The sequence below is a fragment of the Methylobacterium planeticum genome (assembly GCF_008806345.1).
GTDB lineage: Bacteria > Pseudomonadota > Alphaproteobacteria > Rhizobiales > Beijerinckiaceae > Methylobacterium > Methylobacterium planeticum.
This window is the reverse complement of record NZ_VZZJ01000009.1, coordinates 55758-110988: the sequence shown is the minus strand read 5'-3', so window position 1 is coordinate 110988 and position 55231 is coordinate 55758. Positions and strand designations below refer to the sequence as shown.

The window sequence follows — 55231 nt, the reverse complement described above, 5'->3', positions numbered from 1 at the left end:
TCCTCTCCCTGCATATCGAGACCCTGCGGGCCAGGCAGACGCTGGAAGCGGCCGCCCATGCCCGCAAGATGCTCGACGACCTGCTGCGCGACGCGAGCCGGTCCGCCGACATCGAGGGGCTCCTACGGTCCCGCATGTCGGCGTTCGAGGCGCTGATCCCATGCGACGGGATCGGGATGTCGCTGCAAGGGCGGTGGAGCGCCGAAGGGATGACCCCGCCCAAGGCAGCCGTCCCGGCCCTGTTGCGCTTCGCCGAGGGCGTCGCGGAAGGCAGGACCTGGGCATCCAACCGCCTGTCCGCCGCGCACGCGTCCGCCCGGGATTACGCCGCCGAGGTCTCGGGCGTGCTGGTCATCCCGATGTCGCAGCGTCCGCGGGACTACCTCATTCTGTTCCGCAGGGAGGTGGTCGAGACGCTCGACTGGGCGGGGGACCCGAACAAGACCTACGAGAGCGGGCCCAACGGCGAGCGCCTCAGCCCGCGCAAGAGCTTCGCCGTCTGGAAGGAGACGGTCTACCAACAATCCCTACCCTGGAGCGAGCAGGACCGGCAGTTCGGCGAGGCGATCCGCGCGGCGGTCGTCGAGGTCGTGCTCCACAACAGCGAGTTGCTCACCGACGAGCGATCGAAGGCGGACGTCCGCCAGCGGATGCTCAACGAGGAACTCAACCACCGGGTCAAGAACATCCTCGCGCTTATCGGGGCACTCGTCGCCCACCCGACGGCGGAGGGCCAGACGCTCCATGGCTACGTCGCGACGCTGAAGGGGCGCATCCAGGCCCTCTCGCTGGCGCACGATCAGATCGTGCGCGGCGACGGCGGCGGTAGCCTCTCCGCGCTGCTCGACGCCGAGCTTACGCCCTACCGCACCTCCGCCGATGCCATCGAACTGGGGGGGCCCAACGTCGTCCTCGACGCCCGTGCCTACTCCGTGCTGGCGCTGGTCCTGCACGAGCTGGCGACGAACGCCGCGAAGTACGGTGCGCTGTCTCGGGCGGGCGGTAAGCTTTCGGTCGTCTGGACGGTCGACGCCGGCGGGACTTGCGACATCGCTTGGCAGGAGAGCGACGGCCCGATGGTTCGCCCGCCGAGCCGAAGCGGGTTCGGCTCCGTCCTGATCGACCGGAGCATCCCCTTCGACCTCGGGGGAACGAGCGCCGTCGAGTACCGGCCCGAGGGAGTCCGGGGATCTTTCAGGATCCCGGCGAAGCATCTCACCGTGGCCGGGACCGGCGAGACTGCGCGCCCGGCGGCGCCCGTCGCTCGGTCATCCGGGGATTTCGACGACCTCACCGATTCCTGTGTCCTCATCCTCGAAGACCAGCTCGTCATCGCGGTCGGCCTCGAACAGATCCTGGCCGATGCGCGGATCGACGATGTCATCACGGCCGGCTCCGAAGCCGAGACGATGAGGCTGCTTGCCATCCGGAAGCCGGATGTCGCTGTCCTGGACATCAATCTGGGCACGGGAACCTCCATCGCCGTCGCGGACGAACTGACACGGCAAAAGGTGCCGTTCCTGTTTGCAACCGGCTACGGCGACAGCATCGTCATCCCCCTCCACCTGAAGCACATCCCCGTCGTCAGGAAGCCCTACGACGCTGCCTCGATCCTTCAGCACCTGCAGAACCTGATCCATCGATCGTCGTGACCCGCACGGTGGCCCCACGCGGCTCGCGAGGACAACGCGTTCGCGCATCCTGCCATCGAACGGAACATCCCCCCTTCCTGGCAATCGATGCGAGTGACAGGCTCTGCCGCCTTCCGGGCGGTGGCCGATCCCGGGATGGGTTTGACGGGTCAGCTGGCATGGCGTGACGGGACGTCAGGGCATCCGGCCGTGCAACGACGGGTCCTCGGCGATGCTCGGTCCCCGGCACCCGATGGCGTTTCCCATGCCGCATGCGTGGCCGGTCACGCCGTCTTCGAAGCCGCACGTGCCCGTTGCCATGCATCCACTGACGCGGGCCGGGCGGATCCATGACCCTCCGGCAGGCGAACCGAAATGCGGCTCAAAACGCAATTCTGATATGCGGAGCAGGGATTTCATCGTCGAATGTCGCCAGCATGGCAGCGCTGCCACAATTTCCGATGAGTGCCTGCGGTAGAAGGCGGCAACCGAAAGTTGTGCTCAACACCCATGCCGCTCGCTCAGCCGACCCCCACCCTCCTGTCCGCTCTGGAAGCGTCAGGCTCCCTCGGCACGTGGGAGACGGACCTGGCCTCGGGCACCGTCTATCCGTCGAGGCGGTTCGCTGAGTTCCTCGGATTGAACGCACACCGCGCGGCGGGCGGCGTACCGCTGGGCGCCGTGCTCAACAGCGTTCATGAGGCCGATCGCGAGCGCGTGGGAGCACTGGTCCATGAAGCTCACCGAACCGCTGGCCGCTTCGAGGCGGAGTTTCGGACGCTCGGCCGTGGAGGCGCAACGCATTGGGTGGCAGCCAGAGGTCAGATCGGACCGGATGCACGGGGCCGGGGTCTTCGCTGCCGCGGCATCGTCGTCGACCTGACCGGGACGCGCCAGCCGGCGTCCGGGCACGCCGACGCACAGACCCGTGTCCTGAACCAGCTCGCCGAAACGGTGATGGCCGCACGGCGCATGGCGGATACGCTGGATGTCTCGGTCCTGCACACCCTTCTGGACCTGCTGCTCTTCGAGGTCGGCCGGGAGCTCACGAAAGCCGTGAGGGCAACGGAGGGCGGCCTGCACTGACGCTGCCGCGCGTTGATGAGATCGATGGCGCGAGCCCGTGTGTGATCGGCCCGCGCCATCGAGCCAATCCGGTGTCGGAGCAGGAAAGGACGGGCGATTTTTGAACCTTTGGTTGTGTAATTTCGTTCCAACGCAACTCTTGGGTGCGTGACGATGCGAGTGGTGTGAGGGGATGATGCGGGGAACCCGAACCGAGCCTCAGGAGGGCAGGATCACGTTCAAGGGCCGCGGCCTCGCCTATCGCCATGGTCGAGGGCTGGTGCTGAAGGTCTGCCCCCTCTGCTCGCAATGGAATGCTCCGAAAGCCGCCGACAAGGGCCTCTGTGGCTGGTGCGCCTACGTCCCGTCCCTCAAGGACGTCGAGCCGGCGACCTGAGTCTCGAACAGCCGTCGCACTGAGTGCCGGTGACGGTGGCGTGCCATACACCATGTCGCAGCCGATCAGCGTGCACGGCAGACCATCGCGGGCCTCGATCACGGCTGCCAGTGCCCGAGAGCGCGTGTGCTCCCGCCTCACCGACGCGGAGAGCGGTCCAGATGATCGTCGGCTCGAACGCGGATGGCGGCGTGACGGGCGTCAGCCCGGAGTGGCGGGCCTTCACCGGGCGGGCCTTCACCGGGCGGGCAGCCCCCGAGGCTGGCGGGCACGGCTGGTTGCGCTGCATGCACCCGCATGACGACGAGCCCGCCGTCGCCGTCCGACGCCAAGCTCAGGACCACCAGGGCGAGTCCAGCCGTCGCCTGCGCCGGGCCGATGCGAGATGCTGCCGACGCTGAGGCAAGCGTTGATGGCGGCCGGCAGGCGGCTCGCCCGAGACATCGCATCGCCAGATCCGGGCAGCCGCTTCCACGAAGGAGAGCGAAGCCTCGGAGCCACGGGCCAAGGTCGCCAGGCCGCTCAGTTCATCCCCTTGCGCCGCCTCGTCCCTTCCAGCTGGGCGAGTTTGCGTCCGACCTCCAGCAGCAGCATCTCCGAGAGCAGGTTCAGGTGCGGCTCCTCGATCTCCTGCAGGGCCTTGTGAGCCGCGACGCAATGGTTTGCTGCCCGCTCCAGAGGATGGCCCGACACCGTTGTCCCGCTGCGGACATAAGCATGATCGCTCATCCGGGTCGGGGTGATGTCGATGGTGATGCCACGGCCACGCCAGGGGCCACCGCGTGCATCGAGTTCGAAGTGCCCCCGTGTCAGGACCCAGCGGGTCACACCATCCGCCGAGCACACGCGATACTCGGCCACGTACGAGCCGCCAGCAAGGGCACATTCGCCGATCAGTCGCGTGACCCGCTCGCGGTCTTCCTCGTGGATCCTGTCCGTGAACGCGGTGAACGGCGCACCGACCTCTGCCAGTTCGGGATCGACGCTGAACAGCAAGGCGACCAACGGATCCGAGCGCACGTGGTTGGTGGAGATATCCCAGTCCCACTCGCCGATGACGTCGGAGGCGTCCAACGCTGCCTGGAGGGCGTCCGGACCTGTTCGCGAAAGAATGCCTTTGAGCTTGGCCATTGCCGCTCCTCGTTGCCTACCTCATCACGACATTGTGCTGAAGCGCACCAAAGTACAACTTAAAGGATGAGAATGTTGATCGTACAACCGTAGGAAATTCTCCTATGGAAAGCCGGTCGATGGCGGTACGGTCGTCCTACCGGATGCGAGGACGCGATGAGCTTCAAGGGACCGCCTTCAAGACATCTTGAGAGTGCGGCGGATGATGGGTCCACCCAGTCCGAGATCGAGGGCACGGCCTCATCGGGGACGTTATCGGCACATTCCGCGCAACTGCTGCGTGTGATTGCCGAGACGCTGGGCATGCCGATTTCCGTGTTCGATCTACGCGAAGCACCCAACGCCCGGGCTGTCGCGGGCAGCGAGGCAGCGAACGAATGCACCGAGCTTGTCCGCGCCTACCGCCGTATCCGCGACCCCGCCAAGCGGCGTCGGCTCCTGGAACTCGTCCGTAGCGCCGGCGCGGAGGAGTAGTCGAAGGGCCGAGCCGCTGAGTGCCCCGTTAGGCGGACATGGCCCAGGCAGCACGGTGCTTCGAAACGCCTGAACCGACGGGGCGAACGCGATTCCCAGGTTCCCGGATGTCCGATCCCGGAGCGGCGCCGCCCGCGTGGGGCTGCCGGAGATGGCCGTCCGCCCAACCCCTCTGACTGTCGCACACGCAGGCCCGACAGGTTTAAATACCTGAAAAACCGTCATTCTCTCGACGAATGGTGCAACGCCGTCCCGGAACGTTCCACGGGGGCCAGCCCTGTGGAATCGGGGGCGTCCCCAATCGTGAACGGCCTTCGTGAGCCATGGCCCTCGTGCGATATCCGGCTAGCGAGCGGCAGGCGCAACCACCGCATCGGGCTGGCCGCTCCGGTCGAGGGCCTCGGCAACGAAGCCGGACGCCTTCATCTCCTCGACGAAGGCGCGGATGTAGGCACGGCCTGCCGGGCGGTCCTTCGGGGTTGCGACGGCCTGCTCGATGACCATGAACCGGCCGGGCAGGATGCGGACGTCCTTGTGCTCGCGCGCATAGGCTTCCAGGGGTTGGCGCACGGAGGCGAGGACCTCCGGGCCCTCCCTCAGGAACAGCGCCAGGGCATCGGCCGAGGTGGGCGCATAGACGCGCTCCGCCCTCTCGAGGCGGCGTCCCAGGTAGAGGTCGTAGGCGGTGTTGCGGCCGACCGCGATCCGGATGCCGGGATGGTCGACCTGATCGTTCCGGGTCAGCGGCGAGCCCTCGCGGACCATGTAGGCTCCCTCGATGATGACGTAGGGCGGGCTGAAGGCGATGGTCTGTGCCCGGTGCGGGTCGATCGCCAGGAAGGCCACATCCCACGTCCTTGGTCCGCCGAGGGCCTCGACCACCGCGCCGGCCGTGTCGAAGGTCTCGAAGCCCACCGGGACGCCCAGGCGGTGGCCGAGCTCGCGCGCCAGGTCCGCCGAGACACCGGCCGGTGTGCCGTCCGCTCCCCTCTGGGCGAGCACCGGGTTCCCGAAATTGATCGCGGCCCGCAACGATCCGGTCGGGGCGATCTCACGGGCGAGCCGGGAGGGAAGATCCTGGGCCACGGCAATGTCCTTCGGAATGGGCATGAGGAGGGAGAACACGGCCAGGAGACGCAGGCCGGCCTCGACCCGATAGAGCCGTCGGTCAGGCATGAGGGAAAGCCGATCTCCACACGAACGACGGTACGGGCGGCCGCCGGCCGCAGATGGAACAGCCGACCCGCATGTTCGCCTCGAAACGTCGTCGGTCGGTGGACAGCCCAGAGGAGCCTCCCTAGCCTGCCCAGAGGGAGAGACCGGAATGAACGCCGCAACCACCGTGCCGGAAGGCGCGCCCCAGGAAGCCGCGATCATGCGCAAGGTGGGGCTCCGGCTCATACCGTTCCTGATCATCTGCTACTTCATCGCCTACATCGACCGGGTCAATGCCGGCTTCGCGGCCCTGACCATGAACAGGGACGTCGGCCTGAGCCAGGCCATGTTCGGTATCGGCGGCGGCCTGTTCTTCATCGCCTACGTCCTGTTCGAGGTGCCCAGCAACATCGCGATGGAGCGGTTCGGCGCGCGCATCTGGATCGCCCGCATCATGATCACCTGGGGGCTCGTCGGAGCCGCGATGGCCTTCGTGGTCGGACCCTACAGCTTCTATCTCGGCCGGTTCCTGCTCGGTGCGGCGGAGGCCGGATTCTTTCCCGGCGTGATCCTCTACCTGACCTACTGGTTCCCGAAGAACTACCGGGCCCGGATCGTCGCGACCTTCATGGTCGCCATCCCGTTGTCGAGCTTCCTCGGATCGCCCCTGTCCGCGGCGCTGCTGCAGATGGACGGGATCGCCGGCCTTCACGGCTGGCAATGGCTCTTCCTGATGGAGGCGATCCCCGCGGTGATCCTCGGGTTCTGCGCGCTCTTCCTGCTGCCGAGCCGACCGAGCGAAGCCTCCTGGCTCACGCCGCAGGAGCGCACCTGGCTCACCAACCGGCTGGCGGCCGAGAGGGCGGGCACGAGCGCCGTGGACGACCACCTGCCCCTCTGGAAGGTCCTGTCGAACAAGTACGTCTGGGCGCTGGCGCTGATCTACTCGGGCAGTTCCGCGACGAGCAACGCCCTGTCGCTCTGGATGCCGCAGATCCTCAAATCCTTCGGCCTGTCGAACACCGAGACGGGTTTCCTGAACATGATCCCCTTCGGCATCGCCTCGGTCTTCATGATCGTGTGGGGCCTGCGAGCCGACAAGTCCGGAGAGCGGGTGTGGAGCACGGCTCTGCCTCTCGCGATGACCTGCCTCTGCCTGCTCGCGACGAACCTCACCAGTTCGCTCACGGTCACGCTCGTCCTGTTGAGCCTGGTGCTGATCGGCAACTACGCCATCAAGGGCCCGTTCTGGGCTCTGGCCACGGACTGGCTCTCCGCGGGAACTGCCGGTGCGGGCATCGCGGGCATCAACACGCTGTCCCATCTCGGCACGGGCGGCGCGACCTGGCTTCTCGGCGCCATCAAGGACCAGACCGGGAGCTTTCCGCTGGCCCTGCTGCCGCTGGTCTTCCTCACCGGGGCAGGCAGCGCGATGGTCCTCGTGCTCGGGCGCGCCGCCCGCGCCCGAGCGGCCGCAGCGATGCCCAGCGTGGTGGAACAGCCATGATCTCGCGACGCAGGTTCCAGACGGGATTGGCGAGCTGCGCCGCCCTCGGCGCTCTGCCGCGGTCCACGCACGCACTGACGCAGGCGATCACGGCAATCGACAGCCATGCCCATGTGTTCAGGCGCGGCCTGCCCCTCGCCGACGCCCGTCGCTACGCGCCCGATTACGACGCGACCCCGGAGGACTACCTCCGGATGCTCGACGCCAACGGCGTGTCGAACGGCGTGCTGGTCCAGCCGAGCTTCCTCGGCACCGACAACAGCTACCTGATCGACGCCTTGATCCGGTATCCCGACCGCTTACGCGGCATCGCCGTGGTGCAGCCGGATGTTTCACCGGCCGAGTTGCAGAGGCTCTCGGCTGCCGGGATTGTCGGCATCCGGCTCAATCTGATCGGCGCCCCAGACCCCCAGTTCCAGACTGCCCCCTGGCCCAGCCTGCTGAGACGCTTGGCCGACCTCGACTGGCAGGTGGAGATCCAGGCGGAGGCCCGCCGCTGGCCCGATCTCCTTGGACCCCTGCTGGACAGCGGCGTGAAGGTCGTTGCCGACCATTTCGGCAAGCCAGACCCGGCGACAGGCGTCGGCGACCCGGGCTTCCGGCATCTGTTGGCGATGGGCAAGACCGGTCGGATCTGGGTGAAGATCTCGGGCTCCTACCGCAACGGCGCCGGCCTGCCTGCGGCGGCCATCCCGCTCCTGCGCGATCGCATCGGTCTCCATCACCTCGTCTGGGGCAGCGACTGGCCGCACACGCAGTTCGAGACGGTCACGGACTACGCCAGGGCACGGGCCGAGCTGGAGGTCTGGCTGCCCGATCCCACCGACCGCCGGATCGTTCTGCTCGAAGCGCCGTGCCGGCTATTTCACCTCGGCAGATAGGATCGCGTTTCAGCGCCGAGCCGCATCGGGGAATGCCAGCCAGGTCCGTCAAGCTCAGTCGGCGAACCGCGGCGGCAGGGGCGAAACGCCTGGCCGCCTGACTCACGACCAGGGGCGACGGACCGACATTCTCCGAAGGCCGCCTCCAGCCGTGAGCCGGCGACTCGGTTTCAACCGCTGAGCGCGACCGGCACATGTCTTGGCAGGGAAGTCCGAGTGAGGAAGCGACAGGCCCACAACGCAACATATGATCTGAAATCAGTTAAAATGATAAATTCTGACTTCGTAAATATGTATTGCAATCATCCTGAAAGCGGCGCACGGTTTGGAACCCTGAAACTGCGATCAGGGCATTTAATCTAGATCTATCCCTGTCGAGAACTTCTGAGGTGAGGCTATGCGTCATCACAAGCAGTCCGATGCTGAGGAGGCTCCACCGGACCGGGTGGTGGCATAAGTTCTAGCGCGATCGCGCACACGGAAGCGGGACGGAAGTCCCGCCTTTCTTTTGGTTTGTTGGGGCTGCGTCGCGCGATCTTCGTCCTGACCGGCTCGACCGGCCCAGCCAGACCGGTTCGGGCACACAGGTCTCGCGAGTATGACGTTGGAAACGCCAGACCCCGTGCAGGCCGGTTGGCACAGGCCTAGATCAGGGCGCCCGGCGTGGCTCAGATGAGGACGTTCGACGCCTCTTGGAGAGAGTTCGGTTCGCGCTCCTCAACCGGCCTGCCGACAGCGGTGTGAAGCAGGACGACACGGGCGTCGAATTCGCCGGCATGACGGATGTGCGCAAGGCGGCCCAGCACCGTCTCCCTGACATTGCGCGGGAAGAAATCCCAGAGGACGGCGACCGGCAATCCGTCACGGTGCTGGTGAGGGACGAGGACGGTCACCCCGCCTACACGGCGACGTCGAACGACGCGGGGCTCTGGCTCCTCCGGTAAACCCGATGACCGTCTAGTGAATCCCCTCGGTCCTATGCGTTGGTGAAGCGACGCACCCGCTCTGGGCAAAAAGCTCCCTGAGATTGTTGACGTTCTCGCGCGCCCTTGCCTCGGCACTCTCGGAGGTTCTGAATGCCTCGACAGAGAAGACATTGCCGTTCAACCCAATGGAGACTGCAAGCCAAGGCAGTCCCTCTGCAGGAGGCGGGTAGACCAAGAATTCAAATTCCGTCGGTCTTCTTCCTTCGTTTTGTTCAGCCATGAACTGTCCACACCTAAACCAGTATAAATATTGATTTTAATCCATCACATCTAAGCGAAATTCATACAACGTCATATGATGTGATTTACGAGATTTACGGTATCGATCTATGCAGCGACGGAATGTCGGCCTGTCGACTTGAGTTCGCGCGTGCCTCAAACAAGCCCTTACGCGGAGGATTTCGGGCACAAGGATCACAGGCCGTCGCGGCTCGCGGGGCCTTTCGTGACGGGTGGCCACCCCCCGAGGTCGCCGTGGCGGCCATGACGATCGTGTCCCGACCTGTGACGGTGTGGCCGCCACCCCAGGCCCACGCTTTCCCCATCCGCTGGCGTGATGGGTATCACTGTTCCATCAGGGCGCACTGTCCATAACCCCTCAACGCCCGACGGCGATCGGTGTGATGAGGAGACGGTCACATGGCTCTGACAGCTGCGCAGATCACCACGGCATTCGAGAACGTCCTCCAGCGCGACCCGAGTGGCGAGGACGTGAATGCCCTCACGGCCGCGTCGCAATCCGGCTTCTTCACGGACGGGCAGGTCTACGGATCGATCGTGAACTCGGCTGAGGCCAACGCCAATGTCGATCCCGTGATCCGGCTCTACCAGGTTGCCTTCGGCCGCGTGCCCGACAAGGACGGTCTGCACGCCAACGTGAACGGTTTCGAGGCGTCCGGCCAGAGCCTCAAGGCGATCAGCGAGGCCTTCGCGCACGCGCCGGAGTTCACGGCCCAGTACGGCAGCGGCGAGGTCGTCACCGAGAGCTACCTCCAGTCGCTTTACGCGCATGCGCTGGACCGCAGCGCGTCGGCCGTCGAACTCCATGCCTGGCTCGAAGCGGTCAACACCCCCGGCTCCGGCGTCTCGACGCGGGCCGACATGCTCAACAGCTTCGCGCAATCCGCCGAGTTCATCGCCCGCTCCGATGCCGCGGTGAACGACTTCCTCTTCAAGGCCGCGCAAGGACAGGACGCGTACGCGGCCCACCCGCTCCTCGGCGGGTCGGAGCACATCTTCACGCTCGCGGCGGGCCCGGACAACCTCGTCGGCACCAGTGGCAACGACACCTACAACGCCATTATCAGCGCCGGCCTGGATGCGACCCTGACGGCGGGAGACGTCGTCCAGGACCAGGGCGGTTCCGATGTCCTGAACGCGATCGTTCACAGCAATGCCGGGACGCCGATAGCCATTGCTGGCGTGGAGATCATCAACCTCGACACATCGGTCAGTTCGGGAAGCGCCGCCCTGGCCGTGGAACTGAAGGACGCCGCCGCCACGACCCTCACGGTCGCGGGGAGCCACGGCGTCAACTTCGGCGAGAGCAGCCTGCCCAACGTGACCACGCTCGATGCGTCCGGCGTCACCGGAACCGGAACGGCCGGCGCCGTCGTCTTCGACGCTTCGGCTCATCACGACGCGGCGCAGGGCCTGACGCTCAAGGGTGGGGCGGGCAACGACGTGTTCGCCGGTGGCTACGGAGCCGATACAGTCACCGGCGGCGCGGGCAACGACGTGTTCGTGTACGGCGACCTCAACCAGTCGACGGCTGCCCACATGGACACGATCACGGACTTCCATCCGAACACGATCGGCACACCGGGCGCGCCGGCCAACCAGGGAGCGGGCCAGCTGACCTCAAGCTATAACGGCGACGTCCTCGATTTCACGGCGCTGTTCGCCGGGAAGGCAAACGGCGTCGAGTTGCGTAACGTACCGAGCGAAGGGGCCGCTTTGTCGCTCCTGAAAGCCGATGTCGAACTAGGGGGATCGGGCGCCTTCGCTCTTTTCGACACGTCGAAGAGCAATCTCTACGTGGATGTCGATCACAACGGCGCGGCCGATGCCATCATCCATCTGGCAGGTGTCACCAGCATCACCGAGGCCGCGATCCGGTTTCATGGTGGCGATCTCGGCCTGCTGTGACTTGGGACGGTCGAGGTTCGCCGCAGGGCCGGGCATGCTGGCACAGATGCGTCTGATCGCGTCATCCTCGGACGCCTGTCGTCTCCCATTGCCGGCGCTTCGAGGTCGTCACCGGCCCAATCCCGACGATCGGGATCATCCGCTTCATGTCGTAGGCCAGAACCTGCGGGCTCATCGCGGTCCGGACCTTCGCCAAGATCCGGGTCGGGACGCGGGGGGGCTCTCATCCGGGCCTTCAGCGTGCCGGACGGGGGCTCCACGGGCTGGGGACGGATCGTCCTCGCGTCCGGCAGCCGCAGGCGCCCCTCCCGGTCCGGGCTCCAGGCGCGCGCCGCGCCGTTCCGTGCCGCGGATGGCTCGGCCGGCGGACCCCCGCGGTCCCGGTCGGCACACCACGGCCTGACCGTCGCGCCGCGGATCGCTCGCCGCGACGTAGCCGTCCTCGTCCGGGTCGCCCATGCGCCAGATGAAATTGTTCGGCAAGCGAGGAGCCTGCACTGAGGGCGCTCCGCTTTCCCCGGCTGACCCGAGCTGGCCGCTCGCGGCTTCCGACAACGCGGCGCCTTTTCCTGCCAATCGCTCACGCCGATAGGCGGTCGCGGCGTTGCGTGCTCCGCCCTCGGGCGGAGTTGCGCCACGCCGCGTCGCGCTCCCTGGTGAAGGCCGAGGTGACGCCCGCAGCGGCTTGGTGGTCCACGTCGAGATGCGGCAGGACGAGTTCGCCGAAGCGATAGGCTTCCTCGAGGAGCGGCATTCCCGACACGATCAGGACATCGTTGCCGGCATCGCGATAATCCTGGATGCGGGACAGCACCTGCGCGGCACTGCCGACGAGCGCCGTGCCCGGCCCGTGCCGGACGAGGCCGATCGCCGACCAGAGGTTCGGGGCGATCTCGAGCTCGCGCAGGTTTTTCGGCTTGCGCCCGCCATGCAGGGCCGACATCCGCTGCTGCCCGATCGAGTCGATACCGGCCACGTAGGCCTGGGCGCCGGCGATTGCGGCCTCGTCCATGTGATCGTAGAGGTCCTGCGCGGCCGCCCAGGCGGCTTCCTCCGTCTCGCGCACGATGACGTAGAGCCGGATGCCGAACCGGATCTTGTCGGCCCGCCCGTATGTCTGCGCGAGCGTCCTGACCTCGCGGATCTTGGCCTCCGACTGCTCTGGCGTCTCGCCCCAGGACAGGTAGGTGTCGATGTGCTTGGCGGCGACCGCGTGGGCGGCCGGGGAGGACCCGCCGAACCAGAGCGGGACATGCGGCTGCGTCGGGGGAACCGGGATGCCGGCATCCACGACGTGGATGTACCGGCCCTTGAAGGTCACCGTCTCGCCGCGCAGGAGGCCGGTCAGGACAGTGAGGAACTCGTCCGTGAAGGCGTAGCGTTCGTCGTGTCCAAGGTGGATCCCGTACTGCGCCATCAGCTTGGCGTCGCCGTTGACGATGTTGACCCGCAGCCGCCCCTTCGAGAACTGATCGAAGGTGGTGATCATCTTGGCGAGCAGCGTCGGCGAGATCATCGGCGGATGCGCGGCGATCAGGTGCTGGAACTGCTCCGTGTAGGGGATCAGCGACGCCCCCTGGATCCAGGCGTCGTGCGAGCCGGTCGCGAGCAGAGCCCCGGTGAAGCCGAGATGGTCGACCGCGCGGGCGAGCTGCTGGAAATAGGCGTAGTTGAGCGGGCGCGCCCCATCGGCCCGCCAGGGATAGCGGCCGTCGGGGCCTGTCAGGTACCAGAGAACTTCCATGGGACTCGCTCTCCTCTGCGGGGTTGGCGCTCAGGCCGCTGCGAAGTGGCTCGAATCGACGGTGTCGCTGACGTCGATGCGGTGCGGGATCAACCCGAACGTCGCGAACAGGTCGGCATGCGCCTGCTGCTCGGTCAGGAAGTCAGGGCCGGGTGCGGAGATGCCCCAGGGCCGCGCGGTGAGAGCGGGCAACCACTGCGCCGCCGCGTGGCCGTTGACGCCCTCCAGAAGCGCGGCCGCCTCCCGCGGGTCGGCGCGCGTCGCCGCGTCGGAAGCGACGAGCGCGTCGATCAGAGCCCTCACGGCGTCCCGATGCGTCCTCAGGATCTCGGTCGGCCCCCAGAACGCGGTGCGATTGGAGAATGCCGCGCCGGGCTTCGCCAGAATCCGGACCGGACGGCTCGCCGCAATCTGCGCGTAGAGCGGATCGGTCGCGACGATCGCGTCGAGGTGGCCGGCCAGGAAGGCGTCCGCGGCGGTGGCCGGGATGATCTCCGCAGCCCGGACGTCGCTCCAGGCGAGCCCTGCCGCTTCCAACTCGGCCGCGAGGAACTGCGTGTGCCAGGAGACCGGCATCAGGCCGATGCCGCGCCCGCCGAGGTCGGACAGGCTTCGGATCTCGGATTCTTCGGCGACCAAGAGCCCGCCCCGTTCCGGCCGAGGCTCACCGATCGCGAAGACGGCCGTCGAGAGCCCGGCGGCCTTGGCCAGGATCGGCGGCGTGGCGCCGGTTCCGGCGAGGTGCAGTACGCCGGCCTGGATCAACGGGATGGTCTGGGCCCCCGCACCGTAGATGAAGAAGGCGAGCCCTTTCTCGCGGAGAGCCGCGGCGGCCTCGCGCCGGCGGGCGAGGATCGAGAGGGAGGGATTCTGTGGATGGGCGCCGACGATCAGCGTCATGGGGACCTCCGGAGGGACGGTAGCGGTTCCAGCGGGGAGCGGATGCGCGACCCCCATCGGGTCCCGGATCCGCGCATGGGGCGCGGGGCCGCGCCCCGCAGGCGGGCCGCGCGGCCCGGCGGGTCCCGGCGACGGAGCCGGCGCGGCGCCGACCCCGCTCGCGCTCACGCCGCGCGCCCCGTCCCGGCACCTGCGCCCAGATAGGCGTCCAGGACGGCCGGCGAGGCCGCGAGCGCGGCCGCCGGCCCTTCCAGGACGATCCGGCCGCTCTCGAGGACGTAGCCGCGCGAGGCCAGCGCGAGCGCCTTCCGGGCGTTCTGCTCGACGAGCAGCACGGCGATCCCCTGGCCATTGAGGTCGCCGAGCAGCGCGAAGATCTCCGACACGATGAGCGGCGCAAGCCCCATCGAGGGCTCGTCGAGGAGCAGGACGCGTGGGCCCGCCATCAGCGCGCGGCCGATCGCGAGCATCTGCTGCTCGCCGCCCGACATCAGCCCCGCGGCCTGGCGACGGCGCTCCTTGAGGCGGGGGAAGCGCGTGTAGACGGCCTCCAGCGTCTCGGCGCCCCTGCGGTCGCGTCGCCCGTAGGCCCCGACGAGCAGGTTCTCCTCCACGCTCAAGGGGGCGATCACCTGCCGCCCTTCTGGAACGAGGGAGAGCCCGGCCCGGACGATCTTCTCCGCCGCGAGGCCGGCGATCGGTCTGCCGTCGAGGAGGATGCGTCCGGCGACCGGCCGCAGCAGGCCCGCCACCGTATTGAGCAGGGTCGTCTTGCCTGCCCCGTTGCTGCCGACGACCGTGACGATCTCGCCGGGCCGCAGGTCCAGGCAGACCTCGTCGAGGACCGGCGGACCGCCATAGCCCGACGAGAGGGACCGGATCTCAAGCATCCTCGGCTCCGAGGTAGGCCTCGATGACCCGGGGATCCTTCCGGATGGCGGCCGGTGGTCCGGATGCGATCGGGCGGCCCTGGTTCAGGACCTGGATCTCGTCGCAGACGCCCATCACGAGATCCATGTCGTGCTCGACGAGGACGACCGTGATCCCGTCGGCCCTGAAACCCGCGATCAGGCCGCGCAGAGCATGCTTCTCGGTGTGGTTCATGCCGGCCGCCGGCTCGTCGAGGAGGAGGATGCGGGGTCGGGCGGCAAGCGCCCGGGCGATCTCGACCCGCCGCCGGTCGCCGTAGGAGAGGTCCCCGGCGCGGCTGTCGGCCACGCGGCCGAGACCCGCGCGCTCGAGGAGCGCGACCGAGAGCCGGTGCCGCTCCCGCGCGATGCGGTGCAGGCGCGGCAGGCGCAGGAGGATGTCCGCCAGCCCGGCCTCCGGCTCGTGGAGCGCCAGGGCGACGTTCTGCGCTGCCGTGAGCTGCGGCACGAGCCGGATGTGCTGGAAGGTCCGGGCGATCCCGAGCCGCGCGAGGCGATGGGCGGGCCGGCCCTGAACGGGCGCGCCATCGAACAGGACCTCGCCGTGCGTCGGCGCATCCACGCCGCTGACGATGTTCATCAGCGTCGTCTTGCCCGAGCCGTTCGGGCCGATGACGCCGACGACCGCGCCGGCCGGGACCGCGAAGGAGACGTCGGAGAGCGCCGCGACGCCGCCGAACCGCCGTGAGACGCCGTTCACCGAGAGGAGCGCGGTCATTGGGCAATCCTCCCGCGAACGAGGAGGCGCGGCAGAGATGCGATCCCCGTCGGCAGGAACAGGATTGCGAGCAGCGTCACCGCCCCGATCAGGACCTCACGCAACTGGGCGGAGAAGCGAAGCACCTCGGGTAGCGCCGTCAGGATGATGGCGCCGATCGCTGCGCCGAGCAGGTTCCACACGCCGCCGAGAACGGGCGCGATGACCGCATCCATCGAGCGCAGGAAACCGAAGTCGCCCGGGGCCACGAAGCTGTTCAGGTGGGCGGCGAGTGCCCCGCCGAGGCCCGCGATCGCGCCCGAGGCGGTGAAGAGCGCGAGCTTGACGCGGGCGACGTCGTGCCCGGAGGCCGTCACGGCGAGTTCGTCCTCGGCGATGGCGCGCATCCGGTCCCCGAGGGCGGAGCGGCGCAGCGCCCAGACGAAGTAGACGACGAGCGCCAGCAGGAGCAGGAGCTGCCAGGTCTCGGTGTATTTCGGGATCCCGAAGACGCCGAGCGCTCCGCCGGTCACCGGATCCCAGTTGAGGGCGAGGATGCGGACCACCTCGGTGAAGGCGAGCGTCGCCATCGCGAAGTAGTCGCCGCGCAGCCGCAGCACGAGGGCGCCGAGGCCCGCGGCCGCGAGCGCGCCCGCGAGCGTGGCGGCGAGGAGCGCCGGGCCGAACGGCCAGCGCTCCTGCATGGTCAGCCAGATCGAGAGATAGGCGCCGACCGCCATCAGCCCGCCGGTCGCCAGCGAGAGGAGGTTGACCCCGAGAAGGAGAAGGCAACCGAAGGCCAGGACGGCATTGAGCAGGCAGAGATCGATGACGTTCTCGTAGGTATAGTAGAACTCGCTCATGCCCGCTTCGCCTCCCGGGTCGCAAACAGCCCCGTCGGCCGCGTGAGGAGGATCAGGAGGACGAGCCCGAAGCCGACGGCGTCGCGGAAGCCCGACCCGACCGCCACGATGCTCCCGACCTCCACGAGCCCGAGCAGCAGGCCGCCGACGAGGGCGCCGACCACGTTGCCGAGCCCCCCGAGGATCAGCACCGTCAGTCCCTTGAGGAGGATGGTGTCGCCCATGAATGGCGACACCGACTGGAAGAGCAGCGACCACAGCCCGCCGGCGCCGCCCGCGAGCGCGCCCGAGATGAAGAAGGTCACGACCCGCACCCGCCCGACCGGCACCCCGACCAGCCGCGCCACGGTCTCGTCGAAGGCGACCGTCCGGATCGCGCGCCCGAAATTCGTGAATTTGAGGAGGATCCCGAGCGCCAGCACCATCGCGAGGGCGACCCCGAACGCGACCACCTGGAGGCCCTGGAAGCGCGCCGCCCCGATCACGATCGTGGCGTCGATCAGGGCGCTGTCCGGATAGCGCACGACCTGCGTGCCGAACACCTCCTGCGCCGCGCCGATGAGGATGCGGGCGAGCGCGAGGCTGCCGACCATGCCCATCCAGCGATGCGCGCCGCGCCGCTGCAAGGGGCGGAACACCAGCCATTCCGTGACGACGCCGAGGATCCCGGCCGCCACGACCGCGACCGCCATGGCCGCCGGCAACGGAAGCTGGAGCGTGCGCACGGCCTCGAGGCCCACATAGGCGCCCCACATGAAGACGGCGCCCTGCGACAGGTTCAGCACGTTGAGGACGCCGAACACCAGCGTGAAGCCGACGGCGAACACGGCGTAGACGGCTCCGAGCGAGAGGCCGTTCACGAGTTGCTGAAGGATCATGACGCGCGTCAGACGGCCGGTGCGGCCACGAAGACCTTGGCCTGACCGTCGCCGATCAGCACCTTGGGCGTGACGGTGGCGTCCCGCTCCGCCGACCAGCCGAACCGGCCGAGGACGCCCTCGAAATCCTGGATCCCCGCGAGCTTGTCGCGGACGGCCCGGCCGTCGGTGACGGTGTCGGCTCGGCGGATGGCCTCGGCGATGAGGTAGGCGGCGTCGTAACCCTGGGCGGCATAGATGTCGGGCGTGCTGCCGTAGCGCTTGCGATAGGCCTCGACGAAGGCTTTGCTCTTGGGATGGTCGTAGCCCGCGAACCAGGCCGCGCCGACCAGGATGCCGTTGGCCGCCGGCCCCGCGAGCTCGAAGAGCTTGGCCGAGATGTTGGCGTTGCAGCCGACGAACACGACCTTCTCGTCGAAGCCGAGCTGCTTCGCCTGGCGCAGGATGGCGGCCGCCTCCTCGGCGAGGGCGCCGAGGATGATCGCGTCGGGCTTCTGCGCCTTGATCTTCGTGAGCTGCGCGGAGAAGTCGACGTCGCCGCGCTGGTAGCTCTCGATCCCCACCGGCTCGAGGCCAAGATCCTGGACGGCTTTCCTCTGGACGTCGTGGGCGCCGCGGGTCAGCGCGTCGTCGAGGCCGTAGACGAGGGCGACACGTTTCACGCCATGCTTCTTGACGGCGTAGGCGAGCACGGTTGGGAAAACCTGATCCTCCGGCACGCTGGTGCGGAAGATAAAGTTGCCGATCTTGGTCAGATTTGGGGCGGTGTTCGAGCTTGCGACCACCGGGATGCCGGCTTGCTCGGCGAGCGGATCGGCCGCGAAGGCGGAGTTGGACAGGCTCGGGCCGAGGATCGCCACCACCTTGTCCTGCCGGATCAGGCGTTGAAAGATGTTGACCGTCTGACCGCGGTCGGCCCCGTCATCCGCGTGGAGGGCCCGCAGGGTGATGTCGCCGAGAGTCCTGGCGTCGTTGATCTCGTCGAAGGCGAGCTCGATCGCCTGCTTCTGCTCCGTGCCGTAGAGCGCGGCCGATCCGCCGGTCGTCGATTGGACAAGCCCGATCTTCGCGACCTTTCCGGCTCCAGCTTGTCCAAGGCTCGTGCCGGGCGCGAGGGCGACCGCTGCCGAGAGAGCGATCGCTTGGCGGCGCGAGAGGCGTGCAGGGGGCATGAGGGCACTCCGTGAGGGGAACCTGCCAGCGCCCGCGGCCGAACCGTACCGGGATGGGCAAGGCAATGCTCGTCGTGGATCGGTCGCCGTGTCGAGCGAGCCGGATCCGTGCGCACCGCACGACATCCAAGTCGTTCGTCAAAACGGCTGCAGATCCCGTCTTCTGTTCAATTTGGGGCAGCGCGTCAACGAGAAAATTAAACCAGCAATACCAGTATATGAGGATTTTGATGCTTTCCAAATGAAGAATAATGGCATTTATTTCTCAGTTGAATCGATGCAATCTTTGTCATAGTGCAAGCGCGGCGATGGCCGCCCGCGCAGTTGCGACGTTCGGTTTGAGGAACGGGCGCCGCTGGGTCTGCTTCGAACGTCGTGCCTCTCCCATGGCTTCGATGGTCTGTCGCGGTCCGGGCGGGCGTGCGATGAGGGTCGCGGCTGCGACTGGCCGTGGGCACCGCCGAGGAAGGAGATGCTGTGCCGCCTGAGACCGTGACACTCGAGACGGACGTGCTCGTGATCGGATCGGGTGCCGCCGGAATGGCGGCGGCGCTCGCGGGTGCGAACGATGGCGCGCGCGTGATCCTGGCGGACCGGAGCCTCATCGGGCGCAGCGGTGCCACGATCATGGCCCAGATGACGGTCGCGGCCGCACTCGGGTCCGAGGTGCCCGACGACTGGACGCATCATCTCGCCGACACGCTCACGGCGGGCCGCGGCCTCTGCGATGCGGACCTCGCCCAGGTCGTCTGCGAGCGCGGACCCACGGAGATTCGTCAGCTCGACGCATGGCAGGTCGGCTGGGCGCGCGACCCGGACGGGCGGATCAAGCAGGCGCATGCGCCCGGACACGACCGGCCGCGCTGCGTCTACGTCGATTTCCTGGCGACGGGGCCGGCCGTCGCCAAGACCCTCCGGACGCGCGTTCTGCGTCGAGACGGCGTGACCCGGATCGGCGACCTTTGCGTCACGGAGCTCGTCCTCCACAACGGCGCCGTCGGAGGCGCGGTGGGCTTCTCCGTTGCGGATGGCCGGACGGTCTTCGTCTCGGCCGGAGCCGTGGTTCTCGCGACGGGCGGGGTGACGCGCCTCTACCGGCGCAACAGCGCCTCCGCCAACATGGGCGGGGACGGCCACGCTCTGGCGCTCCGCGCCGGGGCGGAGCTCATGGACATGGAGTTCGTCCAGTTCTTCCCGATCGGCCACCTTGCGCCGCGCCTCGTCGGGATGGACCCGATCATGTGGGACCCATTCCGCTACAAGCTCGGGGGCCGCCTCCTGAATTCTGAGTTCCGCGAGTTCCTGAACGATTACGGAAACCAGGAGAGCGGGCGCTACAACGTCGCCCGCGACCGGGCCACGCACGCGATCCTGAGCGAGGTCAGGGCCGGGCGCGGTTCGCCCGCCGGGGGTGCCTATCTCAGCTTCCAGCACGTGCCGACAGCGCAGCTCCGGAGCGCCTTCGGTCCCGTGATCGACAAGCTCGCCGCGAACGGGATCGATCTCACGCACATGCCGATCGAGGTCGCGCCGATCGCGCATTACCACATGGGCGGGGTCCGGGTGGATGCCGGCATGGGCGCCCGTGTCGCCGGTCTGTTCGCCGCGGGCGAGATCGTGGCGGGTGCGAACGGAGCGAACCGCCTGTCCGGCAACGCGATCACCGAGGCCCTCGTCTTCGGACGGATCGCCGGACGATCCGCGGCCGAGCGCGCCGTCGCGGCCGAGCGCGGCACGCTGTCCGACGCTGCGGCGGCGCTCGATTGCGCGGGCGCCTCCAATCCGGCCGCCACCACCAACCTCTCCGGCGTCATTGCGGAGCTCCAGTCCGTCATGGCCGAGGATGTCGGTCCATTCCGCACGGCCGCGGGGCTCGCGCGCGCGCTCGCGCGGCTGGCGATGCTCAGGGCGGATCTCGGTGAAGGTCCGCCCGGCCATCAGGGACCCTACGACATGGCCCGGCTCGACTGGTTCGACCTACGGTCCATGCTGCTCGTCGCCGAGTCCGTCGCGCGGACGGCCCTGTCCCGGCAGGAGAGCCGAGGCGCCCATCAGCGCGACGATTTCCCCGACACCGCGGAGCCCTGGGCGATCCACCAGACCGTCTCGCTCTTCGGCGATGCCCTCGTCGTCGGTCGCGCCCCGGTCCACGTCTCACCGTTGTCCGAGCTGGCCTCATGAGCATCACCGCCACGCTCGTCGTGAGCCGCGGAACGGGCCTCGGCCCGCGCGGGACGAGCCGCTACGTCGTCCCCTACACGCCGGGCCAATCGGTCCTGGACGGACTTCGCTACGTCCGCGCCAACCTCGACCCCACCTTGAGCGTCCGGCATTCATGCATCAATGCGAACACCTGCAAAGAGTGCATGATCGTGATCGACGGCAAGGTCGATTACGCCTGCACGACGCGGCTCGAGCCGCGCGAGATGGTCCTCGAGCCGCTGTCGAACAAGGCGCACCTGCGCGACCTCGTGACCGAGATCGCGCCTCCGGACGAGCGTCTCGAGCACGCGCTCAAGCGGGCGGAGGCCTGACCCGCGCGTCGTGCCGAGCCGATCGCGATGCGCACCGGGGAAGCCCAGGCTGACATGACAGGTGCGTTTTCTGGTGTACAGACTGGCGCCTTGCGTTGCTGGACTTGCCGCGTCAACGCGCTCTGGCGTTTGGTGCGCGGCGTTTGAGATGCGCTTGGCGGGCAGCGGCCTGCTGCGCCCGTCGCCGGAGCGACCATGCGATGACGTGGGCGGACTGGATGCGCCGCTGTCCCAGCCGCACCGCGATGCGGCGGATCTCCTGCACCGACCAGCGGATCGACGGGCGCGCGGGCTCGGTCGGGCACGGCCTTTTGGGGGCGGCGCGTTGGCGTGCTGGCGGATCACCGCCAGCAGGGCGAAGGCCATCATCACCAAGCTGACGTGCCGATGCCAGCCACGCCAGGAGCGGGTCTCGTTGTGAGCGAGTCCGCGTTGGGTCTTGGCCGTCTCGAACGCGTCCTCAATGGTCCGCCGCCGCCCCTCGACCGCCGCCAAGGTCGCGATCGGCGTGCTGGCCGGGCACCAAGTCGTGACGTAGGTCCGCTCGCCGTCGATCAGGCTGCGGCGGATCAACAGGCCGCGCGTCCGCAGACCGGTCTGGTCGTCGTCGGCACCATCGAGATCGGCCGGTTCGCAGGAGGCTCAGTCGTCCAGCCTCGCGCCCTTCGTCCGGTCGCCGGCCGACAGGCGCGTCCAGGCCGGCGCGAGCCCGTGCGGCGATCAGGACGGCACCCGAAACGACGACGGCCCCGGACCAGCTGCGCGGGGGCCGAGACATCTTTGCATGACGAGGTCTGCGTCGAGCCGATCCCCGGTCAACTCGCTGTCGTCGCTATCGAATCCAGGAGACCGAGATAGAAGGCGGCGGGGCGCTCGGCACGGGCGTCGAGCGCGCTGACCTCGGTGGCGTGCGTGATGTCGAGGATCGGTGAACGCGCGAGGTTCGTTGCGAGCGACGCTTTGATCTCGGGATGCTCGGCGAGAATGCTTGCGAAGGCAGCGCGGGTGAGTTCGAAAACAAGGCTTTGCGTGACGGCGCCGATCGGTGCCGGATGAGGGAGGCCGGAGAGGAACGCGCGTCGCCCGAACGCCTGGGTCGCGACATACCGCTCCTCGACGAAGCCCGGCCGATCGGGCCGTGCGCGCAGCCGTTTCATCAAGCCCTCGCCGACGATGAAAAGCGATGGACGCACCGCACCGGCTGCGATGAGGGAGGCGCCCGCCTGCACCGTCTGCTCAATCAGCGCTTCGGCGATCCGCACTTGGACCGCCGATGGCAGGCCGCGGAACAGCCCGCATTGCTGTACGAGCACGCGCCGGTCGACGATGCGATCAGCGACGCGGATCCGACGTTCCGCGGTGACGACTTCCTGCTTGGGATAGGCGACCCCGATCCCGGCGTCGCGCAGATGCGCCAGAATGCTTTTGATGACCGCATGATCGGAGGAGAGCCCTTGATCATGTTCGGCGATCACGTAGCGAATGGCGTAGAGCACGCCGTCGCGGTCGAGCCGGATGGCATGCACCCGCGGTGCGTCGACGAGCGAGACCCCAGCAGCCCCGATCACGCCCGCGAGCAGGATCCGCTCGGCGCTCTCTGCCGTGACGTCGTAGTCGAGGCAGATCTCAAGAATGCGCTGCTCGCTCTTGTTCGGCCGGTCGAAGTTCGTGATCGACGCCGTGCCCAGTGCGACGTTCGGGATCGTGACGAGGCGGCGCGCACTGGTCAGGATCGTGGTGCTGCGCCAAGTCGACTGCACAACAATACCCTCGACCTCACCGATTTTGACGCGATCACCGACCGTGAAGGCGTTCTCGACGTTCAGAGCGGCGCCGTTGAAAACGGCGAGGATGACGTCCTTGAGCGCGAGACCCAGGATCGCAAGGCTCAGGCCGCCAGCAGCAACAACGGCGCCGATATCCCAGCCATACACACCGGTCATGATGACGGCAGCGCCGACAACGAGCACCGAAAAGCTCGCAACGTCGCCGATGAGATGCGGCAGCGCCTTGCCGGCGCGATGCTCGAGAAGGCCGTGAATCAGGTCGCGACGGACGAAGCGCGCGATCAGGAGCGCCGCGATCCCTAGCAGAAGCGCCGTCTCGCCACGCCGGACGGTCTCGAAGCTGATGCCGGTGAGGAAGGTGAATGGGCGGGCGAACAGGTTCTCAGACACGAGCAGTGCTGAGGCTGCCAGGAACGATAGGATCAGGCCCAGCGGCGGTCGCGGGACGAAGCGCGGGCGCATCAGGCAGCCTTCAGACTGAAGAGGAAGCCGACCCGGTTCGTCTCGCCCTCGAGGATCGTGAGCGAGCCATCGAAGCGCTCCAGGGTGAGGCGCGCCAGGATCAGCAGGCTGCCTGCCTCCTCTTCCGTCGCCGTCCCGAACGCCACCAATTCGTCGAGGCTTGGCGGGCTGGCGCGCCAGCCGCCGGATCCCGCGACACGACCGACGATCGCACCGTCCTCGAGCTTGAGCGCCACGACGATGGAAGACCCGACCATGCGCCGCTGCAAGGTGAAGACGATGGTGCGGAGCGCCGCGCGCATCAGGGAAGCGTTGCACCGTGCTGGCGGCAGGCCAGCCGGCACGGTGAGCTGAATTGCAGGAGCGCCCCCCGCCTCTCCGGCGATCTCCGTGACGAGCGCCGCGAGATCGACCGATCCGGGCTCGGCGCGCTTGAGCCGGTCACGCATCAGCAGCATCGTCGACTGATCCTCGACAGCCGTGTTCAGACGCCGGAGTTCGCTCGCAGCGAAGACGAGGGCTGGTTCCGAGACCTCGCGGGTTCCCCGCACGGCCGTATCGATCGCTCCCTGAACAGCGGTGAGCGGATCGCGGATCAGCAGGACCAACTCGGTCAGAAGGCCGAGTTTCCAGGCATCAAGATCGTGGAGCGACTGACTGATCCGGTCGTATGCCCGCGCCTTGCTGCGCACCTCCTGCAGCCGCCCGGAAAAGCTGCGCTCCAGCCGCGCCCGCAGCGCGCGGAATTGAAACAGCCCAACGAGGACGACGGCGAGCAGGATCGCGGTCGCCAGCCCTGTGTAGAGGACGATCCCTCTCCGCGCCTCGGCGAGCGCATCGGTCAGGTCCTCCGCCACGGTGATGTGGATCACGGGCTGACGGCTCACGTCCAGGATCGGGATCGTCCGCACGAAGACCTCGCGAGTCTCGCCACGCGACGCCGAGGGGACGGTCTCGGCCGGGTTGAACGGTGCGGCGGCGAGCAGGTCACGGGCTTCCGGCCGCGAGAAGCGGATGTAGAGAACCTCGCCTTTCGTCAAATCGGTCGTCCCGCGTGCGCGGTCGAGCGTCTCCGCGGTTCGACGGTCAAGGGCGAAGCCGAAATCGAGGCCGGTTGCTTGCGCGGCGATCTGCAACGCGTCCCAGGGCGAACTGCCGAGTTCCAGGTTTCCGACATAGGTCTCGCCCGAGATGACCGGCGCGATCACGCGCAGTTCCGGACCGATGCGGCCGATTTCCAGACCAGCGACCGGAAGCCGCGACTTCATGACGGCAGCGACCATGACCCGATCGGCCAAGCTATCTCCGAACAGGTCGGGACGATGCGCCCGGAAGAAGTTGACGTCGGCGGTGACCTGGAAGCCCAAGATCGTCACGCCGAAGCGCGGCTTCAACACTTGCTCGAACAACGGCACCGAGCGGCGCGCAAGCTCGGCTCGATCGCGCTGAGTGAGCGCGCCGACGATGAGCGTGTCCCGGGCGATGATCTCGGCGCCAAGACGCAGAGACTGAAGCCGCGCCTCGGAGGCCTCGCGGTAGACCGTATCGAAGCGCGAGGCCCGCGTTTCTGCATCGTGAAGCAGGACATGGCGGGAGCTGGCGTACTGGCTGACGCCGGCGAGGATCCCCCCTGCCATGATGACCGCCGTGACGACGAGGGCGAGGATGATCTGGCGCACGTCCAATGCCCCGCCGTCTCCCCGTCCTTCGAAACTACCCTCTGGTACGGTCGAGATCGGCGCCGACATCTCTGCCCTGATCATGTGATCGCGAAGGAGTGCGGGGTTGAAGGGGATCGCCTGGAGCGCACGGCAGACGCCTCGATGGGCTTCGTGGTGTCACGCGCCCTGGCGATCCGGTGCAAACGATCGGCAACGCATCAGGTCAGCGCGGTCCGCCCCGGCCCGAACGTCCACAGCCTCCTGGCATCACAACGAGGCTGTCGGCTGTCACTCATCAGCAACACCCCTGAACCTACTCTCCGGAATGCACAAATTCCGAAGCTGGCATGATCTTTCCCGCGAGATCTCCTCTTGGATGACGACGCCGATGTCTTCTCCACCGGGATCGTCGCGGCGGCCCAGGCATGGCTCGAGGAGACGGTCTCCGCTGGCGGAATCGCGGGAGCGCCTCTCGAACGGCTCTGCAGACGGTCCGGCCGAACGCTTCGCCGTCCAGCGCAGAAGCCAATGCGCGCCTGGCAAAGGCCTCCGAGGCGGCCAGGATCCCATCTGTGAAGGTCAGCAAAGGGCTCACGAGACCCTTTGCGACCAATCAGAATTGCGCAGATCGCATCGGCCGTCCCGCTTCAGTTCCGGTTGCCCTCTCCGACGCGCTCGACATCGGAGCCCAGCATGACCACCGGCCTCTTCCTCGCCATCGCCGACGTCCTGCCCAACGTCAGCGCCTCTGATGACAATTCAGGAGACGACGGGCCATTCGAACCATGCGCCGATGGTCTCATCATCGCGCCACGCAACCCTGCAGACGCGAATGCCGCCGACGCACGGCGCATCGAGCATAAAGGCGTCCGGGACAGCAGCCGTGCTCGGCATGGTCAGCCGAACGCCGGTCACAGACAGGTCGTGAACCATGCACCCGATCGACGTGTGTTCGTCGATCGAGATCAGTCCGCCTTCATCGACGCGGTGACGCGGTGCAGTTCGGCGCTCTTCCATCGTGGGCTCTCTGAGCAATCCCGTGATGCGCCATCATCGGCAGCATCTCTTCATGGTTGCCGCCGGAACTCCTTCAAATTGATTGGAACTGCCGCATGACGCAGATCGTCACCGAGTTGCGCACCATGCGCAACGACGCGACCGCGACGGCATGAACTCGTTCCGCGCGGGCAAGGGGGACGCGCGGTGACGGTGCCCTGCCTCGCGCCGCTCGCGGAGATCCTGGATCAGCGCCTGGAGCCCGCGACGCACCTGTTCCGGTCGAGCGATGGCGGCCCCTGGACGGAGGGCGGCCGGAACGCCCCGTTCCGGAAGCTCCGGGCGAAGCGCGCGGAGGCCGGCAAGGTGAAGCCGGGGCTGACGGCGCACGGGCTGCGTCACAGCGTGGCGACGGACCTGCGCGAGTTGGGCAGGACGGACCGGGAGATTGCCGACATGCTGGCCAGCGCATCACCGACGCGACGCCGACCCACCATCGGACGGCCGACAGGACGCGCTCGAACGCGCGGGTGCTGCCGGACCTGCACGGGCCCGGCGGTTCCAGCAAAATGGAAAAACAAATGGAAAAACCCGCCGAAGCGGGCCAACCGGATCGAGCTAAGTGTTTGATGAATAAGTGGCTGGGGGACCTGGATTCGAACCAGGACTAGAGGAGTCAGAGTCCACCGTTCTACCGTTAAACTATCCCCCAACAAATCCGCTGGACGAGGGCGGATTCGGGCCCGGCGGCATCGTCGGGAACGCGCTGCGGCGCGGCCTGTCGCTCGGGAGCGCTCGGGATAGGAGAAATGGCGCGTGCGGTCAACCGTCTTGCCGAAGGCGGTCCGGTCGGGAGGGGGAGGCCCCGGCGCCAGGTCTCTTGATGCGGTCAGGACATGTCCGACCCCGGGGACGCCTCCGATGCGTCGGCCCGCATCCGATCGGGCAGGGCAGGGGGCTTGGCAGGGGGCTTGGCAGGGGGCTTGGCAGGGGGCTTGGCAGGGGGCTTGGCAGGGGGCTTGGCAGGGGGCTTGGCAGGGGGCTTGGCAGCGCCAAGCAAAGCTTCAGGCAAAATCAGTCAGTATGACTCCGTGTATTGCCTTCCATGGCACAGATCAACTCAGCTTATTGGATCGGAACTCGGGGTTTATTTGTCAAATTTTGGCTGCGACGAGGAGAGGGCCGCACCAAGCTCCGTCCACGGACCGGGGCAAGCCTCTCCATGCTCTTCTCGGAACGTCCCGCATTCCTGCGGTCGATCGACCGGGCGCAGGTTCGCATCGAGCTGGCGCTCGAGGGCCGGATCCTCCACGCGAACGCGCTGGCGCTGGCGCTGTTCAGGTGAGGCGCCGAAGAGGTCCAGGGACGGCACCACGGGAGGTTCCTCGTCCCCGAGGAGCGCGAGGGCGATGTCGCCCTGCGCGCCTGGGAGGGGCTCCGCCGGGGCGAGGTCCGCCGAGGTCAAGGCCCTGGCCCACCATTCCTCCCGGGCCGCCGAGGAGATCGGCCTGCAGATCAGCGCGGTCCAGGAGTCCACCTGCCGGGCGGTCGACGCCATCGAGGCGATCGCCCGGACGATCGGGCATCTCAGCCAGATCTCGCTCAGCGTCTCCCCGGCCGTCACCGGGCAATCCGCGGTGACGCGCGAGATGTCGGTGAACATGCAGAACGCGGCCGACGGCGTTGCGCTCGTGCGCCGCAACATGGACGGCATCGCCCCGGCCGCGGCCGAGGTCGATGCCTCGGTCCAGAAGGTCGCGGTCGCCGCCCGGGCCATCGCCTGAAGGCGAAGCGGAGCCCGGTCCGGCCGGCGCCCCTCAGGCCGTGAGGGCGATGCGCTCGGCCGGCTGATCGAAGAAGGCACCGATCTCCTCGGAGGTGCGCCAGGCGGCGGTGCAGATCCGGGCCCGCGGGAAGCGGTCCCCGAACAGCACGAAGGTCTCCGGCACCCCGGAGGTGTCCACCATCGTCAGGCGCACCCCGATGCTCGACTGATCGTAGATCAGACAGGGCACGATGGTGTGCTCGTCGATGGCGACGGAGCCGATCTCGTTGACACGAAAACGTTGTTCTGCGCGACGATCCTGCACGCGGATCTCCGGAATGCGACGGTCCCAGGATGGAGCCTGGACCGAGCGGCTGAAGATCACGTTCGACGAAAGCTTCAAATTGTCCCGGTCCGGCGTCGGTCCGACTCGGTTCAGTTCTGGACCGAGGGCGGCAGGTCGATGGCGAGGCCCCGGGCCTTGAGCGCGACGAGGCGCAGGAACTTCTCGTCCGCGCCCTCCGAGCGCCAGCCCTCGATGGCCGCGGCCAGGAAGGCGGTGAAATCCTCGCGCCGGATCACGCCCTGCTTCTCCAGGAAGGAGATCAGCGTGCTCACGATCGCGACCGTCGCGTTGTCGGCTGCGGCGATCGTCTCGGCCTGCGATGGCGTCATCCCCAACTCCCCCGCCCAGCTCCCCCCGTCTGCGACGCGGCCGAGCATAGGCCCGGCGCTCCGCGCCGTCAGCCGCCCTGCGGGGGCAGGTCGGGGTCCGTTCGACTCAGACCTTGATGTCGAGGAGGCGGCGCTCGGTCAGGGGCACGCTGCGCAGCACGTCGTTGCCGGCCTCCGCGCGCGTCGCGGGGTCGACCGGGCGCGCGATCTCGACCGACACCGTCCGCGTCTCGGTGTTGTGGCGGCGGGCGGCCTCGTTGCGGGCCGAGAGCTGCAGGTCGCCCGCCCGCAGGATGCCCACCGAGGTGATCGGCGCGATGCTGGTCATGGACCCTCCATCCCGCGAGCCCAGCACGGGCCACCTCAGCATCCGGTTGCGGCGAAGGCTCGCATTTGACCGATCGGCGCGAATCCCCCGGACCGTCCTCGGGGGCCCGGCGGTCTCAGGGTTCCTCGAAATCCTCGGCGTAGACCTCGATGAGGTTGTCCGGCGCGCCGGTCCGGTCGAACTTCGCGCTCGTGGCGTCCTCGATCGGCCGGCGGTGATGCAGGAACAGCGTCATCGGGTCGGGGTCGGGATCGCTGCCGCCGAAGCGGGCGCGGATCACCGCGATGCCGATGCGCCCGGCGATGACCTGCTGCCCGTCCGTCATCGGGAAGCGGACATGTTCCGAGGTCGCCTTGTCGATATGCGGATCGCCGAACGTGTAGGGTCTCAGCGGCATCATCCCCTCCCTGTCCGACCGGCATTGAGGCGTCCGCGCCCCGGACCGGTCAAGGGATTGCACGGAAGGGCACGCAGGGGCGCTCCGGCGGAAGGCCGGGGCCGCGCCATCCGGTCCCTAGAGAGGCCCTGCGCGCCGCACTTTCACCGTCTCAACACCGGGCGGGGCGCCATGCGGGCGGGGCGGGCAGGATTGCCCGTCGCCGCCCGTCTTTCCGTCCAGGCCTTCTCGTCCAGCCCTTCCCGCCCGCCCGCCCGCCCGCCCGAGCCTTGCCCGCCCGGGCTTTGGCCGCCGCCTTGGCTTTTCGCTCCGAGCGCGGCCGTCCGGTAGGGTGCCCTCGCGCCGGCCTCGAAACTCCGCGGGCCGGTCCGGCGTTGGACCGCAGAGGGAGGGCTGCATGCCTGGACGAACCCTGCTGCCGCGGCTCTTCCGCCTCGCCGCCCCGCTTCTCGGCGCGCTGTGCCTCGCCGGCGCCCAGCGCGCGCAAGCCCAGAGCCCGGTCCAGGGCATGGCGCTGACGCGACCGGCCGCGCCGGACCCGGCGCCCCACGCGGCCGAGATGCCCGCGCCCGCCCGGCCGATCCCCCCGCGGGCCGAGATGGCGCCGCTTCCGGCGGGGCGCCTGCCGGGCCAGCTGACCGGCCGGACGCGTGAGCGGGTCGTGCGCGACATCTGCATCGGCTGCGATGCCCGCTAGCGCCGCGCCGTCCCTCGCCGGCGTCCTCGAGACCGTCCTGTACGTCGCGGATCTCGACCGCGCCGACGCCTTCTTCGGCGGCATCCTCGGCCTGCCCTGCCTCCATGCGGACCTCCGGATGCGCGGCTACAACGTGGCCGGGCGCGGCGTGCTCCTGCTGTTTCCCGAGGGCGGCTCGCTGCGGCCGGTCGAGACGCCCGGCGGCACCATCCCGCCCCATGACGGCCGGGGCCCCGCCCACGTCGCCTTCGCGGTCGGCGCCGACGCGCTCGCGGATTGGGAGCGCCACCTCGCGGCGGCGGGCATCGCCGTCGAGGGCCGGACCCGCTGGCCCCGCGGCGGGACCAGCCTCTACTTCCGCGATCCCGACGGGCACCTGCTCGAACTGGCGACGCCCGGCCTCTGGGAGGGCTACTGAGCGCCGACCATCGTGATGGACGCTCCCGCCGCCGGCGGGGCAGGGCAGGAGGGTTCAGTCGATGCAGCGCCGGAGATCAGGGTCGGTGAAGAGCGGGCGCATTCCCGGCCTCGCGGCCCTCGCCGCAGGGGGAGGCGCCATCTTGGGAGCCGGCATGTTGGGAGCCGTCATCTTGGGAGCCGGAATCTCGGCGGCCCAGGAGAAGGACGGGCCGGCTCCGGGCCAGGAGCCGGAGACGGCGCTGTCGCGCGCGGCGGAGCCCGAGGAGGCCACGATCCGCCGCGTCGTCTTCCTCTGCCCGCGCGACAAGCTCCTGACGGTCGAGTTCCTGAACGCGGAGCCCGGCAAGCCCGCCGTCGTGCACCCGCCGGACGGTCCCGCCATCACCCTGGCCCTGCAGCCCAGCGGCTCGGGCTTCCGCTACGCCGACGCGACCCGCGAGCTGCGCGGCAAGGGCCGGGACGTCACCTGGACCGATGCGGGGACGCCGCCGGTGGTCTGCACCGAGCGGATCGCCCCGCCCGGCGGCACCGAGCCGAACTGAGCGTCGAGGATTGGGCGGCGGCCCGCCCGCAATCGCCTCAGCGGGCGAAGGTTCGGGCGAGGTCGAGGAGGGTCTCGTCCCGGCCGGGCCCGGCGATCAGCGACAGGCCGAGGGGGCAGCCGTCGAGCCGGGCGCGGGGCAGCGAGACCTGGGGCAGGCCGGCATGGCCGGCCGGGCAGAGGAGCTCGAGCGCCCGGGCCCGGAAGCCGTCGAGTTCCGCCTCCGGCGTGGCGAGGTGCGGGGCGATGCCGGGGGCGCTCGGCAGGGCCAGGACCGCGTCCTCGCCGAGGAGGGCCCGCAGCTCCGCCGCGATCGTCCGGCGCAGGGCGGTCGCCGCCGCGACCTCGCCGGCATCGAGCCGGCTCGCGGCCTCGAAGCGCTCGCGCACGCCCGGCCCGAACCGGGGCTGCACCCGCGCGATCCAGGCGCCGTGCGCGGCCCAGGCCTCGTGCGACTGGATCAGCCGGAAGGCGTTGCGCCAGGCGCCCGCCGCCTCCCCCGCCACGGTGACCGCCTCCACGGTCGCGAATTGCGCGCGCAGGTGCCCGAGGGCCTCGTCGAGGGCCTCCGTCACGGCCGGGCCGGCCCGCTCGAACAGGTCGCGGGCGATCAGCAGGCGGCGGGGCCGGGGTTGCGGCGGGGTCTCCCCCAGCAGGACGCGGCCGACCCTGGCGAGGATCGCGGCATCGCGGGCGAACCAGCCCGCCGTGTCGTAGCTCGGCGCCAGCGGCACGGCGCCGGCGAGGGAGATGCGGCCGTGGCTCGGGCGCAGGCCGTAGAGCCCGCAATAGGAGGCCGGAAGCCGCACCGAGCCGCCGGTATCGGTTCCGATCGCGAAATCCACGAGGCCGGCCGCCGTCGCGGCGGCGGAGCCGGAGGAGGAGCCGCCGGGAATTCGCCCCGGCGCCGCGACGTTGCGGGGCGTGCCGTAATGGGCGTTCTCGCCGTTGAGGCTCCAGGCGATCTCGTCCGTCTGGGTCTTGCCGACGAGGCGCGCGCCGGCCGCCAGCAAGGTCTCGACGACGGGCGCGGAGGTGGCCGGGACCGGATGCGTCGCGAGCCAGTCGGGGCTGCCCGCCCCCGTCGGGACGCCCGCCAGGTCGAACAGGTCCTTGAGGCCGAAGCCGAGGCCGGCGAGCGGCCCGGTCTCGCGATTCCGGCGCGCGACGAGCCCGTGCGGGCAGAAGGCCCCGACCGTGTCGATCATCCCGATCTCCTCAACCGCCGGAGCCCCCGGGGCTCGCCCGGGGCCTCTATCGGACGGGAACGCGCCGCCGTCAAAGGCGGGGCCGAGGATCGGGCAGACGAAAAAGCCCCGCCGGCCGGGGGCCAGCGGGGCCGGGAGACGGCCCGGAGGCCTAGTAGCTACCGAACTTGTAGTTGATACCTGCGCGGGCGAGGCTGCCCTCGGTGGTGAAGCGCGAGGTGTAGGAGCCGTTGACCGGGGCGTTGCCGGTGAAGTTCACCAGGACGTTCCGACTGCCGAGGTCGTAGCGCAGGTACTCGGCCTTGAGCGTGACGGCATTCGCCTTGAAGACGTTCAGGACATTGTCGGTCGGGATCGCGAACTCGATGCCGCCGCCATAGGCGTAGCCGGTCTCGAAGTCGCTGTAGCGGCCCGCATAGGCGAGGGGTCGGGCGGCGGCGTTGCCGAAGAACTGCGCGTCGTAGCTGACATTGCCATAGGCGAGGCCGCCCGTGCCGTAGACCAGGACGCGGTCGAAGGCGTAGCCGATGCGGCCGCGCACGGTGCCGAGGAAGTCGAGGCTCTGGCGGAAGGTCGACGGGTCGTTGAGGGTGCTGAGGAAGCTGCGGCTGCGGTCGAGGTCGGTGTACTGGACGTCGGTCTCGATGCCGACCACGATGCCGCTGCCGGGCGTGAACTGGTAGTTGAAGCCGAAGCCGCCGCCGGCGGTGAAGCCGTCCTGCTCGGAGCGGAGCGTACCCGGACGGCGGTTGGCCAGCACGTTGCCGACCGTGCTGGTGTTGAAGGGAGCGACCACCGCGGCGGCGCCCGGACCGTTGTTGCCGATGGTGCGCACCGCGCGGTTGTCGCTGAAGGCGTAGCCCGCGTTGATGCCGGCGTAGAAGCCCGACCAGGTGAAGACCGGGACCGGCGTGAACACCGGCGGCGGGGCCGCCCGGCGCGGCAGGTCGGCGGCCTGGGCGGCGCCCGCCAGCAGGACGGCCGCGGTACCGGCGAGGAGCAACGACTTGAACATGGGGGACATTTCCAGCTTCGACATCTCGGGGACGCCGTCACCCTGGCCGAGATGCGCGCTGGAGCCTATCGCCGGAAGATCACAGCGCGTCTGAATGAGATCGATCTGCCGGATTTCTACGCTTTTTGACTGAATCAACGCGCGGATGTGACGCCCAAGACACAAAAATATCCAGATATCTTCGAGTAATAAAGTTTTCGTGATGCTGGGATTACAATACGGCAAGACGACGTGGGAGACTTCCGCGATCGACGATCGGGGAACGGGCCAAGACGGTCCTTGCGGCGCACGGCGCGCCGTCCCTCGAGACCGTTTCAGGTTCCGTGAGGGGAATGCGATGCCGGAGCGAGGCCGTCTCGGGTCGAGCGGTGCCGAACCGTGTCGTCCCGGTCCCGGGCCGCCGGTCCTGAAACAAGAGTCAGCCGTCGCGGATCTCGACCGGCTGGGTTGAGAAATCTTTCCGATTTCCGCCGCGGTTTAACAGATTAGACGAGGTTCCGCGGTGTTCGCCCTTGATTTCGAGGCCAGTGAAATGATTTAGAGCCGCGAGGGGCCGATCAACCGGATTGTACGAATGTCAGAAGAAACGCAGGGCGTCGCGCCCGAATTCGTCACGCTCGCGGCCGACATCGTCTGCGCCTACGTGTCGAACAACTCCGTCCCGGTCGCCGAGTTGGCCACCCTGCTCGCGACCGTGCACGCCGCGCTGGCCGGCTTGGCGCAGGGCGCCGTCGCGGCGCCCGTCGAGACGATCGAGAAGCTGACGCCGGCGCAGATCCGCAAGTCGATCACGCCGGACGCGCTGATCAGCTTCATCGACGGCAAATCCTACAAGACGCTGAAGCGCCATCTGGCGGCGCATGGGTTCGACCCGCACAGCTACCGCCAGCGCTACGGCCTGCCGGGGGACTACCCGCTGGTCGCACCGAACTACGCTGCCCAGCGCTCGGAACTCGCGCGCGCGATCGGCCTCGGCCGGCCGGGCGCACAGGCGACACCGGCCGAGACCCAGGGCCGCGGCCGCAAGGCGGCGTGACCGGACGTGGCCCGCTCACGCTGCGTGAGCGGGCCGTGCCCCAGGGGCGGCGGCCTTACCCGAGAACGAGGGGCTGATGCGGCGCGCGATCGCGTTCGACGCCGTCATATCCCTCCATCCAGGAGGCACGCTCCTCGCTGTTGCGCGGATAGGGGCAGGCATCCTTCGGCCGGCCGTGGATCCGGGCCTGGGCGCCCTGCGCGATGGGATCGGGGTTCGTGTGGCGAGACGTGGCCATGAGGATGGCTCCGCAATCTGATGTCTGTGTGACAACCCCCCGGAATCCGAACCGATCCGCGAAGCCGGTGCGGCCGTTCTGCGCGGGCGGCACCCCGCGGGAACGGCCTAGAAGCGCCCGGGGATCGGCAGGGAATCCCGGCCGCGCGGAAGCGAGAAGCCGTTCGGGGGCCGGCGCGGTACGCCGACGGCCTGGCCGCTCCGCGCCGCCTCGGACAGGTTTCGTGGCCCGGCCAGGCCCTGCGTGCCGCCGGGGGCCGTGGCGGGGGCCTGCCCGGCGGGGGGCGTGAACGAGCCTCCCCGCGCCAGGGCCATCCCGCAGCCGCTCGCCGCGGCGAGGCCGGCCGCGCCCAGCAGCGGGGCGATCGTGCGGATCGTCGTCATGGTTCGGCGCATACGCGATCCCTCCCGGCGCGGTCCCCGTGCACCGAGGGGCAACCGAGGCCGGCCGGACCGGGTTGCGCCGCGCCGGCGTGGGATTCGGCCGCACCGGGATTGGGGCCGGAGGGCGGTCAGACCTTTTCCGGGCGCGCCAGCATGATGGCGGTCGTGACCGTCGCCCGCTTGGAGCGGAACGAGGACAGGGAACTGTCCGCCACCGCGCGGGCGATCGGGTAGGCCTGGACGGCCGCCGCGATGTCGAGGACGAAGCCGAACGCGAGGGTGTAGAGGCGCAGTCCCGGCGTGGAGAGGTAGGTCTCCGCGAGGCGGACGATCGCCTCCGGGGTCACGGCGCCCCGATCGAGGAGTTCGAGAACGGTCGGGTTCGCGGAGAGCGCTGCGGGCATGATGGACCTGTCTCGTGAGGTCAGCCGCCCGTGGGTGCGCGGCCTCGGCGATGCCCCAGCCATGTCCCGCAACGGTTAACGGGTGGTTAATTCCGCGGCGTCGGACGAGGCGGGCCGGGCTCCCGTCCGGCCCGGCCTGCGTCACTGCGGGGAGGGGTGGCCCGGAACTCGGCCGCGCCCTCGCACGTCGTCCTGCCAGGATCGACCGAACGATCCCGGAGAGCCGCCATGCGCGCATCAATCCTGTCCCTGGCCGCGTGCCTCGTCGCCGTGACCGCGCCCGCCCTGTCGCAGGGCCTGCCCAGCGCGAATCTGAACAGCATCAACAACTCCCTGGCCGCGATGGGCCAGGCCAGCGCCTTCCAGCAGCAGCAGACCTCGAACTTCAACACCCTGCGCATGGACGGGCAGCGCAACGTGCAGTTCCAGCCCCAGGACGGTTACGCGGCGCCCGTCATCCTGCGGCAGGGGCGCGGCTTCGGCGCGTCCGGCCCGCGTCACAACGGGGGCGTCCGGGCCGGACGCACCGGCGTCGATACCGGCCTCGACCGGGGCATCTGCATCGGGTGCTGAGACCCGGACCCATCCGCGCCCGTCCCTTCGCATCCACGCGGCACGCCGCCGCTCAACCCATTTCACGAGGTAGAATCCGCATGATGAAGATCGTTCTCGGCGCGGCCCTGGCCGTCGCGCTCCAGCTCGGTGGCACCGGTCTCGGCCTCGCCGCATCCGGGGGCGGCGGGGGCGGCGACGGTCTCGACCGGAACGCGGCCGCCACCGGCAACAGCACGTTCGCGGGCCAGCACCGGGGACCGGAAGCCGGCGGAAGGCGGATGATGCGCCATCACCGGCACCACCGCCATCACCGACGCCACCACTGAGGCGCCTCCCTCGGGTGCCCCCGCGACGGCACGACGCTCACCGGCGTCGATGCCGGTCGTTGCGCCGGTTGGCCGGGACCGGGGGCGCCCGCCCAGGAGCCACGGTCGGACGTGGTCGTCGGCGCTGTGCGGCAGGGCGGCGCTGTGATCGGCCAAGGCTTTGGGTCCTTGGCGCCGGGTCCTTGGCGCCGGGTCGATGCCGCTGAGTGATGCGCCGCAGGGTCCGGGCGGACTTGTGGTGCGGATCGCTGGCGCTCCGGTCGGCAGACCCGGCCGGCACGCGGCCATCCCAGCCGGAGCGAGGCCCGCGGAGGATCAAATCGGCGCGGTGTTGTGGCGGGGCCATATAGTGCTCGCTGTCTGAATGATAATGCTCTCCGCGACGCGGGGGGCGTATCATGTTGGGAGCGCGTAATGGCGCCGCGTTATAGGGCTGCGGTCTGCGGGATCGCCCGCGACGAGGATCGCTACGTCGTCGAGTGGATCGCCTACCACCTCGCCATCGGCTTCGACCACGTCTTCCTCTACGACAACATGAGCGTGCGGCCGATCGAGACGCTGCTCAACCCGAAGGTCCTCGGCAAGACCGTCACGGTGATCCGCTGGCCCTCGCACCCCGGCGAGAGCGCCCAGTACAAGGCCTACCGGCACTTCCTTCACACCTACCGGGACTGGGTCGAGTGGGCCGCGATCCTCGACCTCGACGAGTTCCTGAACCTCAAGCGGGATCGGACGATCCAGGGCTTCCTCGATCGCTTTTCCGTGGAGGCGTCGGGCATCGGTGTGAACTGGCGCCTTTTCGGCAGTTCCGGCGCGTTGCATTACCGGAGGCGCCCGATGATGGAGCGCTTCACCATGGCCTCCGAGATCGCGCTGGGGCCGAACTGCCACCTCAAGACGATCCATCGCCTGTCCCACGCCACGGAGATCCATATCCACTACGCCGATTATCGGGAAGGATCCGTCGTCCATTCCGCGGACGGAACCGTCATCCAGAGCGGGAACTTTCTGGAGCCGAGGAGCGAGAACTTCGCCGTCGCGCAGATCAACCATTACTATTGCAAGTCGAAGGACGAGTTCTCCGTCAAATGCCTTCGCGGCTATTGCGATCACCACACCCTGGATCCGGACACCTTCCACCAGTGTGACTTCAGCGACGTGCCGGAGACGTCGATTCAGAGACACCTGCCCGCCCTTCGCCGCAGGATGCGTCAGGTCGGGCGCCGGACGCCCCTCCTGTCCCGGCTCCTGAAGCGAATCCTCGGGGCGTCGCCGCAGCGGCTGCGCGCCGCAGGACCGTCCGGGACGCCGGCCTAGGGCGCTCGCCCCTCCCGGCAATCACGCTCTGTACGCTTCTGCTCATTCGGACACGGCTCGAGAATGGCCGTGATCGTGCGGCCGGCCAGCGCCGCCGGCGCCGTGACCCGTGCCGGCCCGGGCCGATGGCCGCGCCGCCTCCGCCCGGGAGCCGTATGCGGGAAGTGCCCGGATCCTGGCGATCCGAAGGCGGATCGCCCCCCATCCGATCCTTCGACGCTGCGGCGGCGGTTCGGCGGTCCCCGAACGCGTCGGCGCCGCCACGACGATCAATCTAAGTAGTTTCTGCTTGGTTTCTGGACCATTTCGATCTGAATTTCGGAAGGAGCGTCCGAGATTTTTCGAAGGCCAGTCGCGGGTGCCGATCGTGAGATCTTATTCTTCGGCGCGGCTCTACAACACACTTTCGTCACATTGGGCCGGAATTTCGCCGGACATCATGTTGATGAGCGCAGACGGTCTCGACAGGTCTGCACTTTCGACCAGGGGGCGATGATGAGCTACGGCGTTGACTTCAATGTGACCAGCAGCTGGAATGCCGGCTTCCTCGGCTCCGTCTCGGTCAGGAACGTGAACCCGACGGCCACGAACGGTTGGCGCGTCGAGTTCGACGCGCCGTTCGAGATCACGAACCTTTGGAACGGCGAGATCGTCAGCCACGTCGGCAACCATTACGTGGTCCGCAATGCCGGCTGGAACGGTGCGATCGCGCCGAACGGGCTGGTCAATTTCGGCTTCCAGGCCGCGTCCCAGGGAACGCCCGCGACGCCGACCGGCTTCACCGTGAACGGGCAGGCCGCCGGCTCGACGGGGACGCCGCCCCTCCCGGTCATCTCGATCACCGACGCCTCGGTGGTCGAGGGCAACGCGGGCACGGTTTCGGAGCTGTTCAAGGTCTCCCTGAGCGCCGCGTCGACCGACACGATCACGGTGGCCTATGCGAGCGCGAACGGCACCGCGACGGCCGGATCGGACTACGCGGCGACGAGCGGCACGCTGACCTTCGCACCCGGCGAGACCACGAAGACGATCGCCGTGCCGGTCACCGGCGACACGCTCGTCGAGACCAACGAGACCTTCAAGGTCACTCTGTCGGGCACCGTGAAGGCGACGATCGGCCAGGGGACCGGGACCGGCACCATCGTCAACGACGATGCGGCCCCGCCACCCAGTCCCGCCCTCAAGGTGTCCGACGTGACCCTGCTGGAGGGGACCGGCGGCACGACGAATGCCGTGTTCACCGTGACCCTGTCGAGGGCGGGCACCACCAAGATCACGGTCGGCTACCAGACGCAGGATGGAACCGCGCTGACCGGCGCGGACTACACGGCGACCACGGGATCGCTCACGTTCAACCCGGGCGAGACCACGAAGACGGTCACGGTTCCGGTCGTCGGCGACGCGCTGAGCGAGGCGAGCGAGACCTTTCGGCTCAACCTGCTTAACCCGGTCGGCGCCACCGTGGACAAGGCGCAGGGGACGGCGACCATCACGGATGACGATGCGGCTCGACCGACCGTGAGCGTCGCAGACATCTCGGTCGTCGAGGGCAACCCGACGACCGTCTCGAACCCCGGCGGCGGCAACGGCATCGGCACCGGCTTCTTCCACACGCAGGGCAGCCAGATCCTCGACGCCGCCGGTCACAGCGTGAAGATCGCCGGCGTGAACTGGTTCGGCATGGAATCCGGCCGGTTCTCGCCGGACGGGCTGAACGTCCGCAACTACAAGGATATGATGAAGCAGATGGTGGACCTGGGGTTCAACACCATCAGGCTTCCCTTCTCCGACCAGCTGTTCGACCAGGGGAGCACGCCCAACGGGATCGACTTCAACAAGAACCCCGACCTCGCGGGCCTGTCCGGCCTGCAGATCATGGACAAGATCGTCGACGCCGCCGGGCAGCTCGGCCTGAAGATCATCCTCGATCACCATCGCTCCGGCGCGGGCGCCGGGACCTCCGAGAACGGTCTCTGGTACAACGGCACCTACGGCGAAGGGCGGTGGATCGACGATTGGACGATGCTGGCCAAGCACTTCGCCGGGAACAGCACGGTCATCGGCGCGGATCTGCACAACGAGCCGCACAACGGCACCTGGGGCGGCGGCGGCGCCACCGATTGGGCCGCGGCGGCCGAGCGGGCCGGCAACGCCGTGCTGGGAGCCAACCCGAACTGGCTCGTCTTCGTCGAGGGCGTGGAATCCTACCAGAACACCTATTACTGGTGGGGCGGCAACCTGATGGGCGTCAAGGACCGCCCGATCCAGCTCAACAGCCCCGGCCACCTCGTCTACTCGGCGCACGATTACCCGAACTCGATCTACGGCCAGCCCTGGTTCAACGACCCGAGCTTCCCGAACAACCTTCCGGCGAAGTTCGACCAGATGTGGGGCTATATCGAGCGCGAGAACATCGCGCCGGTCTATCTCGGCGAGTTCGGCAGCAAGCTGACCGACCCCAAGGACGTGGCCTGGCTGTCGAAGCTCCAGGCCTACCTGGGCGGCGATTACGACGCCAACGGCACCCGGGATATACCGGCGGGCCAGCAGGGCTTCAGCTGGACCTGGTGGTCCTGGAACCCGAATTCCGGTGACACGGGCGGCATCCTGAAGGACGACTGGACGAGCGTGCAGACCGACAAGGTCGCCACCCTGACGCCGATCATGTTCCATTTCGACGCCGCCGGGAGCGGCGGCACCACGAGCGTCGACGGCACGACGCGCGCGACGTTCACCGTGACCCTCTCGGCCGCCGCGGCGATCCCGGTCAGCGTGGATTACACCACCGTGCCCGGCACGGCCGACGCCAGCGACTTCACGCCGGTCAAGGGGACGCTGACCTTCGCGCCCGGGGAGACGACGAAGACCGTCCCGGTCGTGGTGCGGGGCGATGCCGCCGCGGAACCGAACGAGACCTTCCAGTTCGCCCTGTCGGCCCCCCACAATGCGGACCTCGCCCACGGCACCGCCACGGCGACGATCGTCAACGACGACGCCGTCGTGACCCCCCCGGTCATCACCCCGCCCACGACCCCGCCCACGACCTCGCCTGCCACCGGATCGGCGCAGCTCGTGGCCAAGACCACGGTCGTCGATGATTGGGGGACCGGCGCGGTCACCTCCACCGCCCTGAAGAACGCCGGCTCGGCCGCCCTCGACGACTGGACCATCAAGCTGAAGACCCCGCTCGAGATCACGAACATCTGGAATGCCGAGATCGTCAGCCACACGACCGGCGAGTACGTGATCCACAGCGCGAGCTGGAATCATCACATCGATCCCGGCCAGGCGATCAGCTTCGGCTTCCAGGCGACAGGCCACGCCACCGCGGCCTCGTTCGACTGGGTGATCTGACGGGGCGCGCCACGGCGTCGCTCCGCCCATCGAGGCCCGGCCGCCTTCATCGCATCGCGGGTGGGGGTCGGGCCCGTCGGGGATCGGCGCGCCCGGACTGGCCGGGGATGGGGGCCCGCGGTTCCGCCCGCGGGCGGCCGGGCCCGCCGATACGCCGCCCGGAATGGGGTGGCGCAGTCGAGCCGCGTCGGGCTGCGGGCAGCCCGCCGCAAGGGCCGCAGGGAGGCCTGAAACGCCTCCGGAACATCCGCGGTAACACGCACAGCAACACGCTTCGACTGATATTCGAGGAAGTCGCGCTAAGTGCTTGAAGGTATTTGGCTCCCCGAGCAGGACTCGAACCTGCGACAAAGCGATTAACAGTCGCTTGCTCTACCAACTGAGCTATCGGGGACCACGGCGGGGTGTCTACACACCGGGGATGCCGGACGCAAGGGTGCTTTTTCGGGTTGTTTGACGATTCCGTCACGAAGCCGGGTCCGAACGGCGCGCACGCGCGCGTCGCTTATGGGATCGCCCGGGATCGCCCGGGATCGCCCGGGGCAAGGCCTAGGGCAAGGCCTGGGGCAAGGCCCGGGAGGGCGCATCGCGGCGGCGCGGCGAGGCGGCGAGAAACACCGTTGCCCATCGCACCGTGCCTCTGCTAGAGACCCCTCTCCCCGAGCCGGCCGCCCGGCCGGGGTTGCGCATCGCGGCCCGATTTCCCGGGCGGCCCGCGCCGGACGGCCTCGTGGCGGAGTGGTTACGCAGAGGACTGCAAATCCTTGCACCCCGGTTCGATTCCGGGCGAGGCCTCCATCGACTTCCCCTCATCGGCGATTCTCCGCCCCGACACCCGCGGGCGCTGCCGGGGCGCTCCTGACCGGGAGCGCCGGTCTTCACAAGGCGTGCCGGTCTTCACAAGGCGTGCCGGTCTTCGCCCGGGCCCCTCTGGCGCTTTCGCGAGAACCTTGCCTTTTGACGGCCGATCCACGACAAACCCGCCAGCTTGGGCGCCCGGCCCGGCCCTTCCGCGGGCCCGGCCGAAGGCGCGAGACCGACACGCGTCGAGGGATACCAGCCACCATGCTCGATTACGCGCAGGCGCGACGCCTCATGGTCGATTGTCAGCTGCGGACCTTCGACGTGAACGACATCGCGGTGCTCGACGCGTTCGATGCCGTCCCGCGCGAGCGCTTCGTGCCGCCGGGCCGGGAGGATTTCGCCTATATCGACCAGACCCTGCGGCTCGGGGGCGCGAGCGGCGACGTCCGCTTCCTGCCCGCCCCGATGGTGCTGGCCCGGATGATCCAGGCGCTGGAGATCCGGCCGGGCGCCCGCGTCCTCGATATCGGGGCGGGATACGGCTACGCGGCCGCCATCCTCGCCCGCCTCGGCGGGCAGGTCGTGGCGCTGGAGCCGGTCGAGGTCCTGGCGCAGGGCGCGCGGGAGCGGCTCGGGGCCGACGCCACGGTGCTCGACGCGCCTCTCGCCGCCGGCGCGCCCGGACACGGCCCCTACGACGCCATCCTGGTGGAGGGCCGCATCGAGGTGCGGCCGCAGGCCCTCCTCGACCAGCTCAAGGACGGCGGCCGCCTCGTCAGCGTGATGGGGCCGGACCGCGCCGCCAAGACGACGCTGTTCGTGCGCGCCGGCGACGCCTTCGGGGCGCGGCCCCTGTTCGACGCGGCCCTTCCGGGTCTCTCCGCCTTCGCGGCGGAAGCCGGCTTCTCCTTCTGAGCCGGGCTCGGATCCCCCGCGATCCCCTTGCCGGAGGAGAATCCGGATGCTTTGGTACGATTCGGAACAGCGAAGCGCCCGAGGGGCTGTCGCCCCGCTGTTTTTGCAACGCGCGATGGGCGAGAGGGCCTGATTTCGCGCTCTGCGGGTGTCGCTTTTATGCGCCACCTCCCCACGATTCTGTTGCCAGGACCTCCGTACCCCTGGGCCCGGCGGCTCAAGCTCGGCTAATGTCGGCGCTAGGGCGGGCTTAACTGGAAGGTGCGTATCAACGCGCCATACCCGTCACGAGACGGGAATCCGGTTCCTTCGAGAAACCGCAAGGGCTGATCGACGTGAGAAGACGCAAACCTGCGACGCGCCCCGCGCTTCGGCTGGCCGGCATCGCCGCCGCGGCCGGCTTCGCGGCCGCCAGCCCGGCCTGGGCCGAGACGCTGGAGAGCGCGCTGGCACGAGCCTATGCGGGCAACCCGCAGCTGAATGCGGGCCGTGCCGGCGTGCGCGCGACGGACGAGGGCGTGGCCATCGCGCAGTCGGGCTACCGCCCGACCGTCGCCGTCCAGGCCAGCATCGGATCGCAGTACACCGAGGGGAACCTGGCCGGAGGAAACCTGCGGCAGACCATCACCCCGGGGTCCGCCGGCATCACGGTCAACCAAACCCTGTTCAACGGCTTCCAGACCGACAACAACACCCGGCGGGCCGAATCAGCCGTCTACAGCCAGCGCGAGACCCTGCGCTTCACCGAGCTGACCACCCTGTTCAACGCCGCGCAGGCCTATATGGACGTCCTGCGCGACACCGCGAACCTGGAGCTCAACCGCAACAACGTCGAGGTGCTCGAGGAGCAGCTCCGCCAGACCCGCGACCGCTTCAATGTCGGCGAGGTGACCCGCACCGACGTGGCCCAGGCCGAAGCGCGCCTCGCGGGCGCCCGCTCCCAGGTCAGCGCCTCCGAGGCGCAGCTGCGCTCCTCGATCGGCATCTACCGGCAGGTAATCGGCGTCGAGCCGCGCCAGCTCGCCCCCGGCCGGCCCCTCGACCGCTACGTCCCGGGCAGCCTCAACGTCGCCATCGATATCGGCCTCAAGGAACATCCCTCGATCGTGGCGCAGATGCACGCGGTCGATGCCGCCGAGGCGCAGGTGAAGGTGCTGGAGGGCGTCCTCTACCCGACGGTCAGCGTGCAGGGCTCGGTCGCGCAGAGCTACGATCAGCAGCTCGCCAACACCAACGGCGTCAGCGCCTCGATCGTCGGCCGCCTGACGATCCCGATCTATCAGGGCGGCCAGGAATACGCGCAGATCCGCCAGGCCAAGGAACAGGTCGGGCAGGCCCGCATCCAGGTCGAGCAGGTGCGCGACCAGATCCGCGCCGCCGTGGTCTCGGCCTGGGGCCAGCTCGAGGCCGCCAAGGCCCAGGTGATCGCCTCCCAGGCCCAGGTCCAGGCCAACGAGGTGGCGCTCAACGGCGTGCGCGAGGAAGCCCGCGTCGGCCAGCGCACCACCCTCGACGTCCTGAACGCGCAGCAGGAGCTGCTCAACGCCCGCGTCAACCTGATCGTGGCCCAGCGCAACCGCGTGGTGTTCTCCTACGGCGTCGTCCAGGCGATCGGCCGCCTCACGGCCCGCTTCACCGCGCTCCCGGTCGCCACCTACAGCGCCAAGACCCACTACGACCAGGTCAAGGACCTCTGGTACGGCGTGCGCACGACCGACGGCCGCTGACGAGGACAGCCGGCGCCCTGCGCGCCGGCCCCCCGGCCCCCCCGGCCCCCCCGGCCCCCCCCGGCCTCCAGGCCCCTCCAGGCGGGTCTTCCGCGAACATCCGCTCCGCTCGCGCCCGAGTTCATCGCTCGGCGCCGCCGTTTCTCCCGGGACTGTGTTACGGATGCGCTTGTCCGGGGCTCCAGGCGTGAAATACTGGGCCGCAACGTCGTCAAACTTCCTCCCCCTGCCGAGCGCCGTCCGGATGAGTGCAGCGAGCCCCAAGACGCAGGACAAGGCCGCCGAGCCTTCGATGGAGGAGATCCTGGCCTCCATCCGCCGCATCATCGCCGACGATCAGGCGGTGAAGCCGGAGGCGACGCCGATCCGGACCCCGCCGCTCCCCGAGAACGACGACGTGCTCGACCTCGCCGAGGCCGCCGAGCCCGTGCGCAAGGTCGAGGCCGCCCCGAAGCCGATCGAGCCGGACCCGATCGATTTCGGCGACGAGGCCCTCGATTTCGACGCGATCGAGCTGGAGCCCGAACCCGAACCCGAGCCCGTCTTCGAGCCGCCGCCGCGGGCCGCCGCGCCCGAGCCGCGCCGGGAGGCTCCGGCGCCGGCCGCGGCGCTGCACGACCCCTTCCTCGACGCGACGGTCGAGCGCCTGACCTCCTCGACGACGGATGCCAGCGTGAACCAGGCGTTCAACATGCTGGCCCACACCGTGCTGAGCCAGAACAGCCGCACGCTGGAGGACCTCGTCAAGGACATGCTCCGGCCGATGCTGAAGGCGTGGCTCGACGACAACCTGCCGTCCATGGTCGAGCGCCTGGTCCGCGCCGAGATCGAGCGGGTCTCCCGCGGGCGCTGAGGCGCCCGCGCCGCATTCGCATTCGCATTCGCGGGCGAGGGCGCGGGCGCGGGCGGCTGCCATCGGCCGGCCCCGTGTTGACGCGGGGCCCGGGACGGGTTGAAAGCGGGCGCAATCCGAGACGCCCGCACGATTGGCCCGTAGCCCCATGATGGACAAGACCTTCGACCCCGCCGCCGTCGAGGCGCGCGTCAGCACCGCCTGGGAGGCGGGGGATGCCTTCCGGGCCGGGCGCCCGGAACGGGCCGGAGCCGAGCCCTACTGCATCGTGATCCCGCCGCCGAACGTGACGGGCACGCTCCATATGGGCCACGCCCTCAACAACACCCTGCAGGACATCCTGGTGCGCTTCGAGCGCATGCGGGGCCGCGACGTGCTCTGGCAGCCGGGCACGGACCATGCCGGCATCGCCACCCAGATGGTGGTCGAGCGCCGCCTCGCGGAGGCCGGCGAGCCGGACCGGCGCAGCCTCGGCCGCGAGGCCTTCGTCGAGCGGGTCTGGAGCTGGAAGGCGGAATCGGGGGGCGCCATCGTCAACCAGCTGAAGCGCCTCGGCGCCTCCTGCGACTGGTCGCGGGAGCGCTTCACCATGGACGAAGGCCTCTCGGCCGCCGTCCTCAAGGTCTTCGTCGACCTCCACGCCCAGGGGCTGATCTACCGCGACAAGCGCCTCGTGAACTGGGACCCGCGGTTCCAGACCGCGATCTCGGATCTCGAGGTGCAGCAGGTCGAGGTGAAGGGCCATCTCTGGCACTTCGACTACCCGGTGGTGGACGAGGCAGGGGCCGAGACCGGCGAGATCCTCACGGTCGCGACCACCCGGCCCGAGACCATGCTCGGCGACACGGCGGTGGCGGTCCATCCGGACGACGCGCGCTACGCGGCCCTCGTCGGCCGGCGCGTGCGCCTGCCCCTCGTCAATCGCCTGATCCCGGTCGTGGCCGACGAATACTCCGATCCCCAGAAGGGCACCGGCGCGGTCAAGATCACGCCCGCGCACGATTTCAACGATTTCGAGGTCGGGCGCCGCCACGGGACCCGGCCGATCAACATCCTCGACCCCGAGGCCCGCATCCTGCTGGCGGACAACGCGGATTTCCTGCGGGACGCCGCCCCCGAGCCGGAGGCGCTGGCCCTGCACGGCCTCGACCGGTTCGAGGCGCGCACGCGCGTCGTCGCCCTGATGGAGGCCCGGGGCCTCCTGCGCGAGATCGCGCCGAACACCCACGCGGTGCCCCACGGCGACCGCTCGGGCGTCGTGATCGAGCCCTATCTCACCGACCAATGGTACCTGAACGTGAAGCCGCTCGCCGAGCGGGCGCTCCAGGCCGTGCGCGACGGGCAGACCCGGTTCGTGCCGGAGAACTACGAGAAGATCTTCTTCCAGTGGCTGGAGAACATCGAGCCCTGGTGCGTCTCGCGTCAGCTCTGGTGGGGCCACCAGATCCCGGCCTGGTTCGACGCCGAGGGCGTGCCCTACGTGGCGCGGAGCGAGGCGGAGGCCCTGGCGCTGGCCGAGGCCCGGCACGGCCGGCCGGTGGCGCTCACCCGCGACCCGGACGTCCTCGACACCTGGTTCTCGTCCGCGCTCTGGCCGTTCTCGACGCTGGGCTGGCCCGAGAGCACCCCGGAGCTCGCCCGCTACTACCCGACGAACACCCTGGTGACCGGCAAGGACATCCTGTTCTTCTGGGTGGCCCGCATGATGATGATGGGCCTGCACGTCACCGACCGGGCGCCCTTCGACACGGTCTACCTGCACACCCTCGTGCGCGACGAGAAGGGTGCCAAGATGTCGAAGTCGAAGGGGAACGTCGTCGATCCCCTCGGCCTGATCGACCAGTACGGGGCGGACGCCCTGCGCTTCACCCTCACCGCCATGGCGGCGCAGGGGCGCGACATCAAGCTGAGCCTCAGCCGCGTCGAGGGCTACCGCAATTTCGCGACGAAGCTCTGGAACGCGGCGCGGTTCGCCGAGATGAACGGCTGCCGCCTCGATCCGCGCTACCGGCCGGAGGCGGCGCGCGGGACCCTGAACCGCTGGGCGCTGGGCGAGGCGGCCCGCGCGGTCGCGGAGGTCGAGGGCGCGCTCCAGGCCTACCGCTTCAACGACGCGGCGGCGACGGCCTACCGCTTCGTCTGGAACCTCTTCTGCGACTGGTACCTCGAGCTCGCCAAGCCCGTGCTCCAGGGCGAGCATGTCGCCGCCCCCGAGCGCCAGGAGACGCAGGCGACGGTGGCCTTCCTGATCGATCAGATCGCCAAGCTCCTGCACCCCTTCATGCCCTTCCTCACCGAGGAGCTCTGGGCGATCAAGGGCGAGGGGCTCGCCGACCGGGGGCTCCTGGCGCTCGCCCCCTGGCCGCGGCTCGGCGGGCTCGCCGATGCGGAGGCGGAGGCCGAGATCGGCTTCATCGTCGACCTCGTCTCCGAGGTGCGCTCGGCCCGCTCAGAGACGAACGTGCCGGCGGGCGCGCAGGTGCCGCTCTGGCTCATCGGGGCGGATGAGGCCGTGCGGGCCCGGATCGTGACCTGGCGCGACACGCTGCTGCGGCTCGCCCGGCTCTCCGAGATCCGCTTCGCGGACGCCGCGCCGAAGAACTCCGTCCAGCTCCTCGTGCGCGGCAGCGTCGCGGCCCTGCCGCTCGAGGGCATCGTCGATCTCGCGGCCGAGGTCGCGCGGCTGAGGAAGGAGGCCGCGAAGGGGGAGGGCGAGATCCGGAAGATCGAGGCCAAGCTCGGAAACGCCGACTTCATGGCCCGCGCCCCCGAGGAGGTCGTGGAGGAGAGCCGCGAGCGCCGCGACGCCGAGGCGGCCCGGCTGGTCAAGCTCCGCGAGGCGCTGGCGCGCCTGAGCGACGCGTAGGGCGGCGGGCGCCGCGCCCGTCAGGCCGCGAGCTTGAGGCCGACGATGCCGCCCACGATCAGCCCGATGCAGCCGAGGCGGAGCGCCGTGGCGGGCTCGCCGAACAGCGCGATGCCGAGGAGGGCCGTGCCGATGGTGCCGATGCCGGTCCAGACCGCGTAGCCGGTGCCGACCGGCAGGCTCTTCAGGGCGAGGGCGAGCAGCGCCACGCTGACCCCCATGGCCGCGAGGGTCAGCACGGAGGGGACGAGGCGCGTGAAGCCCTCGGTGTATTTGAGGCCGATCGCCCAGGCGACCTCGAACAGGCCGGCGACGAACAGGATGGTCCAGGCCAAGACAGTCTCCCTGTCATGGGCAGGGCCGTCCCCACCGCGGGTGGTTCCAGGGTCGGGGCCGCGCGTCGGGCGCGGTCCCGGGCAGGGCCGTCCCCGCAGGGTCCATATGGTCCGCACGGCGAGGCTCCGCCAGCCGGCCCCAACCTGACGAAACCGTAATGCGACCGCCACCGGCGGGTCAGGCTGCGCCGCGTAGGACGGATCATCGCCCGCCGATCAGGCGGCGGCGCCCCTTCCACCGGAGTTCCCCGATGACCGACCAGCCGAACCTGTCCGCCCGCCGCTTCCGCCGCAACGCCCTCGCCTCCGTCGCCGCGGCGGCCCTCGTGGCCGGCGGCGCGGTCGGGGCCGAATTCCTCCAGCCCGCGACGCCGGCCCACGCCCAGGCGCTTCCCAGGACCCCGATCGAGGCCCCCGAGCACCCGCCGGGGTCGTTCGCCAACATCGTCGACAAGGTGAAGCCCGGCGTCGTCTCGGTGAAGGTCAAGCTCGACGACACGGCGGAGGCGGACGACGACGGCCAAGGCCAAGGCCAGGGCCGGGGCCTGCAGAACGTGCCGCCGCAGCTGCGCGAGTTCTTCAAGCGCTTCGGGCAGGGCGGCCAGGGCGGGGGCCCGAACGGCACCGTCCCGGGCACGCCGCAGCGCCAGGGCCAGCGCGGCGCCGTGGGCTCCGGCTTCATCATCTCGGCCGACGGCTACGTGGTGACGAACAACCACGTGGTCGACCACGCCAAGACCGTTCAGGTGACCCTCGAGGACAACCGCACCCTCGACGCCAAGGTCATCGGCAAGGATTCGAAGACCGACATCGCCCTCCTCAAGATCAAGGATGGCGGCCCCTACCCGTACGTGCAGTTCGGGAAGGCGGCCCCGCGCGTCGGCGACTGGGTGGTGGCGATCGGCAACCCCTTCGGCCTCGGCGGCACCGTGACGGCGGGCATCGTCTCGGCCCGCGGCCGCGACATCGGCGCCGGCCCCTACGACGATTTCCTGCAGATCGACGCGCCGATCAACAAGGGCAATTCGGGCGGCCCCACCTTCAACGTCAACGGCGAGGTGGTGGGCGTGAACACCGCGATCGCCTCCCCGTCGGGGGGCAGCGTGGGCCTGGCCTTCGCGATCCCCGCCGAGACCGTGCAGGCGGTGGTCGAGCAGCTGCGCACCGACGGCAAGGTCGCCCGCGGCTATCTCGGCGTCCAGGTCCAGCCGGTGACGCAGGACATCGCCGAGGGGCTCGGCCTCGACAAGCCGAAGGGCGCCCTGGTGGACCACGCCGAATCCGGCACGCCCGCCGCCAAGGCCGGCCTCAAGTCCGGCGATGTGATCGAGTCGGTCAACGGCACCCCCGTCGGCGACGCCAAGGAGCTCTCGCGCAAGATCGCCGGCCTGAAGCCCGGCGCCAAGGTCGAGGTCGCCTACCTGCGCGGCGGCAAGTCCGACACCGCGACCATCACCCTCGGCGCCCTGCCGACCGAGGGCGGTCAGGTGGCGAGCCGCGGCAGCGACGCCTCCGACGGCCAGCCCCGCCTCGGCCTCAGCCTCGCCCCGGCCTCGGAGGCCGGCCTCTCCGACGAGGGCGTCGTGGTGATGGAGGTCGATCCCGACGGACCGGCCGCCGCCAAGGGCATCGAGCAGGGCGACGTCATCCTCGACGTCGCCGGCCAGAGCGTGACCAAGCCCTCCGAGGTCGCCGAGCGCATCCGCTCCGCGGAGGCGAGCGGCCGCAAGGCGGTGCTGATGCGGATCAAGAGCCAGAAGGGCGTCACCCGCTTCGTCGCGGTCTCCCTCTCGAAGAACGCCGGCTGAATCCCCGGCCGCAGCACGGATCGCGGGCCAGCCGGGCTCGCGATCCCCACGGATCCTCTCCGGGTTGCCGGCGCCGCCTCCTCCGGGCGCGGTGCCGTTTTCCCGGCCTCAGCCCGACCCTTCGCCCGCTCCCCGGGGCGGGACCGGCCGCGCGCCCCAGGCCGGCTGCCGCCCGAGCCCAGCCTCATGTGACGTAGCGCACAGTCCTGCGCGCCCGAATCCTGCATGGGCGATTTTCGTCCGGCCTGAACGGGCGGGCGGGCGAGGGAGCGACGCGATGCGGGCAGCGGGTCTGTACATTGCCCTTCCGGCCCTTCCGGCCCTTCCGGTCCACTCGGCCCTTCCGCTCCTCTCGGCCCTCCTGATGACGGGCCCGGCCGCGGCGCGGCCGGTCTGGAACTCCGGCACCTACGTCTACGCCGATCTCTGCATCCTCGCGGCCAGCGGCCGGATCGGGGGCCGGCGCATCACCCTCCGGCGCTCGCCGCAGGGCGACGGCCTCGTCTACGAATCCGGCGGGGGCGGGGGGCTCGCGCCGACGCAGGGCATGGAGCTTGCCCTCGACGATGCCAGCAAGGCCCTGGCCTTCACGGCGGAGACGGAAGCCGGCCCGGTCTCGTTCCGCGGCACCCTCTCGACCGAGGCCCTGACGGGCATCCTGCACGACGAGGCGGGCGACCACCCGGTGCGGCTGCCCCGGGTCCTGCGCAGCCACGCGCGCCAGGCCTGTGCCGACGCGGGCGTCGTCCCGGTCGCCTCCGAGACCACGGGCTCCCTCGGGGAGCGCTGAGCCGGGCCGGGCGGATGCCGCGGGGCCCGGAAATGCGCTACAGCGGCCCGATGACGCCCCCGAGATCCCCGAAGAACGCGCATCCCCTCGTCGCCGGCCTCGCGCTCGCGGCCATCGGCGCAGCCTGCCTCGGCTCCGCCCGCGCCGATGGCTGCGACGCCCTCACGGCCCGGGTGATCCGGGCGACCGGCGCCTCGCTCGCCGGGCGCAGCGGCGCCCTCGCGGTGTTCCGCGCGGCGGATGCCGAGCGCATGAGCCTCGATTGCCGCGATCCCCGGATGGTCTTCGCCGCCCGGGAGCGCGAGCCGCGGGCGCCCTTCTTCACCCTGATCGGGCTGGCGGCGCAGGGGCTCGCGGGTGCTCGGGCGCGGGAGGCCGAGGTGCTGGCCCTGCGGCTGCACCAGGATTCGCTCCTGACGAGCGCCCCCCGGGAGGGCCGGGCGGGGCGCGCGGCGCTGCGCTGCGAGACGGGGCCGCGCGGGGATGCCCTCTCGGGGGACCTCACCGTCTGCGTGCTCCGCCGCGCCCGGCCCGCTGCGCTGCGCCGCCGGGCGGGCCTCGCGCCGCCGGAGCATCCGGCCGCCGGCCTTTCCCGCGCCGGCGCGGCGGGCTAGACCGCCCGGATGTCGAGCCCGAATCTTCCCGCTCCCGCCACCGTGCGCGTCGGCGACGTCGCCTTCGCCAACGATCGTCCCTTCGGCCTGATCGCCGGCCCCTGCCAGCTCGAGGGCCGCGCCCACGCCCTCGAGATCGCCGAGGCCCTCAGGGCGATGACCGACCGCCTCGGCCTCGGCCTCGTCTTCAAGGCCTCCTTCGACAAGGCGAACCGCACCGCGGCGGGCTCGGCCCGGGGCCTCGGCCTCGCGGAGGCGCTGCCGATCTTCGCCGAGATCAAGGAGCGCTTCGGCCTGCCCGTCCTGACCGACGTCCACGCGGCCGAGCAATGCGCGCCGGCGGCCGAGGTGGTCGACGTGCTGCAGATCCCGGCCTTCCTCTGCCGGCAGACCGACCTGCTGCTCGCCGCCGCCGCCACGGGCCGCGCCGTCAACGTCAAGAAGGGGCAGTTCCTCGCCCCCTGGGACATGGCGCATGTCGCCGCCAAGCTCACGGGCGCCGGCAATCCGAACGTGCTGGTGACCGAGCGCGGCGCCTCCTTCGGCTACAACACCCTCGTCTCCGACATGCGCAGCCTGCCCATCATGGCGCAGGTGACGGGGGGCCTGCCGGTGGTGTTCGACGCGACCCATTCGGTGCAGCAGCCCGGCGGGCAGGGGGCGACCTCGGGCGGCCAGCGCGAGTTCGTCGGCGTCCTCGCCCGCGCGGCGGTCGCGGTGGGCGTGGCCGGCCTCTTCATCGAGACGCATCCCGATCCCGACCGCGCCCCCTCGGACGGCCCCAACATGGTGGCGCTCAAGGACATGCCGGCGCTGCTCGCCACGCTCCAGGCCTACGACCGCCTGGCGAAGGGCGCGGGACCCGGCGCGGCCTGATCCCGGGCCGTCCACCGGATCCGCCCGCCCTCGACCGAGGGCGGGCGCCCGGCCCGTCGGCGCGCCGCACGGGCACGGCCGCCATCCGCCGAACCCGCGAGATCAGGCCGCGCCGGGACGTGGTTCCGGCCTGTCCGGCCGGCCTCCGATTCCAGTGATCGCGCGCTCCGACCCGGCGCGGCGCCGGTATTGGCTGATACCGATTCACCACGATGTCGCGGAACGACTGGGCAGGGAGAACGTTGGATCTGCGAATTGGTCTCTCGCACTTGAAAGGACAGCATGCGCAAGCTCGCTCTCATCTCCGCCGTCACCCTTTCGATCGGTGCCCTCACGGCAACCGCGGCGGATGCCCGCCCGCGCGGCTACGGCTACGGCCACGGACAGGCCTACGGCTACGGTCACGGCTACCGCGGCGGTCGTCGCGGCATCGGCACCGGTGCGGCGGTCGGCCTCGGCATCGCGGGCCTCGCGGCCGGCGCCATCGCGGCGGGCGCGGCACGCGACGCCTACGGGCGCTCCGGCTACTATGACGGCGGCTACGCCCCGGTCTACGGCGCCCCGGCCTACGGTTACGGCGGCGGCTATGGCGGCGGCGGTTACGGCTACGGCTACTGAGCCACCGCGACGAACCGGGCCTTCGGCGCCCGACGCGACGCCTCCATCATCGAAGGGCGGCCGGTCCCCACCGGCCGCCCTTCCTCTGTTCCGGCCCCGGCGCTCAGCGCGCCCGGTAGGGCGGCACGCCGGGATCCGGCAGCCAGACCGCTTTCGGCGGCTCGCCGGTCTGCCAGAACACGTCGATCGGGATGCCGCCGCGCGGGTACCAGAAGCCGGCGATGCGCAGGTAGCGCGGCGCGAGGAGATCGCGCAGGCGCTTGCCGATCGCCACGGTGCAATCCTCGTGGAAGGCCCCGTGGTTGCGGAAGCTGTGCAGGTAGAGCTTGAGCGCCTTCGACTCGACGAGCCACTGGTCGGGCACGTAATCGATCACCAGGATGGCGAAGTCGGGCTGGCCCGTCACCGGGCAGAGCGAGGTGAACTCGGGCGCGGTGAAGCGCGCGAGGTAATCCGTGTCCGGATGCGGGTTCGGCACCCGGTCGAGGCGGGCCTCGTCGGGGGAGGCCGGCAGGGCGCTGGCCTGTCCGAGCTGCAGGGGCTGGTTCGTCGCGGTTTCGTGAGTCACGGGTTCGTTCGCCGGAATCTCGTGCGTCGGGGTCTCGTCGATCATGGCCCGCCCTATACCGCTCCCGCGCCCGCGATGCATCCGATGCGGGCGCGGAGCCTCGCGTCCGGATCGCCGCAGCGCCGGGCCGGCCCCGGGAAAGGCGCACGGCGGCGCGCCGGCGAATTCGGCGCCCGACCTCCCTCCGAAGCGGGGCTGGCGCTTGCCGGACGCCGCGCGTTGACGGATAAGCCCCTGCGCCGATGCCGCACCCGCCCGTGGCGCGCCGTCGCGCGCCGGCCACGGTTGCCCCGCCAGGGCCCGGCCCGAGCCCGACGACGTCTCGAGAGGGAACTTTGATGACCGCGATCACCAACATCGCCGCCCGCGAGATCCTGGACAGCCGGGGCAATCCCACCGTCGAGGTGGACGTGCTCCTGGAGGACGGCTCCTTCGGCCGCGCGGCCGTGCCGTCCGGCGCCTCGACCGGCGCCCACGAGGCGGTGGAGCTGCGCGACGGCGACACGGGCCGCTACGGCGGCAAGGGCGTGCGGGCGGCGGTCAACGCCGTGCAGACCGAGATCCTCGACGCGATCGGCGGCATGGATGCCGAGGACCAGGTCGCCATCGACGAGGCGATGATCGAGCTCGACGGCACGCCCAACAAGGCGCGCCTGGGCGCCAACGCGATCCTGGGCGTCTCGCTCGCCGTCGCCAAGGCCGCGGCCGAGACCGCGGGCCTGCCCCTCTACCGCTACATCGGCGGCGTGCAGGGGCGGGTCCTGCCGGTGCCGATGATGAACATCATCAACGGCGGCGCGCATGCCGACAACCCGATCGACTTCCAGGAATTCATGATCATGCCGGTGGGGGCGAGCTCGCTCGCCGAGGCGGTGCGGATGGGCTCGGAGGTGTTCCACACCCTCAAGGGCGCCCTCAGACGCGCCGGCCACAACACCAATGTGGGCGACGAGGGCGGCTTCGCCCCCAACCTGCCCTCGGCCGAGGCCGGGCTCGACTTCGTGATGGAATCGATCCAGGCGGCGGGCTTCGAGCCCGGCACCGAGATGGTGCTGGCGCTCGACTGCGCCGCGACCGAGTTCTTCAAGGACGGCGCCTACCACTACGCGGGCGAGGGCAAGACCCGCGACATCGCCACCCAGGTCGACTACCTCGCCGGGCTCGTGGCCCAGTACCCGATCCTGTCGATCGAGGACGGCATGTCGGAGGACGATTGGGAGGGCTGGAAGCTCCTGACCGAGAAGATCGGCGACCGCTGCCAGCTCGTCGGCGACGACCTGTTCGTGACGAATGTCGAGCGGCTCTCCCGCGGCATCGCGGCGTCCACCGGCAACTCGATCCTGGTCAAGGTGAACCAGATCGGCTCGCTCACCGAGACCCTCGCGGCGGTCGATATGGCCCAGCGCGCCGGCTACACCGCGGTGATGTCGCACCGCTCCGGCGAGACCGAGGATTCGACCATCGCGGACCTCGCGGTCGCGACGAATTGCGGGCAGATCAAGACCGGCTCGCTGGCGCGCTCCGACAGGCTGGCGAAGTACAACCAGCTGATCCGCATCGAGGAGGGCCTCGGCGCGCAAGGCCGCTACGCCGGCCGGGCCGCGATCAAGCAGCTCGCGAGCCGCTGAGGGAACGGCCGGGCAGGGAGAAGGGGGCAGGGGGCAGGGGGCTCCCGGGCGGTGGTCCGGCGGCCCCACGCGCCCTGAGCCGCCGGACGACAAGCCTTCCTTAACCTTGTCCGGCGATGGTCGCCCCATGGTCGTCCGTCGCCGCGTCAGAACCGTTCTCATGCCGCTCGGT

At 69.6% G+C, this 55231-nt stretch carries 56 protein-coding genes, 3 tRNA genes and 2 pseudogenes (2 of these 61 only partly in view); 34 read left to right on the top strand and 27 right to left on the bottom strand.

Going from position 1 to position 55231, the window contains the following annotated elements:
- From F6X51_RS12860 to F6X51_RS12845, 4 genes are all read left to right on the top strand, one after another.
- On the top strand, positions 1-1652 hold the 3' portion of the coding sequence (locus F6X51_RS12860; protein ID WP_150964057.1) for an HWE histidine kinase domain-containing protein. 895 nt of this gene lie to the left of the window's left edge; 1652 of the gene's 2547 nt are visible here — the last part of the coding sequence; its start codon lies beyond the left edge, outside the window; it ends in the stop codon at positions 1650-1652.
- A 489-nt stretch (positions 1653-2141) separates the two neighbouring features.
- The gene (locus tag F6X51_RS12855; protein ID WP_150964056.1) at positions 2142-2717 is read left to right on the top strand and encodes a PAS domain-containing protein; all 576 of its coding nucleotides are present in this window, start codon (positions 2142-2144) and stop codon (positions 2715-2717) included.
- Positions 2718-2892: 175 nt separating this feature from the next.
- A complete protein-coding gene (locus F6X51_RS12850; RefSeq protein WP_150964055.1) occupies positions 2893-3093 on the top strand; it encodes a hypothetical protein in 201 nt (66 codons plus the stop codon).
- Between the two features lie 161 nt (positions 3094-3254).
- Entirely contained in the window at positions 3255-3494 is a 240-nt protein-coding gene (locus F6X51_RS12845; RefSeq protein ID WP_150964054.1) for a hypothetical protein, read from the top strand.
- A 121-nt stretch (positions 3495-3615) separates the two neighbouring features.
- Here F6X51_RS12845 and F6X51_RS12840 read toward each other — a convergent pair whose 3' ends face one another.
- Positions 3616-4224, bottom strand: a complete 609-nt coding sequence (locus tag F6X51_RS12840) for a PAS domain-containing protein (RefSeq protein WP_150964053.1) — start codon at positions 4222-4224, stop codon at positions 3616-3618.
- A 156-nt stretch (positions 4225-4380) separates the two neighbouring features.
- Here F6X51_RS12840 and F6X51_RS12835 point away from each other — a divergent pair, with 156 nt between their 5' ends.
- Positions 4381-4698, top strand: coding sequence for a hypothetical protein (locus tag F6X51_RS12835; protein WP_150964052.1), 318 nt, complete (start codon positions 4381-4383; stop codon positions 4696-4698).
- A gap of 345 nt (positions 4699-5043) precedes the next feature.
- On the opposite strand, the gene F6X51_RS12830 is transcribed toward F6X51_RS12835, so the two are convergent.
- Positions 5044-5874: an ABC transporter substrate-binding protein gene (locus F6X51_RS12830; RefSeq protein ID WP_246696779.1), complete on the bottom strand. Its 831-nt coding sequence runs from the start codon at positions 5872-5874 to the stop codon at positions 5044-5046.
- Between the two features lie 148 nt (positions 5875-6022).
- Between F6X51_RS12830 and F6X51_RS12825 the strand changes: the two genes are divergently transcribed.
- The 4 genes from F6X51_RS12825 to F6X51_RS28895 all read left to right on the top strand — a co-directional run bounded on the left by F6X51_RS12825 (position 6023) and on the right by F6X51_RS28895 (position 11375).
- Positions 6023-7360, top strand: coding sequence for an MFS transporter (locus F6X51_RS12825; protein WP_191970104.1), 1338 nt, complete (start codon positions 6023-6025; stop codon positions 7358-7360).
- 26 nt (positions 7361-7386) lie between these two features.
- Positions 7387-8241 (top strand): amidohydrolase family protein, encoded by an 855-nt coding sequence (locus F6X51_RS12820; RefSeq protein ID WP_246696778.1) that lies wholly within the window; start codon positions 7387-7389, stop codon positions 8239-8241.
- Positions 8242-8933: 692 nt separating this feature from the next.
- Positions 8934-9185, top strand: coding sequence for a DUF6894 family protein (locus F6X51_RS12815; RefSeq protein WP_150964050.1), 252 nt, complete (start codon positions 8934-8936; stop codon positions 9183-9185).
- A 753-nt stretch (positions 9186-9938) separates the two neighbouring features.
- Positions 9939-11375 (top strand): DUF4214 domain-containing protein, encoded by a 1437-nt coding sequence (locus F6X51_RS28895; protein WP_191970103.1) that lies wholly within the window; start codon positions 9939-9941, stop codon positions 11373-11375.
- Positions 11376-11436: 61 nt separating this feature from the next.
- Here F6X51_RS28895 and F6X51_RS29035 read toward each other — a convergent pair whose 3' ends face one another.
- The 8 genes from F6X51_RS29035 to F6X51_RS12770 all read right to left on the bottom strand — a co-directional run bounded on the left by F6X51_RS29035 (position 11437) and on the right by F6X51_RS12770 (position 18558).
- Entirely contained in the window at positions 11437-11571 is a 135-nt protein-coding gene (locus tag F6X51_RS29035) for a hypothetical protein (protein ID WP_407658523.1), read from the bottom strand.
- A 384-nt stretch (positions 11572-11955) separates the two neighbouring features.
- On the bottom strand, positions 11956-13119 hold the full coding sequence (locus tag F6X51_RS12800; RefSeq protein ID WP_150964047.1) for an LLM class flavin-dependent oxidoreductase: 1164 nt from the start codon (positions 13117-13119) through the stop codon (positions 11956-11958).
- Positions 13120-13149: 30 nt separating this feature from the next.
- A complete protein-coding gene (locus tag F6X51_RS12795) occupies positions 13150-14019 on the bottom strand; it encodes an ABC transporter substrate-binding protein (RefSeq protein WP_191970102.1) in 870 nt (289 codons plus the stop codon).
- Between the two features lie 164 nt (positions 14020-14183).
- Entirely contained in the window at positions 14184-14909 is a 726-nt protein-coding gene (locus tag F6X51_RS12790; RefSeq protein WP_150964045.1) for an ABC transporter ATP-binding protein, read from the bottom strand.
- Positions 14902-15666, bottom strand: a complete 765-nt coding sequence (locus F6X51_RS12785) for an ABC transporter ATP-binding protein (protein ID WP_150964044.1) — start codon at positions 15664-15666, stop codon at positions 14902-14904. Before F6X51_RS12785 ends, F6X51_RS12790 begins: the two co-directional genes overlap by 8 nt.
- A complete protein-coding gene (locus F6X51_RS12780; RefSeq protein ID WP_150964043.1) occupies positions 15663-16508 on the bottom strand; it encodes a branched-chain amino acid ABC transporter permease in 846 nt (281 codons plus the stop codon). The genes F6X51_RS12785 and F6X51_RS12780 overlap by 4 nt, the downstream gene beginning before the upstream one ends.
- Positions 16505-17386, bottom strand: coding sequence for a branched-chain amino acid ABC transporter permease (locus tag F6X51_RS12775; RefSeq protein WP_150964042.1), 882 nt, complete (start codon positions 17384-17386; stop codon positions 16505-16507). Before F6X51_RS12775 ends, F6X51_RS12780 begins: the two co-directional genes overlap by 4 nt.
- An 8-nt stretch (positions 17387-17394) precedes the next feature.
- A complete protein-coding gene (locus tag F6X51_RS12770; protein ID WP_191970101.1) occupies positions 17395-18558 on the bottom strand; it encodes an ABC transporter substrate-binding protein in 1164 nt (387 codons plus the stop codon).
- A 477-nt stretch (positions 18559-19035) separates the two neighbouring features.
- On the opposite strand from F6X51_RS12770, the gene F6X51_RS12765 reads away from it, so the two are divergent.
- The gene (locus F6X51_RS12765; protein ID WP_210250303.1) at positions 19036-20739 is read left to right on the top strand and encodes an FAD-binding protein; all 1704 of its coding nucleotides are present in this window, start codon (positions 19036-19038) and stop codon (positions 20737-20739) included.
- Entirely contained in the window at positions 20736-21092 is a 357-nt protein-coding gene (locus F6X51_RS12760; RefSeq protein WP_150964040.1) for a 2Fe-2S iron-sulfur cluster-binding protein, read from the top strand. Before F6X51_RS12765 ends, F6X51_RS12760 begins: the two co-directional genes overlap by 4 nt.
- Before the next feature lie 279 nt (positions 21093-21371).
- Here F6X51_RS12760 and F6X51_RS12755 read toward each other — a convergent pair.
- The 3 genes and pseudogenes from F6X51_RS12755 to F6X51_RS12745 all read right to left on the bottom strand — a co-directional run.
- Positions 21372-21807, bottom strand: a pseudogene (locus F6X51_RS12755) (IS701 family transposase); the annotation flags it as partial.
- A gap of 100 nt (positions 21808-21907) precedes the next feature.
- Positions 21908-23341 carry a mechanosensitive ion channel family protein gene (locus tag F6X51_RS12750; RefSeq protein WP_150964039.1) on the bottom strand — a complete coding sequence of 478 codons (1434 nt, stop codon included), beginning with the start codon at positions 23339-23341 and terminating at the stop codon, positions 21908-21910.
- Positions 23341-25020, bottom strand: coding sequence for a cache domain-containing protein (locus F6X51_RS12745; protein WP_246696785.1), 1680 nt, complete (start codon positions 25018-25020; stop codon positions 23341-23343). The genes F6X51_RS12750 and F6X51_RS12745 overlap by 1 nt, the downstream gene beginning before the upstream one ends.
- A gap of 675 nt (positions 25021-25695) precedes the next feature.
- Between F6X51_RS12745 and F6X51_RS27880 the strand changes: the two genes are divergently transcribed.
- Both F6X51_RS27880 and F6X51_RS29030 read left to right on the top strand, forming a co-directional pair.
- Positions 25696-26118 (top strand): hypothetical protein, encoded by a 423-nt coding sequence (locus F6X51_RS27880; protein ID WP_191970099.1) that lies wholly within the window; start codon positions 25696-25698, stop codon positions 26116-26118.
- A 69-nt stretch (positions 26119-26187) separates the two neighbouring features.
- Positions 26188-26628, top strand: a pseudogene (locus F6X51_RS29030) (hypothetical protein); the annotation flags it as partial.
- An 8-nt stretch (positions 26629-26636) separates the two neighbouring features.
- Here the strand turns inward: F6X51_RS29030 and F6X51_RS12730 are convergent.
- Positions 26637-26710, bottom strand: a tRNA-Gln gene (locus F6X51_RS12730).
- 510 nt (positions 26711-27220) lie between these two features.
- Between F6X51_RS12730 and F6X51_RS28890 the strand changes: the two genes are divergently transcribed.
- Positions 27221-27343, top strand: coding sequence for a hypothetical protein (locus F6X51_RS28890; RefSeq protein WP_281407638.1), 123 nt, complete (start codon positions 27221-27223; stop codon positions 27341-27343).
- 64 nt (positions 27344-27407) lie between these two features.
- Positions 27408-27782 (top strand): methyl-accepting chemotaxis protein, encoded by a 375-nt coding sequence (locus F6X51_RS12720; RefSeq protein ID WP_150964035.1) that lies wholly within the window; start codon positions 27408-27410, stop codon positions 27780-27782.
- Between the two features lie 33 nt (positions 27783-27815).
- On the opposite strand, the gene F6X51_RS12715 is transcribed toward F6X51_RS12720, so the two are convergent.
- From F6X51_RS12715 to F6X51_RS12700, 4 genes are all read right to left on the bottom strand, one after another.
- Positions 27816-28088, bottom strand: coding sequence for a PilZ domain-containing protein (locus F6X51_RS12715; protein WP_150964034.1), 273 nt, complete (start codon positions 28086-28088; stop codon positions 27816-27818).
- 110 nt (positions 28089-28198) lie between these two features.
- Positions 28199-28438: a hypothetical protein gene (locus F6X51_RS12710; protein ID WP_150964033.1), complete on the bottom strand. Its 240-nt coding sequence runs from the start codon at positions 28436-28438 to the stop codon at positions 28199-28201.
- A gap of 106 nt (positions 28439-28544) precedes the next feature.
- Positions 28545-28766, bottom strand: coding sequence for a hypothetical protein (locus F6X51_RS12705; RefSeq protein WP_150964032.1), 222 nt, complete (start codon positions 28764-28766; stop codon positions 28545-28547).
- A 115-nt stretch (positions 28767-28881) separates the two neighbouring features.
- Entirely contained in the window at positions 28882-29166 is a 285-nt protein-coding gene (locus F6X51_RS12700) for a DUF1488 family protein (RefSeq protein ID WP_150964031.1), read from the bottom strand.
- 394 nt (positions 29167-29560) lie between these two features.
- On the opposite strand from F6X51_RS12700, the gene F6X51_RS28585 reads away from it, so the two are divergent.
- From F6X51_RS28585 to F6X51_RS12685, 3 genes are all read left to right on the top strand, one after another.
- Positions 29561-29860, top strand: a complete 300-nt coding sequence (locus F6X51_RS28585; RefSeq protein ID WP_150964030.1) for a hypothetical protein — start codon at positions 29561-29563, stop codon at positions 29858-29860.
- Positions 29850-30278 (top strand): VOC family protein, encoded by a 429-nt coding sequence (locus tag F6X51_RS12690; protein WP_150964029.1) that lies wholly within the window; start codon positions 29850-29852, stop codon positions 30276-30278. The genes F6X51_RS28585 and F6X51_RS12690 overlap by 11 nt, the downstream gene beginning before the upstream one ends.
- An 85-nt stretch (positions 30279-30363) precedes the next feature.
- On the top strand, positions 30364-30822 hold the full coding sequence (locus F6X51_RS12685) for an MliC family protein (RefSeq protein WP_246696777.1): 459 nt from the start codon (positions 30364-30366) through the stop codon (positions 30820-30822).
- 37 nt (positions 30823-30859) lie between these two features.
- Here F6X51_RS12685 and F6X51_RS12680 read toward each other — a convergent pair whose 3' ends face one another.
- Together F6X51_RS12680 and F6X51_RS12675 are read right to left on the bottom strand one after the other, a co-directional pair.
- Positions 30860-32029: an amidase gene (locus tag F6X51_RS12680; protein WP_246696776.1), complete on the bottom strand. Its 1170-nt coding sequence runs from the start codon at positions 32027-32029 to the stop codon at positions 30860-30862.
- Between the two features lie 151 nt (positions 32030-32180).
- Complete coding sequence (locus F6X51_RS12675) at positions 32181-33044, bottom strand: outer membrane protein (protein ID WP_150964027.1); 864 nt, start codon at positions 33042-33044, stop codon at positions 32181-32183.
- 574 nt (positions 33045-33618) lie between these two features.
- Here F6X51_RS12675 and F6X51_RS12670 point away from each other — a divergent pair.
- Complete coding sequence (locus F6X51_RS12670) at positions 33619-34080, top strand: MucR family transcriptional regulator (RefSeq protein ID WP_150964026.1); 462 nt, start codon at positions 33619-33621, stop codon at positions 34078-34080.
- A 55-nt stretch (positions 34081-34135) separates the two neighbouring features.
- On the opposite strand, the gene rmf is transcribed toward F6X51_RS12670, so the two are convergent.
- The 3 genes from rmf to F6X51_RS12655 all read right to left on the bottom strand — a co-directional run bounded on the left by rmf (position 34136) and on the right by F6X51_RS12655 (position 35105).
- Positions 34136-34318, bottom strand: coding sequence for a ribosome modulation factor (gene rmf / locus F6X51_RS12665; protein WP_150964025.1), 183 nt, complete (start codon positions 34316-34318; stop codon positions 34136-34138).
- Positions 34319-34425: 107 nt separating this feature from the next.
- Positions 34426-34713, bottom strand: coding sequence for a hypothetical protein (locus F6X51_RS12660; RefSeq protein ID WP_150964024.1), 288 nt, complete (start codon positions 34711-34713; stop codon positions 34426-34428).
- Between the two features lie 116 nt (positions 34714-34829).
- Positions 34830-35105, bottom strand: a complete 276-nt coding sequence (locus F6X51_RS12655; protein ID WP_150964023.1) for a hypothetical protein — start codon at positions 35103-35105, stop codon at positions 34830-34832.
- Between the two features lie 228 nt (positions 35106-35333).
- On the opposite strand from F6X51_RS12655, the gene F6X51_RS12650 reads away from it, so the two are divergent.
- The gene (locus F6X51_RS12650; protein WP_150964022.1) at positions 35334-35678 is read left to right on the top strand and encodes a hypothetical protein; all 345 of its coding nucleotides are present in this window, start codon (positions 35334-35336) and stop codon (positions 35676-35678) included.
- 62 nt (positions 35679-35740) lie between these two features.
- On the opposite strand, the gene F6X51_RS27875 is transcribed toward F6X51_RS12650, so the two are convergent.
- Positions 35741-36142: a hypothetical protein gene (locus F6X51_RS27875; RefSeq protein ID WP_191970097.1), complete on the bottom strand. Its 402-nt coding sequence runs from the start codon at positions 36140-36142 to the stop codon at positions 35741-35743.
- Between the two features lie 258 nt (positions 36143-36400).
- Here F6X51_RS27875 and F6X51_RS12640 point away from each other — a divergent pair, with 258 nt between their 5' ends.
- Both F6X51_RS12640 and F6X51_RS28345 read left to right on the top strand, forming a co-directional pair.
- Positions 36401-37303: a glycosyltransferase family 92 protein gene (locus F6X51_RS12640; protein WP_150964020.1), complete on the top strand. Its 903-nt coding sequence runs from the start codon at positions 36401-36403 to the stop codon at positions 37301-37303.
- A gap of 495 nt (positions 37304-37798) precedes the next feature.
- A complete protein-coding gene (locus tag F6X51_RS28345) occupies positions 37799-40657 on the top strand; it encodes a Calx-beta domain-containing protein (RefSeq protein ID WP_210250302.1) in 2859 nt (952 codons plus the stop codon).
- A 318-nt stretch (positions 40658-40975) separates the two neighbouring features.
- Here F6X51_RS28345 and F6X51_RS12620 read toward each other — a convergent pair.
- A tRNA-Asn gene (locus F6X51_RS12620) sits at positions 40976-41051 on the bottom strand.
- 330 nt (positions 41052-41381) lie between these two features.
- Here F6X51_RS12620 and F6X51_RS12615 point away from each other — a divergent pair.
- The 5 genes from F6X51_RS12615 to F6X51_RS12595 all read left to right on the top strand — a co-directional run bounded on the left by F6X51_RS12615 (position 41382) and on the right by F6X51_RS12595 (position 47822).
- Positions 41382-41455: transfer RNA gene (locus tag F6X51_RS12615), tRNA-Cys, on the top strand.
- Positions 41456-41722: 267 nt separating this feature from the next.
- A complete protein-coding gene (locus F6X51_RS12610) occupies positions 41723-42376 on the top strand; it encodes a protein-L-isoaspartate O-methyltransferase family protein (protein ID WP_150964019.1) in 654 nt (217 codons plus the stop codon).
- A gap of 335 nt (positions 42377-42711) precedes the next feature.
- Positions 42712-44103 carry a TolC family outer membrane protein gene (locus F6X51_RS12605; RefSeq protein WP_246696775.1) on the top strand — a complete coding sequence of 464 codons (1392 nt, stop codon included), beginning with the start codon at positions 42712-42714 and terminating at the stop codon, positions 44101-44103.
- A gap of 163 nt (positions 44104-44266) precedes the next feature.
- Entirely contained in the window at positions 44267-44956 is a 690-nt protein-coding gene (locus tag F6X51_RS12600; protein ID WP_407658522.1) for a PopZ family protein, read from the top strand.
- 148 nt (positions 44957-45104) lie between these two features.
- Positions 45105-47822 carry a valine--tRNA ligase gene (locus F6X51_RS12595; RefSeq protein WP_150964017.1) on the top strand — a complete coding sequence of 906 codons (2718 nt, stop codon included), beginning with the start codon at positions 45105-45107 and terminating at the stop codon, positions 47820-47822.
- A gap of 20 nt (positions 47823-47842) precedes the next feature.
- Here F6X51_RS12595 and sugE read toward each other — a convergent pair whose 3' ends face one another.
- Positions 47843-48157 carry a quaternary ammonium compound efflux SMR transporter SugE gene (gene sugE / locus F6X51_RS12590; protein ID WP_150964016.1) on the bottom strand — a complete coding sequence of 105 codons (315 nt, stop codon included), beginning with the start codon at positions 48155-48157 and terminating at the stop codon, positions 47843-47845.
- A gap of 251 nt (positions 48158-48408) precedes the next feature.
- Here sugE and F6X51_RS12585 point away from each other — a divergent pair, with 251 nt between their 5' ends.
- The 5 genes from F6X51_RS12585 to F6X51_RS12565 all read left to right on the top strand — a co-directional run bounded on the left by F6X51_RS12585 (position 48409) and on the right by F6X51_RS12565 (position 52863).
- Positions 48409-49965, top strand: coding sequence for a Do family serine endopeptidase (locus tag F6X51_RS12585; RefSeq protein WP_150964015.1), 1557 nt, complete (start codon positions 48409-48411; stop codon positions 49963-49965).
- A 277-nt stretch (positions 49966-50242) separates the two neighbouring features.
- The gene (locus tag F6X51_RS12580; RefSeq protein WP_150964014.1) at positions 50243-50755 is read left to right on the top strand and encodes a hypothetical protein; all 513 of its coding nucleotides are present in this window, start codon (positions 50243-50245) and stop codon (positions 50753-50755) included.
- A gap of 32 nt (positions 50756-50787) precedes the next feature.
- A complete protein-coding gene (locus F6X51_RS12575; protein WP_246696774.1) occupies positions 50788-51369 on the top strand; it encodes a hypothetical protein in 582 nt (193 codons plus the stop codon).
- A 9-nt stretch (positions 51370-51378) separates the two neighbouring features.
- Positions 51379-52245 (top strand): 3-deoxy-8-phosphooctulonate synthase, encoded by an 867-nt coding sequence (gene kdsA / locus F6X51_RS12570; protein WP_150964013.1) that lies wholly within the window; start codon positions 51379-51381, stop codon positions 52243-52245.
- A 282-nt stretch (positions 52246-52527) separates the two neighbouring features.
- Positions 52528-52863, top strand: coding sequence for a hypothetical protein (locus F6X51_RS12565; protein WP_150964012.1), 336 nt, complete (start codon positions 52528-52530; stop codon positions 52861-52863).
- Positions 52864-52966: 103 nt separating this feature from the next.
- Here the strand turns inward: F6X51_RS12565 and queF are convergent, their stop codons facing one another.
- Positions 52967-53431 carry a preQ(1) synthase gene (gene queF / locus F6X51_RS12560; protein WP_246696773.1) on the bottom strand — a complete coding sequence of 155 codons (465 nt, stop codon included), beginning with the start codon at positions 53429-53431 and terminating at the stop codon, positions 52967-52969.
- Between the two features lie 338 nt (positions 53432-53769).
- On the opposite strand from queF, the gene eno reads away from it, so the two are divergent.
- Positions 53770-55059: a phosphopyruvate hydratase gene (gene eno / locus F6X51_RS12555; protein WP_150964010.1), complete on the top strand. Its 1290-nt coding sequence runs from the start codon at positions 53770-53772 to the stop codon at positions 55057-55059.
- 127 nt (positions 55060-55186) lie between these two features.
- Positions 55187-55231 carry the 5' portion of an FtsB family cell division protein gene (locus F6X51_RS12550; protein ID WP_150964009.1) on the top strand. The gene runs 267 nt beyond the window's last position, so the window shows 45 of its 312 coding nt (coding positions 1-45); it begins with the start codon at positions 55187-55189; its stop codon lies beyond the right edge, outside the window.

Excerpts from the sequence above, each read along its gene's own strand:
- F6X51_RS12855 (WP_150964056.1), top strand. The coding sequence starts at position 2,142 with ATGCCGCTCGCTCAGCCGACCCCCACCCTCCTGTCCGCTCTGGAAGCG.
- F6X51_RS12850 (WP_150964055.1), top strand. The coding sequence starts at position 2,893 with ATGCGGGGAACCCGAACCGAGCCTCAGGAGGGCAGGATCACGTTCAAG.
- F6X51_RS12845 (WP_150964054.1), top strand. The coding sequence starts at position 3,255 with ATGATCGTCGGCTCGAACGCGGATGGCGGCGTGACGGGCGTCAGCCCG.
- F6X51_RS12840 (WP_150964053.1), bottom strand. The coding sequence starts at position 4,224 with ATGGCCAAGCTCAAAGGCATTCTTTCGCGAACAGGTCCGGACGCCCTC.
- F6X51_RS12835 (WP_150964052.1), top strand. The coding sequence starts at position 4,381 with ATGAGCTTCAAGGGACCGCCTTCAAGACATCTTGAGAGTGCGGCGGAT.
- F6X51_RS12830 (WP_246696779.1), bottom strand. The coding sequence starts at position 5,874 with ATGCCTGACCGACGGCTCTATCGGGTCGAGGCCGGCCTGCGTCTCCTG.
- F6X51_RS12825 (WP_191970104.1), top strand. The coding sequence starts at position 6,023 with ATGAACGCCGCAACCACCGTGCCGGAAGGCGCGCCCCAGGAAGCCGCG.
- F6X51_RS12800 (WP_150964047.1), bottom strand. The coding sequence starts at position 13,119 with ATGGAAGTTCTCTGGTACCTGACAGGCCCCGACGGCCGCTATCCCTGG.
- F6X51_RS12795 (WP_191970102.1), bottom strand. The coding sequence starts at position 14,019 with ATGACGCTGATCGTCGGCGCCCATCCACAGAATCCCTCCCTCTCGATC.
- F6X51_RS12790 (WP_150964045.1), bottom strand. The coding sequence starts at position 14,909 with ATGCTTGAGATCCGGTCCCTCTCGTCGGGCTATGGCGGTCCGCCGGTC.
- F6X51_RS12785 (WP_150964044.1), bottom strand. The coding sequence starts at position 15,666 with ATGACCGCGCTCCTCTCGGTGAACGGCGTCTCACGGCGGTTCGGCGGC.
- F6X51_RS12780 (WP_150964043.1), bottom strand. The coding sequence starts at position 16,508 with ATGAGCGAGTTCTACTATACCTACGAGAACGTCATCGATCTCTGCCTG.
- F6X51_RS12775 (WP_150964042.1), bottom strand. The coding sequence starts at position 17,386 with ATGATCCTTCAGCAACTCGTGAACGGCCTCTCGCTCGGAGCCGTCTAC.
- F6X51_RS12770 (WP_191970101.1), bottom strand. The coding sequence starts at position 18,558 with ATGCCCCCTGCACGCCTCTCGCGCCGCCAAGCGATCGCTCTCTCGGCA.
- F6X51_RS12760 (WP_150964040.1), top strand. The coding sequence starts at position 20,736 with ATGAGCATCACCGCCACGCTCGTCGTGAGCCGCGGAACGGGCCTCGGC.
- F6X51_RS12750 (WP_150964039.1), bottom strand. The coding sequence starts at position 23,341 with ATGCGCCCGCGCTTCGTCCCGCGACCGCCGCTGGGCCTGATCCTATCG.
- F6X51_RS27880 (WP_191970099.1), top strand. The coding sequence starts at position 25,696 with ATGACCACCGGCCTCTTCCTCGCCATCGCCGACGTCCTGCCCAACGTC.
- F6X51_RS28890 (WP_281407638.1), top strand. The coding sequence starts at position 27,221 with ATGCTCTTCTCGGAACGTCCCGCATTCCTGCGGTCGATCGACCGGGCG.
- F6X51_RS12720 (WP_150964035.1), top strand. The coding sequence starts at position 27,408 with ATGTCGCCCTGCGCGCCTGGGAGGGGCTCCGCCGGGGCGAGGTCCGCC.
- F6X51_RS12710 (WP_150964033.1), bottom strand. The coding sequence starts at position 28,438 with ATGACGCCATCGCAGGCCGAGACGATCGCCGCAGCCGACAACGCGACG.
- F6X51_RS12705 (WP_150964032.1), bottom strand. The coding sequence starts at position 28,766 with ATGACCAGCATCGCGCCGATCACCTCGGTGGGCATCCTGCGGGCGGGC.
- F6X51_RS12700 (WP_150964031.1), bottom strand. The coding sequence starts at position 29,166 with ATGATGCCGCTGAGACCCTACACGTTCGGCGATCCGCATATCGACAAG.
- F6X51_RS28585 (WP_150964030.1), top strand. The coding sequence starts at position 29,561 with ATGCCTGGACGAACCCTGCTGCCGCGGCTCTTCCGCCTCGCCGCCCCG.
- F6X51_RS12690 (WP_150964029.1), top strand. The coding sequence starts at position 29,850 with ATGCCCGCTAGCGCCGCGCCGTCCCTCGCCGGCGTCCTCGAGACCGTC.
- F6X51_RS12680 (WP_246696776.1), bottom strand. The coding sequence starts at position 32,029 with ATGATCGACACGGTCGGGGCCTTCTGCCCGCACGGGCTCGTCGCGCGC.
- F6X51_RS12675 (WP_150964027.1), bottom strand. The coding sequence starts at position 33,044 with ATGTTCAAGTCGTTGCTCCTCGCCGGTACCGCGGCCGTCCTGCTGGCG.
- F6X51_RS12670 (WP_150964026.1), top strand. The coding sequence starts at position 33,619 with ATGTCAGAAGAAACGCAGGGCGTCGCGCCCGAATTCGTCACGCTCGCG.
- rmf (WP_150964025.1), bottom strand. The coding sequence starts at position 34,318 with ATGGCCACGTCTCGCCACACGAACCCCGATCCCATCGCGCAGGGCGCC.
- F6X51_RS12660 (WP_150964024.1), bottom strand. The coding sequence starts at position 34,713 with ATGCGCCGAACCATGACGACGATCCGCACGATCGCCCCGCTGCTGGGC.
- F6X51_RS12655 (WP_150964023.1), bottom strand. The coding sequence starts at position 35,105 with ATGCCCGCAGCGCTCTCCGCGAACCCGACCGTTCTCGAACTCCTCGAT.
- F6X51_RS12650 (WP_150964022.1), top strand. The coding sequence starts at position 35,334 with ATGCGCGCATCAATCCTGTCCCTGGCCGCGTGCCTCGTCGCCGTGACC.
- F6X51_RS12640 (WP_150964020.1), top strand. The coding sequence starts at position 36,401 with ATGGCGCCGCGTTATAGGGCTGCGGTCTGCGGGATCGCCCGCGACGAG.
- F6X51_RS28345 (WP_210250302.1), top strand. The coding sequence starts at position 37,799 with ATGAGCTACGGCGTTGACTTCAATGTGACCAGCAGCTGGAATGCCGGC.
- F6X51_RS12610 (WP_150964019.1), top strand. The coding sequence starts at position 41,723 with ATGCTCGATTACGCGCAGGCGCGACGCCTCATGGTCGATTGTCAGCTG.
- F6X51_RS12600 (WP_407658522.1), top strand. The coding sequence starts at position 44,267 with ATGCGCTTGTCCGGGGCTCCAGGCGTGAAATACTGGGCCGCAACGTCG.
- F6X51_RS12595 (WP_150964017.1), top strand. The coding sequence starts at position 45,105 with ATGATGGACAAGACCTTCGACCCCGCCGCCGTCGAGGCGCGCGTCAGC.
- F6X51_RS12585 (WP_150964015.1), top strand. The coding sequence starts at position 48,409 with ATGACCGACCAGCCGAACCTGTCCGCCCGCCGCTTCCGCCGCAACGCC.
- F6X51_RS12580 (WP_150964014.1), top strand. The coding sequence starts at position 50,243 with ATGCGGGCAGCGGGTCTGTACATTGCCCTTCCGGCCCTTCCGGCCCTT.
- F6X51_RS12575 (WP_246696774.1), top strand. The coding sequence starts at position 50,788 with ATGCGCTACAGCGGCCCGATGACGCCCCCGAGATCCCCGAAGAACGCG.
- kdsA (WP_150964013.1), top strand. The coding sequence starts at position 51,379 with ATGTCGAGCCCGAATCTTCCCGCTCCCGCCACCGTGCGCGTCGGCGAC.
- F6X51_RS12565 (WP_150964012.1), top strand. The coding sequence starts at position 52,528 with ATGCGCAAGCTCGCTCTCATCTCCGCCGTCACCCTTTCGATCGGTGCC.
- eno (WP_150964010.1), top strand. The coding sequence starts at position 53,770 with ATGACCGCGATCACCAACATCGCCGCCCGCGAGATCCTGGACAGCCGG.